The sequence below is a fragment of the Mesorhizobium sp. WSM4989 genome (genome assembly GCF_029625795.1).
Taxonomy (GTDB): Bacteria; Pseudomonadota; Alphaproteobacteria; order Rhizobiales; family Rhizobiaceae; genus Mesorhizobium.
Genome location: NZ_JARTVN010000001.1, coordinates 1,012,100 through 1,067,816 on the forward strand (window position 1 = coordinate 1,012,100; position 55,717 = coordinate 1,067,816).

The 55,717-nt window shown below is 63.9% G+C and carries 52 protein-coding genes, 1 pseudogene and 1 riboswitch (2 of these 54 cut by a window edge); of the genes and pseudogenes, 23 read left to right on the plus strand and 30 right to left on the minus strand.

Annotation, left to right across the window (positions count from 1 at the left end; translation table 11 throughout):
• Positions 1-532 carry the 5' portion of a cytochrome c oxidase subunit II gene (gene coxB / locus P9217_RS05065; RefSeq protein ID WP_245299655.1) on the minus strand. Its footprint begins 341 nt before the window's first position, so only the first 532 of its 873 coding nucleotides appear in the window; its start codon is at positions 530-532; its stop codon lies beyond the left edge, outside the window.
• Between the two features lie 339 nt (positions 533-871).
• Here coxB and P9217_RS05070 point away from each other — a divergent pair, with 339 nt between their 5' ends.
• The 4 genes and pseudogenes from P9217_RS05070 to P9217_RS05085 all read left to right on the plus strand — a co-directional run bounded on the left by P9217_RS05070 (position 872) and on the right by P9217_RS05085 (position 4,153).
• Positions 872-1,405: an invasion associated locus B family protein gene (locus P9217_RS05070; RefSeq protein ID WP_127241501.1), complete on the plus strand. Its 534-nt coding sequence runs from the start codon at positions 872-874 to the stop codon at positions 1,403-1,405.
• Positions 1,406-1,536: 131 nt separating this feature from the next.
• On the plus strand, positions 1,537-2,949 hold the full coding sequence (gene tldD / locus P9217_RS05075; RefSeq protein ID WP_067327853.1) for a metalloprotease TldD: 1,413 nt from the start codon (positions 1,537-1,539) through the stop codon (positions 2,947-2,949).
• Between the two features lie 79 nt (positions 2,950-3,028).
• Positions 3,029-3,303, plus strand: a pseudogene (locus P9217_RS05080) (AbrB family transcriptional regulator).
• Between the two features lie 247 nt (positions 3,304-3,550).
• Entirely contained in the window at positions 3,551-4,153 is a 603-nt protein-coding gene (locus P9217_RS05085) for a transglutaminase-like cysteine peptidase (RefSeq protein WP_278086493.1), read from the plus strand.
• 155 nt (positions 4,154-4,308) lie between these two features.
• Here P9217_RS05085 and P9217_RS05090 read toward each other — a convergent pair whose 3' ends face one another.
• From P9217_RS05090 to P9217_RS05100, 3 genes are all read right to left on the minus strand, one after another.
• Complete coding sequence (locus tag P9217_RS05090) at positions 4,309-7,014, minus strand: caspase domain-containing protein (RefSeq protein ID WP_278086492.1); 2,706 nt, start codon at positions 7,012-7,014, stop codon at positions 4,309-4,311.
• Between the two features lie 144 nt (positions 7,015-7,158).
• Positions 7,159-8,400: a class I SAM-dependent RNA methyltransferase gene (locus tag P9217_RS05095; protein WP_278086491.1), complete on the minus strand. Its 1,242-nt coding sequence runs from the start codon at positions 8,398-8,400 to the stop codon at positions 7,159-7,161.
• Positions 8,397-9,170, minus strand: coding sequence for a TlyA family RNA methyltransferase (locus tag P9217_RS05100; protein ID WP_278086490.1), 774 nt, complete (start codon positions 9,168-9,170; stop codon positions 8,397-8,399). Before P9217_RS05100 ends, P9217_RS05095 begins: the two co-directional genes overlap by 4 nt.
• 114 nt (positions 9,171-9,284) lie before the next feature.
• On the opposite strand from P9217_RS05100, the gene P9217_RS05105 reads away from it, so the two are divergent.
• Positions 9,285-9,686: a GFA family protein gene (locus P9217_RS05105; protein ID WP_095823806.1), complete on the plus strand. Its 402-nt coding sequence runs from the start codon at positions 9,285-9,287 to the stop codon at positions 9,684-9,686.
• Here P9217_RS05105 and P9217_RS05110 read toward each other — a convergent pair.
• From P9217_RS05110 to P9217_RS05135, 6 genes are all read right to left on the minus strand, one after another.
• The gene (locus P9217_RS05110; RefSeq protein WP_278086489.1) at positions 9,683-9,850 is read right to left on the minus strand and encodes a hypothetical protein; all 168 of its coding nucleotides are present in this window, start codon (positions 9,848-9,850) and stop codon (positions 9,683-9,685) included. The two genes, P9217_RS05105 and P9217_RS05110, sit on opposite strands and share 4 nt — an antisense overlap.
• Positions 9,851-10,116: 266 nt before the next feature.
• Positions 10,117-12,030: a 1-deoxy-D-xylulose-5-phosphate synthase gene (dxs, locus tag P9217_RS05115; RefSeq protein ID WP_127323898.1), complete on the minus strand. Its 1,914-nt coding sequence runs from the start codon at positions 12,028-12,030 to the stop codon at positions 10,117-10,119.
• Between the two features lie 132 nt (positions 12,031-12,162).
• A complete protein-coding gene (locus tag P9217_RS05120; protein WP_278057132.1) occupies positions 12,163-13,083 on the minus strand; it encodes a pirin family protein in 921 nt (306 codons plus the stop codon).
• Positions 13,084-13,091: 8 nt separating this feature from the next.
• Positions 13,092-13,358, minus strand: a complete 267-nt coding sequence (locus tag P9217_RS05125; protein ID WP_066998050.1) for a DUF2277 domain-containing protein — start codon at positions 13,356-13,358, stop codon at positions 13,092-13,094.
• Positions 13,359-13,549: 191 nt separating this feature from the next.
• The gene (locus tag P9217_RS05130) at positions 13,550-13,801 is read right to left on the minus strand and encodes an exodeoxyribonuclease VII small subunit (protein WP_095778033.1); all 252 of its coding nucleotides are present in this window, start codon (positions 13,799-13,801) and stop codon (positions 13,550-13,552) included.
• A gap of 3 nt (positions 13,802-13,804) precedes the next feature.
• Complete coding sequence (locus P9217_RS05135; protein ID WP_278086488.1) at positions 13,805-14,731, minus strand: histone deacetylase family protein; 927 nt, start codon at positions 14,729-14,731, stop codon at positions 13,805-13,807.
• A 114-nt stretch (positions 14,732-14,845) separates the two neighbouring features.
• A riboswitch (cobalamin riboswitch) is annotated at positions 14,846-15,024 on the plus strand.
• 42 nt (positions 15,025-15,066) lie between these two features.
• Here P9217_RS05135 and bluB point away from each other — a divergent pair.
• From bluB to P9217_RS05150, 3 genes are all read left to right on the plus strand, one after another.
• Positions 15,067-15,798 carry a 5,6-dimethylbenzimidazole synthase gene (gene bluB / locus P9217_RS05140; RefSeq protein WP_278086487.1) on the plus strand — a complete coding sequence of 244 codons (732 nt, stop codon included), beginning with the start codon at positions 15,067-15,069 and terminating at the stop codon, positions 15,796-15,798.
• Between the two features lie 348 nt (positions 15,799-16,146).
• Entirely contained in the window at positions 16,147-17,280 is a 1,134-nt protein-coding gene (locus P9217_RS05145) for an aminotransferase class V-fold PLP-dependent enzyme (RefSeq protein ID WP_245460589.1), read from the plus strand.
• Between the two features lie 239 nt (positions 17,281-17,519).
• The gene (locus tag P9217_RS05150) at positions 17,520-18,374 is read left to right on the plus strand and encodes a D-amino-acid transaminase (protein WP_127241297.1); all 855 of its coding nucleotides are present in this window, start codon (positions 17,520-17,522) and stop codon (positions 18,372-18,374) included.
• A gap of 241 nt (positions 18,375-18,615) precedes the next feature.
• Here the strand turns inward: P9217_RS05150 and P9217_RS05155 are convergent, their stop codons facing one another.
• On the minus strand, positions 18,616-19,596 hold the full coding sequence (locus tag P9217_RS05155) for a hypothetical protein (RefSeq protein WP_127241296.1): 981 nt from the start codon (positions 19,594-19,596) through the stop codon (positions 18,616-18,618).
• 144 nt (positions 19,597-19,740) lie between these two features.
• Positions 19,741-20,331, minus strand: coding sequence for a TetR/AcrR family transcriptional regulator (locus P9217_RS05160; protein WP_066998060.1), 591 nt, complete (start codon positions 20,329-20,331; stop codon positions 19,741-19,743).
• A gap of 121 nt (positions 20,332-20,452) precedes the next feature.
• Between P9217_RS05160 and P9217_RS05165 the strand changes: the two genes are divergently transcribed.
• Positions 20,453-21,676, plus strand: a complete 1,224-nt coding sequence (locus P9217_RS05165; protein WP_278086486.1) for an MFS transporter — start codon at positions 20,453-20,455, stop codon at positions 21,674-21,676.
• 25 nt (positions 21,677-21,701) lie between these two features.
• On the opposite strand, the gene P9217_RS05170 is transcribed toward P9217_RS05165, so the two are convergent.
• The 3 genes from P9217_RS05170 to aroC form a co-directional block, all read right to left on the minus strand.
• Positions 21,702-22,238, minus strand: coding sequence for a GNAT family N-acetyltransferase (locus P9217_RS05170; RefSeq protein WP_127241117.1), 537 nt, complete (start codon positions 22,236-22,238; stop codon positions 21,702-21,704).
• A gap of 32 nt (positions 22,239-22,270) precedes the next feature.
• Positions 22,271-23,371: a 3,4-dihydroxy-2-butanone-4-phosphate synthase gene (gene ribB / locus P9217_RS05175; RefSeq protein WP_278086485.1), complete on the minus strand. Its 1,101-nt coding sequence runs from the start codon at positions 23,369-23,371 to the stop codon at positions 22,271-22,273.
• A gap of 101 nt (positions 23,372-23,472) precedes the next feature.
• The gene (gene aroC / locus P9217_RS05180; protein WP_127241116.1) at positions 23,473-24,582 is read right to left on the minus strand and encodes a chorismate synthase; all 1,110 of its coding nucleotides are present in this window, start codon (positions 24,580-24,582) and stop codon (positions 23,473-23,475) included.
• Positions 24,583-24,793: 211 nt separating this feature from the next.
• On the opposite strand from aroC, the gene P9217_RS05185 reads away from it, so the two are divergent.
• On the plus strand, positions 24,794-25,051 hold the full coding sequence (locus tag P9217_RS05185) for a DUF1344 domain-containing protein (RefSeq protein WP_095813682.1): 258 nt from the start codon (positions 24,794-24,796) through the stop codon (positions 25,049-25,051).
• Positions 25,052-25,243: 192 nt separating this feature from the next.
• On the opposite strand, the gene P9217_RS05190 is transcribed toward P9217_RS05185, so the two are convergent.
• The 4 genes from P9217_RS05190 to P9217_RS05205 form a co-directional block, all read right to left on the minus strand.
• Positions 25,244-25,831: a histidine phosphatase family protein gene (locus P9217_RS05190; RefSeq protein WP_278086484.1), complete on the minus strand. Its 588-nt coding sequence runs from the start codon at positions 25,829-25,831 to the stop codon at positions 25,244-25,246.
• A gap of 52 nt (positions 25,832-25,883) precedes the next feature.
• On the minus strand, positions 25,884-26,702 hold the full coding sequence (fabI, locus tag P9217_RS05195; protein ID WP_067327837.1) for an enoyl-ACP reductase FabI: 819 nt from the start codon (positions 26,700-26,702) through the stop codon (positions 25,884-25,886).
• Positions 26,703-26,809: 107 nt separating this feature from the next.
• Complete coding sequence (locus P9217_RS05200; RefSeq protein ID WP_066998086.1) at positions 26,810-27,736, minus strand: DnaJ C-terminal domain-containing protein; 927 nt, start codon at positions 27,734-27,736, stop codon at positions 26,810-26,812.
• Between the two features lie 99 nt (positions 27,737-27,835).
• Positions 27,836-28,300, minus strand: a complete 465-nt coding sequence (locus P9217_RS05205) for an RT0821/Lpp0805 family surface protein (RefSeq protein ID WP_067327836.1) — start codon at positions 28,298-28,300, stop codon at positions 27,836-27,838.
• A 40-nt stretch (positions 28,301-28,340) separates the two neighbouring features.
• Here P9217_RS05205 and pdxH point away from each other — a divergent pair, with 40 nt between their 5' ends.
• Entirely contained in the window at positions 28,341-28,958 is a 618-nt protein-coding gene (gene pdxH / locus P9217_RS05210; RefSeq protein ID WP_067327835.1) for a pyridoxamine 5'-phosphate oxidase, read from the plus strand.
• 20 nt (positions 28,959-28,978) lie between these two features.
• Here pdxH and P9217_RS05215 read toward each other — a convergent pair whose 3' ends face one another.
• Together P9217_RS05215 and P9217_RS05220 are read right to left on the minus strand one after the other, a co-directional pair.
• On the minus strand, positions 28,979-29,731 hold the full coding sequence (locus P9217_RS05215; protein WP_127241113.1) for a crotonase/enoyl-CoA hydratase family protein: 753 nt from the start codon (positions 29,729-29,731) through the stop codon (positions 28,979-28,981).
• A 27-nt stretch (positions 29,732-29,758) separates the two neighbouring features.
• Positions 29,759-31,525 carry an acyl-CoA dehydrogenase gene (locus P9217_RS05220; RefSeq protein WP_278086483.1) on the minus strand — a complete coding sequence of 589 codons (1,767 nt, stop codon included), beginning with the start codon at positions 31,523-31,525 and terminating at the stop codon, positions 29,759-29,761.
• Between the two features lie 251 nt (positions 31,526-31,776).
• On the opposite strand from P9217_RS05220, the gene P9217_RS05225 reads away from it, so the two are divergent.
• A complete protein-coding gene (locus tag P9217_RS05225) occupies positions 31,777-32,937 on the plus strand; it encodes a glycoside hydrolase family 25 protein (protein ID WP_067327832.1) in 1,161 nt (386 codons plus the stop codon).
• 12 nt (positions 32,938-32,949) lie between these two features.
• On the opposite strand, the gene P9217_RS05230 is transcribed toward P9217_RS05225, so the two are convergent.
• Positions 32,950-33,792, minus strand: coding sequence for an AraC family transcriptional regulator (locus P9217_RS05230; RefSeq protein WP_278086952.1), 843 nt, complete (start codon positions 33,790-33,792; stop codon positions 32,950-32,952).
• A gap of 251 nt (positions 33,793-34,043) precedes the next feature.
• Between P9217_RS05230 and P9217_RS05235 the strand changes: the two genes are divergently transcribed.
• The 6 genes from P9217_RS05235 (at position 34,044) to P9217_RS05260 (ending at position 43,025) form a co-directional block, all read left to right on the plus strand.
• Positions 34,044-35,510 (plus strand): alpha-glucosidase/alpha-galactosidase, encoded by a 1,467-nt coding sequence (locus P9217_RS05235; protein ID WP_095800900.1) that lies wholly within the window; start codon positions 34,044-34,046, stop codon positions 35,508-35,510.
• Between the two features lie 108 nt (positions 35,511-35,618).
• A complete protein-coding gene (locus tag P9217_RS05240) occupies positions 35,619-37,703 on the plus strand; it encodes an ABC transporter substrate-binding protein (protein ID WP_278086482.1) in 2,085 nt (694 codons plus the stop codon).
• Positions 37,704-37,814: 111 nt separating this feature from the next.
• Positions 37,815-38,822 (plus strand): ABC transporter permease, encoded by a 1,008-nt coding sequence (locus P9217_RS05245; RefSeq protein ID WP_067327828.1) that lies wholly within the window; start codon positions 37,815-37,817, stop codon positions 38,820-38,822.
• Positions 38,823-39,956 (plus strand): ABC transporter permease, encoded by a 1,134-nt coding sequence (locus P9217_RS05250; RefSeq protein WP_278086481.1) that lies wholly within the window; start codon positions 38,823-38,825, stop codon positions 39,954-39,956. It abuts the gene before it with no gap.
• 10 nt (positions 39,957-39,966) lie between these two features.
• Positions 39,967-41,637 carry an ABC transporter ATP-binding protein gene (locus P9217_RS05255; protein ID WP_067327826.1) on the plus strand — a complete coding sequence of 557 codons (1,671 nt, stop codon included), beginning with the start codon at positions 39,967-39,969 and terminating at the stop codon, positions 41,635-41,637.
• A gap of 20 nt (positions 41,638-41,657) precedes the next feature.
• Positions 41,658-43,025 (plus strand): alpha-glucosidase/alpha-galactosidase, encoded by a 1,368-nt coding sequence (locus P9217_RS05260; RefSeq protein ID WP_278086480.1) that lies wholly within the window; start codon positions 41,658-41,660, stop codon positions 43,023-43,025.
• A 102-nt stretch (positions 43,026-43,127) separates the two neighbouring features.
• Here P9217_RS05260 and purD read toward each other — a convergent pair whose 3' ends face one another.
• A complete protein-coding gene (gene purD / locus P9217_RS05265) occupies positions 43,128-44,408 on the minus strand; it encodes a phosphoribosylamine--glycine ligase (RefSeq protein WP_067327824.1) in 1,281 nt (426 codons plus the stop codon).
• A gap of 134 nt (positions 44,409-44,542) precedes the next feature.
• Between purD and P9217_RS05270 the strand changes: the two genes are divergently transcribed.
• Both P9217_RS05270 and ubiA read left to right on the plus strand, forming a co-directional pair.
• Positions 44,543-44,761: a hypothetical protein gene (locus P9217_RS05270; protein WP_067327823.1), complete on the plus strand. Its 219-nt coding sequence runs from the start codon at positions 44,543-44,545 to the stop codon at positions 44,759-44,761.
• 51 nt (positions 44,762-44,812) lie between these two features.
• The gene (ubiA, locus tag P9217_RS05275) at positions 44,813-45,796 is read left to right on the plus strand and encodes a 4-hydroxybenzoate octaprenyltransferase (protein ID WP_067327822.1); all 984 of its coding nucleotides are present in this window, start codon (positions 44,813-44,815) and stop codon (positions 45,794-45,796) included.
• Positions 45,797-45,960: 164 nt separating this feature from the next.
• On the opposite strand, the gene P9217_RS05280 is transcribed toward ubiA, so the two are convergent.
• From P9217_RS05280 to P9217_RS05290, 3 genes are all read right to left on the minus strand, one after another.
• Positions 45,961-46,527 carry a DUF6101 family protein gene (locus P9217_RS05280; RefSeq protein WP_067327821.1) on the minus strand — a complete coding sequence of 189 codons (567 nt, stop codon included), beginning with the start codon at positions 46,525-46,527 and terminating at the stop codon, positions 45,961-45,963.
• 185 nt (positions 46,528-46,712) lie between these two features.
• Positions 46,713-48,143 (minus strand): FAD-binding oxidoreductase, encoded by a 1,431-nt coding sequence (locus P9217_RS05285; protein ID WP_278086479.1) that lies wholly within the window; start codon positions 48,141-48,143, stop codon positions 46,713-46,715.
• Between the two features lie 79 nt (positions 48,144-48,222).
• Positions 48,223-49,185, minus strand: a complete 963-nt coding sequence (locus P9217_RS05290; protein ID WP_278086478.1) for an L-threonylcarbamoyladenylate synthase — start codon at positions 49,183-49,185, stop codon at positions 48,223-48,225.
• Positions 49,186-49,461: 276 nt separating this feature from the next.
• Between P9217_RS05290 and P9217_RS05295 the strand changes: the two genes are divergently transcribed.
• On the plus strand, positions 49,462-49,944 hold the full coding sequence (locus tag P9217_RS05295; protein WP_127246434.1) for a hypothetical protein: 483 nt from the start codon (positions 49,462-49,464) through the stop codon (positions 49,942-49,944).
• A 57-nt stretch (positions 49,945-50,001) separates the two neighbouring features.
• Here P9217_RS05295 and glyS read toward each other — a convergent pair whose 3' ends face one another.
• The gene (gene glyS, locus P9217_RS05300) at positions 50,002-52,434 is read right to left on the minus strand and encodes a glycine--tRNA ligase subunit beta (protein ID WP_278086477.1); all 2,433 of its coding nucleotides are present in this window, start codon (positions 52,432-52,434) and stop codon (positions 50,002-50,004) included.
• A gap of 69 nt (positions 52,435-52,503) precedes the next feature.
• On the minus strand, positions 52,504-52,905 hold the full coding sequence (locus P9217_RS05305; protein ID WP_127246436.1) for a DUF559 domain-containing protein: 402 nt from the start codon (positions 52,903-52,905) through the stop codon (positions 52,504-52,506).
• A 253-nt stretch (positions 52,906-53,158) separates the two neighbouring features.
• Here P9217_RS05305 and P9217_RS05310 point away from each other — a divergent pair, with 253 nt between their 5' ends.
• Positions 53,159-53,341, plus strand: coding sequence for a hypothetical protein (locus P9217_RS05310; protein WP_067327818.1), 183 nt, complete (start codon positions 53,159-53,161; stop codon positions 53,339-53,341).
• Here P9217_RS05310 and P9217_RS05315 read toward each other — a convergent pair.
• Entirely contained in the window at positions 53,338-54,282 is a 945-nt protein-coding gene (locus tag P9217_RS05315; RefSeq protein ID WP_082954005.1) for a glycine--tRNA ligase subunit alpha, read from the minus strand. The genes P9217_RS05310 and P9217_RS05315 overlap by 4 nt on opposite strands.
• A gap of 171 nt (positions 54,283-54,453) precedes the next feature.
• Here P9217_RS05315 and P9217_RS05320 point away from each other — a divergent pair, with 171 nt between their 5' ends.
• A complete protein-coding gene (locus tag P9217_RS05320; RefSeq protein ID WP_095823827.1) occupies positions 54,454-54,915 on the plus strand; it encodes a GNAT family N-acetyltransferase in 462 nt (153 codons plus the stop codon).
• 50 nt (positions 54,916-54,965) lie between these two features.
• On the opposite strand, the gene P9217_RS05325 is transcribed toward P9217_RS05320, so the two are convergent.
• Positions 54,966-55,717, minus strand: the 3' portion of a protein-coding gene (locus P9217_RS05325; RefSeq protein ID WP_095823828.1) for a tetratricopeptide repeat protein. Its footprint extends 1,024 nt past the window's final position; only the last 752 of its 1,776 coding nucleotides appear in the window; its start codon lies beyond the right edge, outside the window; it ends in the stop codon at positions 54,966-54,968.

The window sequence follows — 55,717 nt, forward strand, 5'->3', positions numbered from 1 at the left end:
TGTCGACGGCGAGCAGGCGCGGATAGAGATTGCGGTCTTCCTTGCCGGCCTTGGCGCGGTCACCGTCCTGAAGGATCGCCGAGTTGAAGGAGAAGCTCTTGTCGACCTGGTATTCGTAGTCCCAATTCCATTGGTTGCCGGTCGCCTTGACGGTCAGCTTGGCTTCTTCCGGCGGGGTATACTGCGCGGTGAGCAGTTGGAACGAGGGGATGGCGATGAGCAGCAGCACGATGACCGGGCCGACGGTCCAGATCACCTCGATCAGCGTGTTGTGGCTGGTCCTGGAAGGAACCGGGTTGGCGCTCGCGCGGAACCGCAGGATGACATAGGCGAGCAGGACCAGCACCAGCAGGGTGATGACCACGATGAATACGAAGGTGTAGTTTCCGAACCATTCGATCTGCCGCATCATGTCGGTCGCAGGCGCCTGGAAGGCGGTTTCCCATGGCCGCGGCTGATCCGCATAGGCGGATGCGCTGGAGAGGAGCGTGCCCGCGGCCGCAGCACCTGCCAGAAGTCTGGCGCTTGCCATGAATTTTCTCATCGCCCTCTCGTCTCCCACTTCCTGCAATCGGATCGCACCAATAACGAACGACGCCGGGATGGGGAATCCCGGTCTGTCCCTAAGGTGGTTCAAACCATACTCTATTTCCCTCCGCAAGGAAGGAGCGGGCGAAACCGTGCGGCATTTTTGCGCGCAGCCCGAAGGGCATCCCCGACCATCGCCGCCCCCGCGCCGGGCGGTCGCAATTCGGGCGAATTTGCTCTGGAAAAGCGCGTAATTGCCGGTATCTGGGCGGGCTGGCGACGGTCTCGTCCTTTACTTGGCCTTGGCGCAGCTTAAAGTGCCGTGATTCGCAATGGAGCCGTTATGACTTCCTGGCTTTCGACACCCTTGGCGAAGGTTATCTTCCTTGCCGCCTCGCTTAGCGCCAGCGTGGCGAACGCCGCGCCGCCGCAGACCGCGGCGCCGCCCAGCGGCACGGTCAAGTCGACGCATGGCGCGTGGTCGATCATCTGCGACACGCCGGCCGGCGCGACCTCCGAGCAGTGCGTGATGATGCAGAACGTCGTTGCCGAGGATCGTCCGGAGATGGGGCTTTCCGTCGTGGTGCTGCGCACCGCCGACAACAAGGCGGAGATCCTGCGGGTGCTGGCACCGCTCGGCGTGCTCTTGCCCAACGGGCTTGGCCTCAATGTCGACGGCAAGGACATCGGCCGCGCCTATTTCGTGCGCTGTTTCCAGGACGGCTGCTACGCGGAAGTGATCCTCGAGAAGCCGCTGCTCGACACGCTGAAGAACGGCACGTCGGCCACCTTCATCGTCTTCCAGACGCCGGAGGAAGGCATCGGCATTCCCGTCGATCTGAAGGGATTCGCCGAAGGCTTCTCGGCTCTGCCCTAAGTCCAGCGGCGGCAACGTGGCCGCCAGTCGGCGCGCGGCGATGACGATCGCGTGTGAAGGCCGGCGATTGTCTTGACCTCACTTCGCCCCTACATCGGGGGAATGCGAAACCGCCAGCGGACAGCCCTGCCATGAACAGCCTGATCGGCCAATTCGACATTTCCGACGACCGCGTCAAAGAGATCGTCGCCGATACCATCAAGGGCGCCGACGACGGCGAACTGTTCCTCGAATACAGCGAGAACGAAGCGCTGATGTTCGACAACGGCCGGCTGAAGACGGCGAATTTCAACACCGACCAGGGTTTCGGGCTGCGCGCCGTCGCCGGCGAGGCGAGCGGCTATGCCCATTCGAGCGACCTGTCGGAAGCCTCTCTGCTGCGCGCCGCCGATGCCGTCTCCGCGGTCAAGGGCGGCTATTCCGGAACGCTTGCCGCAGCGCCCGCGCGCACCAATCGCCACCTTTACGGCGACGAGAATCCCATCCCCTCGCCCAGTTTCGAGGCCAAGGCGAAGCTGTTGCAGGAGATCGACGCCTGGCTGCGCGCCGCCGATCCGCGCGTGCGCCAGGTGACGGCTTCGCTGGCCGCCTCGTGGCAGCATGTCGAGATCGTGCGCGGCGACGGCCAAGTGGTGCGCGATATCCGCCCGCTGGTCAGGATGAACGTCTCGGTGGTGGTCGGCGATGGCGACCGCCAGGAGAGCGGCTCCTACGGAATGGGCGGCCGCAAGAGCTTTGGCGAGTTCCTCACCGAGGAGAGTTGGAAGCACGCCGCGCGCGAGGCGCTGCGACAGGCGCTGGTCAATCTCGAAGCCGTCCCGGCGCCGGCAGGCACATTCGACATCGTGCTTTCCAGCGGCTGGCCGGGCGTGATGCTGCACGAGGCTGTCGGCCATGGCCTCGAGGGCGACTTCAACCGCAAGAAAACATCCGCCTTCGCCGGCCTGATGGGCAGCCAAGTAGCGGCAAAGGGCGTCACCGTCGTCGACGACGGCACGATCGCCGAGCGGCGCGGCTCGCTTACCGTGGACGACGAAGGCACGCCTTCGGCGCGCAATGTGCTGATCGAGGACGGCAAGCTGGTCGGCTACATGCAGGACCGCCAGAATGCGCGGCTGATGGGCATGAAGGCGACCGGCAACGGCCGGCGCGAAGGCTATGCCCACCAGCCGATGCCGCGCATGACCAACACCTACATGACCTCGGGCGATACCGCGCCGGAAGAGATCATCGCCTCGGTCAAGAACGGCATCTATGCCGTCTCCTTCGGCGGCGGCCAGGTCGACATCACCTCAGGCAAGTTCGTGTTTGGCTGCACCGAGGCCTACATGATCGAGGACGGCAAGGTGACGCAGCCGATCAAGGGCGCAATGCTGATCGGCAACGGGCCCGACGCCATGCACCGCGTCACCATGGTCGGCAACGACATGAAACTCGACAACGGCATCGGCATGTGCGGCAAGGCCGGACAGGGCGTGCCGGTCGGGGTCGGCCAGCCGCATCTGAGGATGAACCAGATGACGGTGGGCGGCACTAGGGTTTGAGCGCGCTCAATCCGGCAGATTTGAATAGCACTCCGCCGCTTGAGTATCTTACCTGTGTCTTACATGGGGTAAGCTTGCGATAGCTGGTGCCGAAAGACTCATAACCACCGTCTCGACCAAGGGACAAATGATCCTCCCCAGCGCCATCGGAAAACGGAGAGACTGGGTGCCGGCACGCGTCTGCAGGTCGAAGAACACACCAGGCGGTGTTCTTCTGAAGCCAGCGCCGGCCTTCACCCCGACGCGACCGGAAGGCGTGTTTGGCCTGCTGCCGCACCGCGGCAGCCGAAGACGCTTGAAGAGATGAACGCGAGTGTCCTTGCCGAAGCGCGGCGGCGCCATGCTCGCAATTGATACCAACCTTGTCGTCAGACACCTGACGAACGACCATCCTGAACGCTCACTTCGATCCGGCCGGAAAGCTCACACCTAGCTACCTGCCGGAGCGCGAACACAATCGTGTTAGCAGATTATTAATTGTTCAATTGCTTTGGCCGACGCTTCCGACTTAACTATCAGCAGTCTTCTCGTTGCGGTGGTGTTGGCAGTGCTGCGTTCCCCTGGCGTCCTGACCTCTTCATTCCTCCTTGGCCTTTGCTCAGTGATCGGTGTGACGTCGCTTTGCGTCGACACGGCGGCGGCGCAGTCGACATTGTTCAAACGGCCATCGAGTCCGGTCGACCTGCGCTCCGCCACAGTGGGAGGACGTACCAGCGTCCCTTATGGCTGGATCGATTTCTGCCACCGCCGGCCGAAAGAGTGCAAAGTGCCTGCCCTGCAGCCGGCGAACGTCAAGCTGACCGCGCAGAACATGCGAACCGTCAAGCGCATAAACCAGAAAGCGAACCGCGCCATCAAGCCCGTCAGCAACTATGATCACTGGGGCACGATGATGGACCACTGGGACTATCCGGTGGACGGCAAGGGCGACTGCAAGATCTACGCGCTCTACAAGCGCAAGCTTCTCATGGAAGCGGGATTTCCCCGCCAGGCGCTGCTGATGACGGTGGTGCGCGACCTGAACAACGAAGGCCACACCATCCTGACCGTGAAGACCGACAAGGGCGATCTCGTGCTCGACAATCTGGTCGACGAAGTCCGGCCCTGGAACGCGACCGGCTATTATTTCCTGAAGCGCCAGTCGCAGCAAAACCCGAATATTTGGGTATCGATCAATCAGCGCGGCGGCACGCCGAAAACCTGACGGATGCCGCCAGGCTCGCAGACCGGACGGCCTGGACAGCCGAGGCATCCCGCTTTGACGGTTGATACGCCCTACAGACCGGCGCCCCCTGCCTTGCACGTTCATGGCCGAAAAATCGGCTCGCAAAGGTAAGGCGCAGGCTCGACCGCGCCAACCTATTGGTTGCAGGCCGGCTCGCCCTGCTGTCCGCAAGAGAGCTTCTTCTTGGGCTGCGGCTTCTCCCGGGGGACACTCCGCTCTTGCATCTGCGGCCTCGGCTGCGAACGGAATTCCGGGCGAGGCTCCGATCTCTGCCGCCGCAGCACCTGCTCGTTAGGCCTTTCCTGCCTGAACTGGCGCTGCGCATTGTCGTTCGGCCTGTTGACTTTGAAGTTGCGCTGGACGGTGACATCCCGGCCGGCGGAACCTTCTTCGTTCTGCAGCCGGCGCAACGTCCTGCGCCTGTCGTTCCCGCTGGCCGAGCCCTGATTCTCGTCGGAGAACAGGGTCGGACTGTTCCTCCTGAGCCGCTTCTGCACGGCCGGTCCATTGTCGGTTGGCCCACCACTAACGCTCGGCAGTCTGCGGAACTTCTTGCTCTTGGCCGAGCCCTGGTTGTCATCGGAGAACATTTCGGGGGTGTTCTTTCTGAGCCGCTCGCGCACGCTCGGCCGGTTCTCGGCCGGCATCCGGTTGACGGTAGGCAGCTTGCGGACCTTCCTGCCCTTGTCGCTCGCGGCGGCCGAACCTTGTTCGTTCGGTTCGACCACGGACTGGCCTGCGGACAAATCCTTGCGCGTCAGCTTCCTCGGCTTGCCACCGCTCCGTTCGGATAAAGCCTTGGGATTGTTCTGCCTGAACTTCTCCCGCGCGCTCTGCCCGTTGTCGGCCGGCGTGCCGTTGACGGCGGGCAGGTTGCGGAGCTTTTTGCCCCTGTTCCGATCCGTGTCCTGCTTCCCGGTCCGGTCAGGACCGGCATTTCCGATCGCCTCTTGGTTGCCGCCCGAGACGCCTTGCCTGCCGGGTTGCCTCTTCAACTTGTTGCCGGGCAAGTTCTGGCCGTCGGGCGCCGGCTTGCCGTTGACCAGCGGCAGCCTCTTGCCATCGGCTCCAGGCAAAGCGTGATCGGTTGAGAGCTTGCCGGTTCTGGACGAGGTCTCCGGCGAGGTGTCAGGCTGCTGGCGCTGGATAACACGCTGACCAGGCTTCGGCGGCAGGGCGCCCTGTTGCTGCTGATTGGATGTGGCCTGACGGAACTTGGCCGCCCTCTTCTGCAGAAGCGGCGGCAGGGGAACCTTGGCCGCCAGCGCATCGGCGCGGCCACCAACGGCGCCTTCCATCGTTTTCCGGGCTGTACGGCGGTCAAGCTGAACACCGGCGCTCGGTTGCGCGGCCCGATCGATGGTCTCGTTTTTGATCGTCGTGTTGATGGTGTTGATGACCGTCGTGTTGTGGATGTTGTTGAAGATGATGGCGTTCGGCGGCGGCACGACGTGGCGCGGCGGGTTGATGAATACGGGGATCGGCACGAATACCGGCGTCGGCAGGATGAAGACGTCGACCGGCGGCGGAGGTGGCGGAAGCACGATGAAATCCGGCGGCGGCGGCGGCAGGAAGATCACCGTGATCGGCGGCGGCGGTTCGAAGTCGAAATCGGGATCGTCGAAATAGAGCACCGGACGGTCGATATAGATGATTTCCTCCTCCGGCGGCGGCGGCAAATCATACTCATAGACGGTGAACTCCTCCGGCGGCTCCAGGACAGCGTCGAAATGTTCGAGCCGCCGTCGTGCGTCCCAGGCATGCGGACCACGCGGATAGCGCCGCAGATAAGACCAGTAGGCTTCCGGCGTGTCCTCGAGCCAGGTCTCGCGCCAGGTGATCGCCTCGCGCCGCGCAGCGACAATGGCGCGCACGCGCTTAGCCATCGGATCGTGTGGATAGGCGACGAGGAAATCCTCGTAGCCGCGCATCGTGTCGCGGTCGAGAGCCGCGATATAAGCGTCTCGAGCGTCGAAATCCTGGATCGCCCTGGTCCGATTGGAGCGGGATTCGGCCTCCGAAACCTTGGGCGCGGGCGCGTCCGCGGCACGGTCGAAGAAGACGAAAGGCGCGGTGATCTTCGAGGCATGCCACGGAACTTCCGCGCCTTGCGTCATCTCGTTGACGCGCAGCCGCGTGCGGTCGAACACCTCGTCAAGCGACAACCCGCCCTCGCGTATCATTTCGGCGAGCGCCTGAGCATAGGCGCCGTAAGGGCCCTTGCCTTCCGGCGCGACCGTTCCCGGAGCCGCGTTGAACGCAATCAGCATGTTCGGGTCGGGATCGACAAGCGCGAGACCACCGGCCAGGGGCTGGCTCATCTTGGGCAAGGCATCAGGCCGGGCCGCGTCGAGCACGACGATGTTTACCTTCGTCGGCAATCCGGCCAACGACCGGGTGACATCGGAGAGCCGCATTGCCAGAAGCGGCACGTCGGCTGGACTGGCGATCTGGGCATCGACCGGAAGAAAGTAGTTCTCCCCCTCGAACTGCACGCCGTGGCCGGCAAGATAGACGAAGACGACCGCGTCGGGACCGGCGGCGGAAACCTTGCCGAGGAAATCGCGCAGCGCGCCGCGCAGCGAGTCCTGATCGACATCGCGCGCGCCGACGACGTCGAACCCTGCCGCCTGCAGGGTCTGCGCGATCAGGCCGGCGTCATTGGCGGCAGTCGCGAGCTCGCCGGACTGATAGGCGCCGTTGCCGATGACGAAGGCGAGACGTTTTTGCTCTTGCGCGAGCGCACCGGTCGCGGACGCGGCGCCAAAAGCGATGAGAACGATGAGGCTGAGGAATTTTAGAAGCGTCTGCATGGCAATGCGCTGTCCGTTATCCGCCATCCGCCATCCGCTTATTTCAGTAACGCCGAAAGAGCAGGAATGTTTCCCTAACAGCGCAAAACTAAGACCTGCAAGAAGGCGGCTTTAGGGCGCAAATTTCGGAAAAGAGAGGCTTCAAGTTTCTTGAGAACCGGCTCTCGCGGACTACCGGCGCCGCTTCGGCTTCTCCAGCAGCGCGACGGCCTCGACATGCGGCGACCACAGGAACTGGTCGATCGGCGTCACGCTCTTCAGTTGATAGCCGCCGTCGATGAGGATGCGCAGATCCCGCGCCAGCGTCGTCGGATTGCAGGAGACGGCCGCGACCAGCGGCACGTCTGAGCGGGCGATCTGCTTGGACTGATCCTCCGCGCCCGAGCGCGGTGGATCGAAGACCAGGCCGTCGAAGCCGTTCAACTCCTTGAAGGTCAGCGGCCTGCGGAAGAGGTCCCGACGCTCGCTGGTCACCCGCTTCAAGCCGCTGGCGAAGCGGAAGGCACGGTCGAGCGCGGCCAGCGCCGGCGCGTCTCCCTCCACGGCAAGCGCTTCCGACTTCGCCGCCAGCCTGAGCGCGAAGCTGCCGCAGCCGGCGAACAGGTCGGCGACCTTCTTGGCACGCGACAGGTGCTGGCAGACGAGACCGGCCATCGTCTGCTCGGCGGCCTCCGTCGCCTGCAAGAAGGCGCCGGGCGGCAGGACGACGGCGACCGAGCCGAACTGCACCACCGGCTTCTTCGGCTCGACGATCACCTCGCCGTCGATCGAAAGCCTCGCCAAGCCCGCGGCCATCACGAAATTGGAAGCGATGCGGCGCTGGTTTTCGCCGAGCTTGCCCGCGTCATGGACGGCGACATCGAGGCCGGACGCCGTGGCGGTGACGGTCATGTGGAAGGCTTTCGGCGTCGCGCAGACCAGTCCTGCCAGCCTTCGCAAAGGATCGAGCGCATCAACGATTGCCGGCAACGAGATCGGGCATTCCTCGATAGGGATGATCTCGGAGGAGAGCGCGCGCACGAAACCGAGCAGCATGCCGGCCTCGGTGCGCCGAGCGCTGAAAACGACGCGGCGGCGCGTGTGCGGCGCGCAAGGCACCAGCGCGTCGATCTGACCAGCGATGCCCTTGATCTTGAGCGCCTGCACCACCCGTTCGCGTTTCCACTGCCGGTAGCCGTCGGCCTCGAAATGCTGCAACGCGCAGCCGCCGCATTCGGTGAAGTGTCGGCAGGGCGGATCAACCCGGAGCGGTGAAGTCTCAACAACCGACATCAGCGTCGCGCGGTCCTTCTGGCGCGCGGCGGTGACCGTCTCGCCAGGCAGCGTGAACGGGATGAAGACCTCACCGCCATCGGCACCGGCGATGCCGTCGCCCTGCGAACCGAGCCTTGTGATGGTGAAGCGCGCGCTCATGGCGATGCCGCGTCCTTGATCGCGGCGAGAAGGAACTCGCGGTTGCCGTCGCCGCCCTCGATCGGCGATGGGTGCAGCCCAAGCACGCGCCAGCCCGGCATGCCGGCAAGCCAGTCGCGCAAACCGGCGGCGATGCGCTCGGCCTCGCTCGGGTCCTTGAGCAGTCCGCCCTTGCCGATCGCCTCGCGACCCGCCTCGAATTGCGGCTTGACGAGAAGCAGCGCCCTGGCGCCCTCGCCCGCCAAGGCCACCGCCGGTGGCAGCGCCAGCTTCAGCGAGATGAAGCTGACATCACAGACCAGGAAATCCGGAACGCGGTCGCCAAGATCGGCGGCGGTCAGGTCCCGCGCATTCAGCCCTTCAATGACCGTGACCCGCCGATCGGCGGCAATTTCCGGGTTCATCTGGCCGTGACCGACATCGATCGCCGTGACATGGGTAGCGCCACGCTCGAGCAGCACCTGGGTGAAGCCGCCGGTCGAGGCGCCGATATCGAGCGCCTCATGCCCAGAGGGATCGAGGCCGAAATGGTCGAGGCCGGCAATCAGCTTCAGCGCCGCGCGCGACACATAGGCCTGCGCCGGATCGTCGACAGCAACGACACAGTGTGGCGCGACGGGCTGGCCCGGCTTGCGGGCGACTGCGCCGTCGACAGTGACGGTGCCGCGTTCGATCGCGTCGCGGGCGCGGGAACGGCTGGCGAACAGGCCACGTGCGACGAGCAGTTCGTCGAGACGCGGACGCGCGCTGGCGGGCAAAGAGGAACTCATCGGCCTTCATTGGCGAAAGCCGGCGGCGAAGGCAATGGCAGCCCTGTTGAATATGGCGCGGGGCACGGCAGAATGCCGGTGCCTATAGTCCGCTCACCCGGGCGAGGAAGAGCCATGCTGAAGGGAACCTGCCATTGCGGCGCCGCGCACTGGACGCTGGAAGGCGATCCGGGATCGATCACCGCCTGCAACTGCACCCTTTGCCGCCGCTACGGCACGCTCTGGGCCTATGACTATGTCGACGAGCGCATCCGCATCGCAGGTCCGACGAGCTCCTACAGGAGGGTCGAGGTGGCCGAGCCCGCGCTGGAAATCCTGTTCTGTCCGAAATGCGCCTGTGTGCTCGCCTGGCGCGGGTTGCTTCCCGGCTCGAGCGGCCGCACTCGCATCGCCGTCAATGTCAGGCTGGCCCCGCCGGAGGCGGTCGCCGACCTGCCGATCGAGCATTTCGACGGCCTCGAAACGTTCGACGACCTGCCGCGCGACGGCCGCTGCGTGCGCGATATGTGGTTTTAGAAAATAGTCCGCGAGACCGGGCGCTCGACCGCCGGCATCAGGCCGTCATTGTGGGAGGCCTGCTCGCGCGGCTCAGCAGGAGCCGGCGCCGTCGGCGCGACTTCCTGCGGCACCACCAGTTGGGGAGTCTGCTTGTAGGAGAAGCCGCCGCGGATGTTGCCCATCTTCCGGCAACGATGTCCATCACCGCCTTTTCGAGGTTGCGGTCGTAACGCGTTTCGGCTGCCACCGGCGCGGCCATGGCACTCAGCAGGGCCATGCCGCAAAGGAACGATTTCATTGTTCTTATCCCCTGCCTAGGACCAGGGTTTTAGCAGGGCGCCCGTTGAAAATCGGCCAAAAGACAAGGTAACCGAACGGCCAAATGAAAACCTAAACAAACAGTTGCAGCCGCAGCCGGCAAACTCAATCGGAGAGCTGAGTTTTCGATTCAGGCGCGCTGCGCCTGCATTCCATGGCCGAGTGCGGCGAAGACCGTCTGCACGATGCCGGTCGTGTCGAGGCCCGCGTCGGCATACATCTTCTCAGGCTTGGCGTGATCGGTGAACTCGTCCGGCAAGACCAGCGGGCGCACCTTGAGACCGTTTTCCAACAGGCCTTCATGGGCAAGGAAATGCAGCACCTGGCTGGCGAAGCCGCCGACCGCGCCCTCCTCGACCGTCACGAGAACCTCATGCGAGCGCGCCAGGCGGCGGATGAGATCCTCGTCCAGCGGCTTGGCGAAGCGAGCGTCGGCAACGGTGGTCGAAAGGCCCGCGGCGCCGAGCTCCTCGGCGGCCAGCAGGCAATCCTGCAGCCGCGTGCCGAACGAGAGCAGCGCCACCTTGGTGCCTTCCTTGAGAATGCGGCCTTTGCCGATCTCGAGCACTGAGCCGCGCTCCGGCATGTCGACGCCGACGCCGTTGCCGCGCGGATAGCGGAAGGCGATCGGGCCGCCGTCGTAGTCGGCTGCCGTGCGCACCATATGGCGAAGCTCCGCCTCATCGGCGGCGGCCATGACGACGAAGCCAGGCAGCGAGGCGAGGAAGGTCGTGTCGAAGGCGCCGCAGTGCGTGGCGCCGTCGGCGCCGACGAAGCCGGCGCGGTCGATCGGGAAGCGCACCGGCAGTTTCTGGATTGCCACGTCGTGCACCACCTGATCGTAGGCGCGCTGCAGGAAGGTCGAATAGATGGCGGCGAAGGGCTTGTAGCCTTCGGTGGCGAGGCCGGCGGCGAAGGTCACCGCGTGCTGCTCGGCAATGCCGACATCGAAGGTTCGGGCCGGGAACACCTCGCCGAAGAGGTCGAGGCCGGTGCCACTCGGCATCGCGGCGGTGATCGCCACGATTCGTTCGTCCTCGCGCGCCTCCTGGATCAGGCTCTCGGCGAAGACCTTGGTGTAGCTCGGCGCGTTGGCCGGCGCTTTCGCTTGCGCGCCGGTGATGACGTCGAACTTGTTGACGCCGTGATACTTGTCGGCGGCGGCCTCCGCCGGCGCGTAGCCCTTGCCCTTCTGGGTGACGACATGGATCAGAATGGGACCGTCGCCATTATCGCGGACGTTCTTCAGCACCGGGATCAGGTGCTCCAAATTGTGTCCATCGATCGGGCCGATGTGGAAGAATCCCATCTCCTCGAACAGCGTGCCGCCGGTGACGTAACCGCGCGCATGCTCGACCGCGCGGGTGATGGCGCTGTCGGCGCGCTTGCCGAGATAGGAGGTCAGCTTCTTGCCGAAATCGCGCAGGCCGAGATAGGTCTTGCCGGAGGCAAGCCTCGCCAGATAGGCGCTCATCGCGCCGGTCGGCGGGGCGATCGACATGTCATTGTCGTTGAGGATGACGATCAGGCGGGCATTGAGCGCGCCGGCGTTGTTCATCGCCTCGTAGGCCATCCCGGCGGACATGGCGCCGTCGCCGATGACGGCGATGACATTGTTGCGGCCGCCCGCAAGGTCGCGGCCCATCGCCATGCCGAGGCCGGCCGAAATCGAAGTCGAGGAATGCGCTGCGCCGAAGGGGTCGTATTCGCTCTCTGCGCGCCGGGTGAAGCCGGAGAGACCGCCTTCCTGGCGAAGCGTGCGGATGCGGTCGCGGCGGCCGGTCAGAATCTTGTGCGGGTAGGCCTGGTGGCCAACGTCCCAGATCAGCCGGTCTTCCGGCGTGTTGAAGACATAGTGCAGCGCAACCGTAAGCTCGACGACGCCGAGACCGGCGCCAAGATGGCCGCCGGTGTGCGACACCGCATCGATCAGCTCCGCGCGCAGTTCGGTCGCCAGCTGCGGCAGCTCGCTTTCATCAAGCGTCCGCAAATCCGCGGGGATGCGGACTTTGTCGAGGAGCGGCGTGTCAGGCTTCGGGTTCACTCTGGGACGGCCTGTCAACTTAACCTTGGGTTAACCTTCAAATATGCGCTTTGCTATGCGCGAGATAGGCTGACGGCGCGCCAATGTAAATGCGTGTCAGTGACGCGCCTGGCGCAGAATGTCCATCCTGCGCTAACCTTCCGGCAGCGGAATGAATTCTTCCTCATCGCCAGGAACGATATCGAAGCGGCCCGTCTTCCATTCTTCCTTGGCCTGCTCGATGCGTTCTTTCGAGGACGAAACGAAATTCCACCAGATATAGCGCTTGGAGCCCAGCGACGCTCCGCCGAACAGCATGAAATGCGCGCCGCGCTCGGACGACACGACGATTTCCTCGCCCGGTTTGAACACCAAAAGCCGCTCGGCCGGGAAACGGTCGCCGGCAATCGAAACCTCGCCCTCCAGCGTGTAGATGGCGCGTTCCTCGGCGTCGCCGGGGATTTTGACGCTGGCGCCCGCCGCCAGCCGCAGATCGGCATAGAGCGTTTCCGAGGCGGTCGCGACGGGCGAGCGCAGCCCGGAAAATTCGCCGATGACGACGCGGCCGCTAACGCCCTCGGCATCGATTTCGGGCAGTTGGACGACCGACGTGTTCGCGAACACCGGGGCGATTTCTTCCTTGCTGTCCGGCAGCGCCAGCCAGGTTTGCAGGCCGGAAATCGACATCGGCGCGCGGCGCAATTCCTCGGGCGTGCGCTCGGAATGAACGATGCCGCGGCCGGCGGTCATCAAATTCACGTCGCCCGGCGCGATCACCATTTCGGTGCCGAGCGAGTCGCGATGCCTGATCTTGCCGTCGAACAGATAAGTGACGGTGGAAAGCCCGATATGCGGATGCGGGCGCACGTCGATCGCATGGCCGGCGCGCAGGATGGCCGGACCCATGCGGTCGAAGAAGATGAACGGACCGACCAGCCTGCGCTTCGCCGTCGGCAAGGCGCGGCGAACCTCGAAGCCGCCAATGTCCTTGGCGTTCGGAATGACCATCAACTCGATCTGGTCGCAGGCGAAGTCGTCGCCGGCCTCAGGATCGTTGCCCGGAAAGAAGCTCATGACCGGCGTCAGGCGAAGCGGAGCGCGGATCGGGCCTTCGCCTTGGCGGCCTCTTCCTCGCGGTTGCGCGGATGCTGGGTGGTTTCGAGGCTGTCAAGCAGCTCGCGCGCGGCGGCGGCGATCGCCTCGACGGCGTGGTTGAAGGCATGCTCGTTGCGCTTGGACGGCTTGGTCGCGCCGCTCAGCTTGCGAACGAACTGCAGCGCCGCGTCATGGACCTCGTCGTCGGTCGCCGGCGGATCGAAGTTGAACAGGGTCTTGATGTTTCGGCACATGCTTTAACTCCTTACCTGCTTTCTGCCCGAACCGGTCTGACATTGTGCACCGAGGTGTGTTGAGATTCAGGTCAGACCGAGCCGAAAATGGCGGGTTCCGAGAACCGGACCGGAGCGTACTTGAAGGACGTGAGCACCGGAACCGCAGAAAGCCGCGTTTGCAGGCGGCCTCACCTGAATATCAATACACCTCACTCGGCGTCGAGCGGCTCCGTTCCAACCGGCTTGCCGTCGCGCGAGAGCCTGATCTTCTCGACCTTGTCCTCGGCGGCCTTGAGCAAGCGGTCGCAATGAGCCTTCAGCGCCTCGCCGCGCTCGTAGATCTTGATCGACTGGTCGAGCGGAACGTCGCCGCGCTCCAGATCATCGACGATCTTCTCCAGCGCGTCGAGCGCCTGTTCGAAGCTCATCGCCTTGACGTCTTGGTTAGCTTCATCAGCCATCATTCATCCCTTCATCAGCCGCCCGACATGGGCGGCGACCGAAAATGCCAATCCTTGCAGATCGTAACCGCCCTCCAGCAGGCTGACGAGCCGGTTGCCGCTGTGGCGCCCGGCGCGCTCCATCAGCTGGCCGGTCGCCCAGTCGAAATCATCCTCGGTCAGGTTGATCGCGGCCAGCGGATCGCGATGGTGCGCATCGAAACCGGCGGAAATGATGATCAGATCCGGCTGGAAGGCGTCGATCGACGGCAGCACGCGCGACAGGAAGGCGTCGCGGAACGTGTCGCTGCCGGTGCTCGGCGCAAGCGGCGCGTTGACGATGTTGCCGGCGCCGGTCTCGCTCTTGGCACCGGTGCCCGGATAGAGCGGCATCTGGTGGGTCGAGCAATAGAGCACCGACGGATCGTCCCAGAAAATGTCCTGCGTGCCGTTGCCGTGATGCACATCCCAATCGACGATGGCGACGCGCTCGGCCTGGTGCTTCTCCTGCGCATAACGGGCGGCGATCGCCGCGGTGTTGAACAGGCAAAAGCCCATCGCGGTCGCTTTTTCGGCGTGATGGCCGGGCGGACGCGCGGCAACGAAGACATTGGCGGCGCGGCCCTCGAACACATCGTCGACTGCGGCGTTGGCCGCGCCGATCGCCGTCACCGCCGCCTGCCAGCTTTTCGGGCTGGCGCTGGTGTCGGCATCGATCGAGACGATTCCCGACTCGGGAATCGCAGCGCGGACACGGCCGACGAAATCCTCCGGATGCGCGTAAAGGATCGTCGCCTGGTCGCCTTCCGGCGCCTCGACGCGGTCGAGGGCCGAAAAAGCCTCATCGTCGAGCACGCGCTCGATGGCGCGCAAACGGTCGGGCCGCTCGGGGTGGCCGGGCGGCGTGAGGTGTTCCAGGAATACCGGATGAGTGTAGAGACGAGTGGTCATGGCGCCTAATCTAGGCACCTGTCGCACGGATAGCCATGTTTCAGCGCCGAATGATTGGGGAAATCGCGCCCAATCGTGTCGCTGGCGGCATTGGCCCGGCTTCGGCTTCGCGATAAGGTCGCGTCGCTGCCTGGTGCCCGCAACGCGGGAGAATCGGGAACACGGTTGAAATCCGTGGCGTGCCCAACGCTGTGAGGGGGACCGCGCCGGCAAACGCCACTGTCCCAGACGGGAAGGCGCCGGATGCGGGTCGATCCCGAGCCAGAAGACCGGCCCGGCAGACATGGTCATCCGCATGGTCAGGCGGAGGACTGCTTATCGCAAGGGGACAAGCGATGCAGGCACGAACAGCCGCCGCCGGCGGCGATGACTTTGACCAATTGGCGCGCGACGCTGTCTACCGGGCCATGTTCACCCGGCGCGACGTGCGCAGCCATTTCCTTGCCGACGATCTCGACGACAGCGTTTTGGCGCGGCTGCTCACCGCGGCACACCACGCGCCGTCGGTCGGCTACATGCAGCCCTGGAACTTCATCATCATCCGGGACGCCACAAGGCGGCGGCAGGTGCGCGACCTTTTCCTCGCCGCGCGCGAACAGGAACTGCCGGCGATCGAGGTGGAGCGGCGGGCGCTCTACCGCAAGCTGAAGCTCGAGGGCATCTGCGAAAGCGCGCTCAACCTGTGCATCACCTGCGACCGCCAGCGCTCGAATAACTCGCCGCTCGGGCGCTGGCACAATCCGGAGATGGACCTCTACAGCACCGTCTGCGCGGTGCAGAATTTCTGGCTCGCGGCGCGGGCGGAAGGCGTCGGGGTCGGCTGGGTGAGCATCATCGAGCCCGAAGCGCTGAAGCGACTGCTGTCGATCCCCGAGCACGTCACGCCGATCGCCTATCTCTGCGTCGGCCGTGTCTCGGAATTCGCGCCAAGGCCCGACCTCGAAGCGCATGGCTGGGGCAAGCGCCTGCCGCTGCCCGAGCTGGTGATGAGCGAGACCTTTTGCGGCGCCGGCGAGGCGCCGCTCAAATCGGCGATCGCTCGTCTCGGAGAACGATTGAAGCCTTAGAACCGCTCGGCGTTCCATAGACCCGCACCAACCGCAACGCGCCATCGCGCTTCGCGTTTGCGCAATGGCGCATTGGCAGGCCTGACCGTCGTTGCCCGCTCTCAGAAAACCGGGGATTGTTCGCGCATCGCTTGACAACGTGACGGTTCTTCTTGGCGTGGTTGGGCCGGATCTCCGCACTCGCTTCCTCACTGCTAACCCTGTGCCAAGCGATGTCGTTCTCGGGCTTCAACGTCTGGTGAATTCACCGGCGTTCGGAATTAAATTCTGTCTTCTCATGTGAATAGGCAGATTGAGCTGGGCTTCGGCGCTTATTGTCGGGCGATAGATGAGACCCGGCGCGTTCCCATGAACTTTTTTGCAATAGATCGGTCCGCCGAACATGAGGGCGAAGCGGAATGGGAGCGCATCCGCGCAAAATACCCGCCGCAAGAACCATTCCTCAACTTGAACAACGCCGCGGTCAGTCCCCCACCGACTGTTGTCGAGGAAGCGACGGTTGACGCCTACCGCTTCATCAGTCGCAATCCCGACTACAATATGTGGAGCAAGCTCGACACAGCACTTCCTCATATCAAACGCGAGCTGGCGGAACTGATCGATTGCAGCCCCGGAGAGATCGCGCTGAACCGGAATTCGTCGGAGGGTCTTTCGACAGCGATCTTCGGAATACCGCTAACTAAGGGCGATCAAGTGCTGATCTCGCCTTGGGACTACCCCAGCGTTCGTGCGGGCTGGCTGCAGCGGCAACAGCGCGAGGGCATCGAGGTTGTAAACTGCACCTTCGACCTCATGGACAGCGACGACGACATCATCGAATCCTATGTTCAGGCGATGACCCCGCGTACCCGCGTCCTGCAGCTGACTCACATGTACCACTGGAACGGGCGTGTCCTGCCGGTGAACCGGCTCTGCGAGATCGCGCGGGAGCGCGACATCATGACTGTCGTCGACGGTGCCCAGACTTTTGCTCAGATGCCGGTCAGCTTCCGCGAACTCGATTGCGATTTTTTTGTCACCAGCCTGCACAAGTGGCTCGGTGCTCCTATCGGCAACGGGATGCTGGTCGTCAGCGAACGCCGGATCGATACCACCTGGCCATTGCTTGCACCTTTCGACCAGCCCGCGGTGCACATAGACAGATTCGACCATTGGAATCTCGGCACCTACAATTCCGCTGTCCAGGCAGGAATCGCGCCCGCAATTCAATTCCACAAGGCGATCGGCGCGGAACGGATGCATGCGCGACTGCGCGAACTCACCCGATATTGGGTAGGTCTCGTCCAGGACATTCCCGGTTTCAGGCTCCATACGCCGACCGACACGGGACAGCCTCGCTGCGATAAGTCTGTTTTCGATCGACAGCATCGACATGCAGCAACTCGAGCGCGACCTTCGCGAGAAACACCAGGTCCACGTGAAATACCGCAAGGTCGAGCACGTCGAGGGTTTGCGGGTTTCGCCACACATTTACATGCTTAAGCGCGATCTTGATGCCTTTGTCGCCGCGCTGCGAAGCGCTGTGGAGTGAACCGACGAATTTCTCGGGGCTGTGCCTGACCTTAGCCGCCTGCTGTCTGGCGAATAGCGTTTTCGCAGTCGAGGGGTGCAGGATGGCAGCGCCGCTATTGCGCTTGAAGCTGCCTAGGCCTGCACCCTGACAAGAGTTCAATAGTTTCGCTCAAGGCCGTGAGCGTGGTCTGCATTTTTGAGGTCTATCAATGCGCCAAGTCTATGTGAGTGGATCCTATCTACCGGAAAGCGAGGCCCGTATCTCGGTCTTCGATCGGGGCTTCCTGTTCGCCGACGGAGTCTATGAGGTCACGCTCGTTCTTGATGGCAAGCTCGTCGATTTTGCCAGTCACATGGCGCGCCTGCGGCGATCGCTCCGTGAGCTCGATATGCCGTTCTCCCTGACCGAAGCAGATCTTTTGAAGATCCACAGGGAGCTCATTGGACGGAACAATGTATCCGAGGGACTTGTCTATTTGCAGATCACCCGGGGCGCGGCCGACCGCGATTTCATATTTCCTACTCGGGATACGCCGAACACCGTGGTGCTCTTCACACAAGAGAAGGCACTTGTCGAAAATCCGGTCGCCATGCGCGGCCAGCACGTCATAACCGTGGAAGATCTCCGGTGGCGGCGCTGCGACATCAAAACGGTGCAACTCCTGTATCCCTCCATGGCCAAAATGCAGGCGAAATCACGCGGCGCCGATGACGCATGGCTAGTGAGGGATGGTTACGTCACGGAAGGCTCTTCCAACAACGCTCATATCGTGACTTCGGATGGGACGATCGTCACGCGGGATCTCTCGAGCGATATCCTGCACGGGATTACCCGGGCAGTCGTTCTGCAGTGCGCAAGTGAACTTCATCTGCGGGTGGAGGAGCGCCCATTCACGGTAGTAGAGGCCAGACTTGCGACGGAGGCGTTTTCAACGTCATCATCCGGGCTGGTGAACCCGGTGGTCAGGATGGATGGTGCGCCGATCGGCAACGGGCTGCCGGGCGTAGTCACCCGGCGGTTGCGACAAATTTATCTCGATAGAAGCCGAGCATCGGCGATCTAGCGTTGATCGTCGACGGTGTTCTCTGCGGCGTCAAACATCGATACGATACCTGCCGGTGGCGTTACTGGGGCGCATATGGACCGCGCTAACTCAAGCACTCCTGACGCCAGCCCTGCACGTGAATAGCTCGCCCGAGCACTCGCGGCGCCCAAGTAGCTTGACAAGGCCGCTGCTAGGCTGGCGTTCGCGCCAGATGCTGGCGGCGATCCTTCCATTGGCGGGGCATCTCCTCTGACTCTAGTCAAGCGGTCCTTGGCGAATCCCAGCGCGAGCCGCCGAAGGGGCTGAGCGCCTTGTCGCGCAATTCCCTGAACTTGGACGAGGCTTCGGCCAGGCGCCGGTCCCATTCCGGATTGGGGACCTGGCCCTCGATGGTGGCGAAGTAGACCTGCATCAGCGAAGCGATGGCGAAGGGCTCGATGAAAGCCGCCTTGAAGGCCCAGGCGAAGACGATGGCCAACACGAAGGCCCAGCCGGCAAGCTGGCCCGGCATGGCCCAGAGGATCGCGGCGGCGGGCGCCAGCATCAAAAGGAAGATGACGAAGGAAACACCCCACATGATCACCGCCAGCCAGACGGCGTTCTTGACCATCAACTTGCCGTTCTGCGCATAGAGCACGACGCCTTGCCTGGCGGTCTCGAAAGGCGAGTTGGAATTGGTGCGGATGTTGTAGCCGAGGATGATCTCGTCGACATAGGTCAGCGACAGGCGGATCACGGTGTTGATGAAGCTCACCAGACCGCTCAAGCCTGGAATGGGTAGGAATGCAGCAATGCCGCCGATCAGCCCGGTGATGGCGCGGATGGCGCCTTTCACCAGCTGGTCGACGACGAAAAGGATTTTGGCCTCGGCGAAGCGCTTCGTCACCACTTCGCGCGCATAGGCGATCTGGCCCTGGCCGTCGGGAACGTCCTGCCCGTCGATCAGATGGACCATGACGGCGATATGGCCGGCCTTGAGCACATAGAGAATGTATTCGCGGATCCAGTAGACGGCGATCGAGACCACGCCGAAGCCGACGATCCCACCCCACAAGGCAAAGGACATCGGCCCGTCCGGATCGGTCGAGATGTGGCCGACGCCGTAACCGACGCTGGCGCCGGTACCGGTCGCTGTTATGTAGGCCACCGTGATGCCGAAATAGACGATGATGCGAAAGACGATGAACGGCCACGTCCGCATCATGATGGACACCGACCGGCCGATGCTGAAGTCCCACATGGCCCCGACCCTCCGCCTCAGAGAATTGGCGGGAGAGGATGCGCTCGCTCCTGCCAAAGTCAATGTCGGAGGGATTTTGAGCGGGGGACAATTGTCTGAGGCAGCGCGGACCCGAGTGATTGCCCGGAACGCCGCGACCGGATGCTATTTGGTTTTCAGGCCTTCCAGCAGCTGCTTGAACGCCGCCACAACCTTCTTCGACGTCGCTTCCGGATCCTTGGCATTGGCGATGCGCTGCGAGGCCTGGCTACTGGCGCCGTTGATGAGCCGCGCTGCGGTCTCGGGGTCGAGATCGGGAACGACGACGCCCTCCTCCTGCAGCTTTGACAGGTGATCGGTCATTGAAGCCGTGCAGGCGCTGGCGTTGGGCCACTGAGCCGGATCGCCGAGCACGGCCGGGCCGTCCCTGAACATGATGCGCTGGATTTCCGGCTCAAGCGCCATCTCGATATAGGTGGTGCATTCGTCGACGAAATGCTGCCAGCGAGTAGGCGCCCGCGAGGCCACCTCGTTCACCCGCGCCGCCATCTCGGCGTCGATCTCGGCGATCACCGCCTGCAGCAGCCCCTTCTTGTCGCCGAAATGATGATAGAGCGCGCCGCGCGTCAGACCCGCCGAAGCGGTGAAATCGTCCATCGAGGCCTCGGCATAGCCGATCGTGCCGAAGGCATGGCGCGCGGCCGCGATCAGCTTGGCGCGCGTCTCGGCGATCATCTCCTTGCGGGGTTTGTGCATGGCTCCTGGTCTTATTCACATACGCGTCGTATGCTAATTGACATACGCGACGTATGAACTATCTGACATTCATACGCTGCGTATGTAATTGCGGCGCCTTCCCTTGTCGAGGAACGGGACCATGCGAAACCCATATTCGGAAATCTTTCGGGCTCCTGGCACGAAGAGCTTCGCCGCGGCAGCCTTCATCGCCCGGCTGCCGATCGCCATGGCGCCGATCGGCATTGTGGCGATGCTGTCACAAACGCATGGCGAGTACTGGCTGGCCGGCGCCGTCTCGGCCACATACGCTTTGGTCAACGCCTTCCTGTCGCCGCAGGTCTCGCGGCTGGTCGACCGCCTCGGCCAGAGCCGGATTGCCGTGCCGACGACACTTGTCTCGGCGCTTGCCTTCGCGACCTTGATCGTCGCGGCCAACCAGCACTGGCCGGTGTGGACCTTGTTCCTATCGTCGCTGCTTGCCGCCTTAATGCCCAGCATCCCGGCGCTGGTCAGGGCGCGCTGGACCGAGATTTTTCGCAACCGCCCCGAGCTCAATACGGCCTTCGCCTTCGAATCGGCCGCGGACGATCTGGTCTATGTCGCTGGGGCATCGCTGTCGGTGGGCTTGAGCGCCGCGCTGTTCCCGGAAGCCGGGATGGTGGTGAGCACCCTGCTGCTCGCCTTCGGCTCGGCGGCATTCCTGCTGCAGCGTTCGACGGAACCGCCCATTCGCCCGGCCGAGGATGGCGCGGCCGGTTCGGCGATCCGCCTGCGGCCGGTGCAGATCATCACCTTCGCGCTGATCTTTGTCGGCGCGACCTTCGCAACCACGGAAGTCACCACCGTTGCCATTACTGAAGAGCTGGGCCAGCCCGAAGCAGCCAGCCTCGTCATCGGCGTCTATGCACTGGGATCCTTCGTGCTCGGCATCATCGTCGGCGCGCTCAGTTTGCGCACGCCGCTGCAACGGCAACTCGCGATAGCTGTCGCCGTCATCGCGCTCACCACGCTGCCGCTGCTTTTTGCCGACACGGTGCCGACCCTGGCGCTAGCCGTCTTCGTCAGCGGCGTTGCCATCTCGCCGACCTTCATCACCGCCTTTGGCCTGATCGAACGCCACGTGCCGCCGGCAATGCTCACGGAAGGCGTGACCTGGGTGACCACCGGGATCGGTATCGGCATAGCGCTGGGCTCCTTCGCCGCCGGCTGGATGGTCGACACTTTTGGACCGCAGAACGGGTTCTGGGTGTCGGTGGCGGCAGGCTCAGTCGCCTTGGTCACCGTGCTCGCCGGCCAGTGTCGGCTGGCGACGCCGGACTGCGACCCGAATGAATGCGAAGCGGCGATTGTTCCGGCTGGATGATACCGATGCATCCGGCTCTGGCTGGCTATACGTCCTGCTGTCGAACGAACTTCGCCGACGGGAATGCGTAAAGCCCCGTCGGCGCGCCATGGAGCATGATCTCCCGCTCGAAGACGAAGCCGCATTTCTCCAGCACGCGCCGCGATGCCGGATTGGCGGGACGCGCCAGTGCGATCACCCGACCGGCGCGCAAGGGGCCGAAAGCCGCGTGCAAGCTCCCCCGGACCAGTTCCGTCGCGTAGCCATGCCCCCAGGTCTCGGGGTGAAGATGATAGGACAGGTTCAGCCCATCGAAATCGCTCGATAAGGTGACGCCGCCGAAGCCGATCAGTTTCTCATTGGCTTCGACCGCCCAGCGACCAAATCCGCGCCTGTCCCAATGATCGATGTCGCGAGCGAGCCTCGCGGCACTCTGCTGCGGCGTGTCCGGCGTCGGGTCGGGGCGATGCGCCACCAGTTCGGGGCGCGAGAAAAGATCGGCCAGAAACTCCAGATCCGCCTGTTTGGGCCGGCGCAGCAGCAGTCGTTCGGTCCGCTGGCTGACAGGCAATGGCGCGGCCATCGTTTTTCTCCGTCGCCCTGTCGGCCGAAACGTCAGAGAATTTCCGTCTTGGCGATGTGAATGCCGAATCCTTCGAGCCCGACATAGTGGCGCTCGCGCGAGGCGATCAGGTTGATCGAGGAGATGCCGAGATCCTTGAGGATCTGCGCTCCGAGCCCTATCTCGCGCCACTCGTTCTCGCGCCGGCGCGCCTCTTCGTGATCCTCGCGGTCGCCGCTTTGTGGCCGCTTGCGCTCCTGATGGGCGACGCCGACCGAGCCTTCGCGCAGGTAGACGATGACGCCACGCTTGCGCTCGCCCATCGCCTTCATGATGTGGTCCAAGCGGTGGCTGGTGCCGAAGACGTCGGTGACGACGTCTTCCGAATGCAGCCGCACCGGCACCTCCTCGCCGTCGCGGATGTCGCCGAAGACGACCGCGACATGGTGCATGGAATCCCAGGGCAGCGTGTAGGTGAAGACCTGCGCCTTGCCGCCGGGCGTCTCGATGTCGGAGCAGGCGACGCGCTCGACCAGCGTTTCCTTGCGCTGGCGATAGGCGATGAGATCGGCGACCGAAACCTGCTTCAGCCCGTGCTGCGCGGCGAAAGCCTGCACCTCAGGTCCACGCTTGACGGAGCCGTCGTCGTTGACCAGTTCGGAGATGACGCCGATCGGCGGCAGCCCGGCGAGTTTGCACAGGTCGACCGCGGCTTCCGTATGGCCCGAGCGCATCAAGACACCGCCTTCGCGCGCGATCAGCGGGAAGATGTGGCCGGGCCGCACGAAGTCGGAGGCACCAACATTGCCATTGGCGAGGTTACGCACGGTGAGCGTGCGGTCGTCCGCCGAAATACCCGTCGTGGTGCCGTGCTTGAAGTCGACGCTGACGGTGAAAGCCGTGGTGTGGGCGGAATCATTGTCGGCCACCATGGGCGCAAGGTTTAGCCTCCTTGCGTCCTCGCGCAGCATCGGCGTGCAGACGATGCCGGAGGTGTTGCGGACGATGAAGGCCATCTTTTCCGGCGTGCAGTGGACGGCGGCAACGATCAGGTCGCCCTCGTTCTCGCGCCCATCATCGTCCATGACGACGACGATCTCGCCGCGCTCGAAAGCGCGGATCGCTTCGACGATCTTCTTCTGGTCGTATGGCATGGACGCTCGCTAGCTCCATTGGGGAATAGGGCGGTAAGGGAGTAGGGGAACGGAAAAAGTTTGGCGTCGCCGAATGCGACGTAACATACTCTCCTGCTGCCTTACTGCCCTCCTCCCCTTCCCGTCTGTCCTCTATGGCGCAGATAATGATCCGCAATCGCGCAGGCAACCATGGCCTCGCCGATCGGCACGGCGCGGATGCCGACGCAGGGATCGTGGCGGCCCTTGGTCATGACCTCGACGTCCTTGCCGTCCTTGTCGATCGATTTCCGAGGCGTCAGGATCGAGGAGGTCGGCTTGACGGCGAAGCGTGCGACGATCGCCTGGCCGGTCGAGATGCCGCCGAGGATGCCGCCGGCATTGTTGGACAAAAACACCGGCTTGCCGTCATTGCCGATCCGCATCTCGTCGGCATTCTGTTCGCCGGTGATGCGGGCGGCTTCGAAGCCGTTGCCGATCTCGACGCCCTTGACGGCGTTGATCGACATCAGGCCGGAGGCGATGTCCTGGTCGAGCTTGGCATAGATCGGCGCGCCGAGGCCCGCCGGCACACCTTCGGCGACGATCTCGATCACCGCGCCGACCGACGAGCCGGCCTTGCGAATGCCGTCGAGATAGGCGGCAAAGACCGGAACCGAAGCCGGGTCGGGGGTGAAAAACGGGTTTTCCGCATCGCCGATGAAATTCCAGTTCCAATTGGCGCGATCGATCGACTTTTCACCCATCGAGACCAGGGCGCCGCGCACCACCATGCCCGGCACCACCTTGCGTGCCAGCGCGCCGGCCGCCACTCTGGCTGCCGTCTCGCGCGCCGAGGAGCGGCCGCCGCCGCGATGGTCGCGCAACCCGTATTTGACCTCATAGGTGTAATCGGCATGGCCCGGCCGGTACTGGCGGGCGATCTCGCCGTAATCCTTGGAGCGCTGATCCACATTCTCGATCAGCATCGAGATCGGCGTGCCGGTGGTGATCATCGTCTCGCCGTCCTCGTCGAGGATGAAGCCGGAGAGGATCTTGACCTCGTCCGGCTCGCGGCGCTGGGTGACGAAGCGCGACTGGCCCGGGCGGCGCCGGTCGAGCTCGGCCTGGATGTCCTCGCGCTTGAAGCGGATCCCGGGCGGGCAGCCGTCGACAACGCAGCCAAGCGCGGCGCCATGGCTTTCACCCCAGGTGGTGACGCGGAAAAGATGGCCGAAGGTGTTGTGAGACATGGAAAAACGCCCTGCCCGGCGCGGACCCGGTTCGCCGGTTCAAGCATGCCTTCTATTGGCGTTTTCCACAGCGGTCAAACGGTGATCGGATGCATCAATCTGTGATCTGGAGGATTTAGTTTTGACACATTCGGTTGGTTTCTGCTCTCTTCCATCCGCCGTTGAGGATCCGCCGTTGCTCATGCCGGCGCAATGACCAAAGAGGACGACGATGCGTACCCTGATTGGCGCCGCCTGCGCCATGTTGCTCATTTCCACCGCCGCCGCGTTCGCCGGCCAGACCGAAGGCTTGATCAAGAAGGTCGACAAGGACACGCTGACGCTGACGCTGGACGACGGAAAGTCCTACAAGCTCAACGCCGAAACCGATCTCGACGCGCTGAAGCCCGGCATGGATATCGTCATCGCCTACGACGTGACCAATGGCGAGAATGTCGTGACCGATATGCAGCTGCCGGACAGCGACTAGAATCATCTGCGCTGCGAGGTCTTGGCGGACGGCGCAGTGCGTTGGTAGAGGACACCTTGGCAATTGTCCGGAGCGCCGAACGCTTCGTCATCCTGGAGCGAAGCAAGGGGCGCAGCGACGCAACGCAGATTCCAGGACGGCGACGTTCGAGGCCTTCGGCCGACCTCCAACACACGGCCTAAAATGCAGGCCCTACAGCCACTCCAGGCTGCGCCCCTCGAGCCGTAGCAGGCGGTCCTGCGGCATGTCGAGGCTGGCGGCTTCCTGCTTGGAAATGCCGGTGACGAAGCGGAAGAAGCAGCGCATGACCCCGCCATGGGTGACGCAGACGGTCGGCTGGCGAAGCGCGTCGAACCAGGGTTTTATCCGCTCGAGCAGCATCTCGTAGCTTTCGGCGCCCTCGCCGGGCGGCTGGAAATCCCACTTCGCGGCGCGGCGGCTTTTGGTCGAACCCGGGACACGCCTTTCGAGTTCGGCAAAGGTGAAACCCTGCCAGTCGCCGAAGCTTAGCTCCACCAAGCGCGGATCGGTGCGATAGGCGAGCGGGTCGAGACCCATCGCCGCGCGCATCAGTTCCATCGTCTCACGCGTGCGGCGCATCGGGCTGGCGACAAAATCGAAATCCGCGGCGTTTCCGATAAGGTCCACCAACCGTCGGCCGTTTTGCGTCGCCTGCTCGCGGCCAAGTTCGTTGATATCGGTGTCTGCCTGCCCCTGCAGCCGACCCTCGGCGTTCCACTGCGTCTGGCCGTGGCGGGCGATGTAGACGAGCGGGTACATCAGGTCTCCGGAGGTCGGGCCAGGGCCTGGACGAATAGACAGGCGGAGAGAACTAGTCCTTGACGGTCGAGATGTCGGGCGCGTCGACCGCCTTCATGCCGACCACATGGTAGCCGGAATCGACGTGATGGACCTCGCCGGTCACGCCGCGCGACAGGTCCGACAGGAAGTAGACGCCGGAATCGCCGACTTCTTCCTGCGTCACCGTCTGCTTAAGCGGCGCGTTGTACTCGTTCCATTTGAGGATGTAGCGGAAGTCGCCGATGCCGGAGGCGGCAAGGGTCTTGATCGGGCCGGCCGAGATGGCGTTGACGCGGATCTTCTTGGAGCCGAGGTCGACGGCCAGATAGCGCACGCTGGCCTCGAGCGCCGCCTTGGCGACGCCCATGACGTTGTAGTGAGGCATAACCTTCTCGGCGCCGTAATAGGTCAGCGTCAGCAGCGAGCCGCCTTCGCTCATCAGCGGCTCGGCGCGCTTGGCGATGGTGGTGAAGGAAAACACCGAAATATCCATGGTGCGCAGGAAATTATCGCGCGTCGTCTCGACATAACGGCCGGTCAGCTCGTCCTTGTCCGAGAAGGCGATGGCATGGACGAGGAAGTCGAGCTTGCCCCAGTGCTTGGCGATGTCGGCAAAGACTGCGTCCAGGCTTTCCGGATCGGTCACGTCGCAATGGCCGGCGACATGCGCGTTGAGTTCCGCCGCCAGCGGCTCGACGCGCTTCTTGAACGCCTCGCCCTGATAGGTCAGCGCGATTTCGGCGCCGTGATCGACGCAAGCCTTGGCGATGCCGAAAGCGATCGACCGATTGTTTGCGACGCCAAGGATGAGGCCTCGCTTACCGGCCATCAGGCCCTGTCCACCCGCCATGTGCGCAATTCTCCGCAAGAATGTCTGCTTTGTGGAGCCCTATCGCACAGGCACAGGGCCCCTTCAAGCGTCGAAAACAGACTGGCTTGAGGAGAAAACCGCTTCGATCAGCCTTTCCGCTTGCGCATCAGGGCTTCGAGATCGGCGTCTCCACCCTCCGGCAGCATCAGCCGCACATGGGCGTAGAGATCGCCATGGCCACCTACTTTTTCCGGCAGGCCCCTGCCCTTCAGGCGCAACACCTTGTCCGAGCTCGACCATGCGGGAACGTTGACCGCGAGCTTGCCGGTCGGCGTCTCGACGGCCACCTTGGCGCCGAGCACCGCGTCGGCGAGTTCGATAGGCAGGTCGACATGCAGGTCGCGGCCCTCGATGCGATAGCGCGGATGGCGGCGAATGTGGATCTTGACCAGCGCGTCGCCCGGCTGGCCGGGCCCCTGCTCGCCCTGACCCTTCAGGCGGATGGTCTGGCCCTCCTCGACATAGGTGGGAAGCTTGACCGCCATCTTGCGGCCGTCAGGGAACATCGCCGTCACCTTCTCCGCGGTGGCGGCCTCTTCGACGGTGATGTCCAGCGTGACATTGAGGTCAGGCGCCTGGACCGGCTGGCGACGGTCGCCACGGCCTGGACCGCGCCCACCCGAAAAGGCCTCGCCGAAGATCTGGCTGAAGATGTCGCTGTTGCCGTCGAAAGGATCGCCGCCCGGACGACCGGTGCGGAATTCGAAATGCGCCCCGCCGGGGCCCTGCTGACGGCGGAATCCGGCAAACGGATCGCCACCGGCCGCGCCCTCGAAGCCCTGGAATCTCGGCTTGCCGTCGGCGTCGATCTCGCCGCGATCGTAAGCTGCGCGGCGCTTCTCGTCGCCGACGATCTCATAGGCCTGGTTGGCGGCCGCAAAACGCTCTTTCGCCTTCGGATCATTCGGATTCTGGTCCGGATGATGCTGCTTGGCGAGCTTGCGGTACGCCGATTTTATTTCCTTGGCCGAGGCGTTCTTGGCAACGCCCAGCACCTCATAGGGGTCGCGCATGCTTCCTGCCTGAAAGAGAGATTGGGTCCACAGTTGCCTTCTATATGCGCTCGCATAGGAAGAAATTCCAGTGGTGCAAGATGCCGATGGCGATTGAAATTAGAGCGCCTTGAACTCCTGCATGCGCCAGCCTCCGGCGTCGGCAATGCACAGCTCGCCCTGATACATGGCGACGCCGTCGAAACTTTCCCGCGTCGCGTTGAAGCGGCGGCAGGTCAAGCCGCCATCCTTGAGTTCCACCAGCTCGGTGATCGAGCCGCGGGAGCCGGTGCCGGCATTGGCCCATGGCACCGCCTGGCCGCCGAGCTCCTGGATGTCGGCGGAAGACACCGCATTGCCGATCGTGGTCTGGTCCGAGTCGTTGTCGCTGCTTGCCGGCACGGCGGGCGCGGACGGCGCGCTGGAGGTGATGATCGAGCGGTCAACCTCCGCCTTCTCGAGGCTGAAGCCGCCGGCGCCACAGGCCGCGAGCGGAAGCGCCAATGTCAGCAACGCAGCCTTGGCGCTGGCCGAAGCAATAACGCTCCATTGCCCGCTGTCAAAAGCTTGCGCGATACGCGACAATCGGCGAACTCCTCCCGCAACGTTAAAAATTTGGAAAACTATGAACGAAAGCGAGTTAACAAGCGGTGACTTCGCCGAGGCTTTGGAGCCGTTCCGGCTGTTTGCCGAGTGGCTGGACGACGCCGTCAAGAGCGAGATCAACGACCCCAACGGCGTTGCGTTGGCAACCGTCGACGCCGACGGCATGCCGGATGTGCGGATGGTGCTGCTCAAGGGGTTCGACGAAAGGGGATTTGTCTTCTACACGAATTTCGAGAGCGCCAAGGGCCGCGAGATTCTTGGCAGCATGAAGGCGGCGATGTGCTTCCACTGGAAATCGCTGCGCCGCCAGGTGCGCGTGCGCGGGCCGGTGGAGATCGTCAGCGACGCCGAGGCTGACGCCTATTATGCGACGCGGCCGCGCGGCAGCCGCATCGGCGCCTGGGCCTCCAAACAGTCGCGGCCGCTGGAAAGCCGTTTCGCGCTGGAGAAGGCGGTGGCCGAATACACGGCGCGCTATGCGATCGGCGAAATCCCCCGGCCGAAACACTGGTCGGGCTTCCGCATCCTGCCGCAGACGATCGAGTTCTGGCACGACCGCCCGTTCCGGCTGCATGACCGCATCGTGTTCTCGAGAAACGACGCCGGCGGCTGGGACAAGACGCGGCTCTACCCCTGAGATCGCCGAGAGCGAAGAGTTCAGCCTTTCTTGCGGGTCATGAAGGCGGTCAACGCCGCGCGCGCCTCGTCGGACTTCAGCCGCTCGCGGAAATGCTCGCTCTCGACCTTGATGCGGGCGACGATTTCCTTGCGCGGCTCACGCATCAGATCGCGGGCAATCTTAAGCGCCTGCGGCGGCTTGGCGGCGATCTCGGCCGCCGCAGCCAGCACCGCGCCTTCCAGCTCGTCTTCCGCGACCACATCGTAGATCAGGCCGGCGGCCTTGGCGCGCTCAGCCGAAAAACCTTCGCCGAGACCGAGCAGCGCGAAGGCGCCCTGGCGGCCGAGGACCTGCGGCGCGAGCAGGCTCGAGCCGGCCTCCGGCACGAGGCCGAGGTCGACGAAGGGCGTGCGGAAGAGCGTTCGCGGCGTGGCGAAGGTCAGGTCGCAATGCAGATTGAGCGTGGTGCCGATGCCCACCGCTATGCCATCGACACCCGAGACCATCGGCTTCTCCGCCTTGGCCAGCGCCATCAGGAAATCCCACACCTCATTCCCCCCCTCGCCGCCGGTGGCGATCACCAGGAAGTCCGCAAGGTCGTTGCCGGAAGAAAAGGCACCGGGCACCCCGAGAAAGACATGGACGCGAACGGTCGGGTCGGCATCCCCTTCAGAAAGGGCGGCCGACATTTTCGCATACATGGCACGCGTCAGCGCGTTCTTCTTGTCCGGCCGATTCATACGGATGATCTGCACGGCGCCCCAGCGCTCGATGAGGATATGGTCGGTCACGGTCGGTTCCTTCGGCTGACTGACTGTTCAGGCGATCAGCGCCTTGCCGGCGGCGGCGAGGCTTTCGGCGCCGTCGATGACGCGCTCCTTGAGCGCGCGCGTCTCGCCTAGGAGGTTCTCGGCAAAGAAGCGGCAAAGCGCGACGCGGCCGCGGTCGGCTAGGCCGCCTTGCGCCAAATAAGCGCCGCCGGCGGCGAGCGAGATTAGGCGCAGATAGGGCGTGGCGCCGGCCATCGCGGCATCGGCCTTGCCGTCGGCCAACAGCCTTTGCAAGAAGCGCGTTGCCTCGTCGAGATCGGCAAGCGCGCGATCGAGATTGTCGGCGGTGCGGCCAAAACCTTCGATGTTGGAGGTGCGCACCGCATCGGCCATCGCTTTCAATTCGCCGATATAGCGATGCACGTGCGCGCCGCCGCCGAGCGGCAGTTTTCGCGAGACGAGGTCGATCGCCTGGATGCCGTTGGTGCCTTCATAGATCGGCGCGATGCGGGCGTCGCGATAGAGCGGCGCCGCGCCCGTCTCCTCGATGAAGCCCATGCCGCCATGCACCTGGATCCCCAGCGAAGCGACCTCGACGCCGACATCGGTCGAAAAGGCTTTTGCCAGCGGCGTCAAGAGATTGGCGCGGTCGCGCCAGTTAGCGGCGGCCTCGCCCTCGGCGACACGGGCACGGTCGATGGCGTGCGCGCAGGAATAGGCGATAGCACGCGCGATCTGCGTCAGCGCCTGCATTGTGAGAAGATTGCGCTGCACGTCCGGGTGACGGACGATCGGCGCCATGCCGGACCCTGAATAATCAGATGCCTTGCCCTGCCGGCGCTCATTGGCATAGGCGATCGCCTTCTGCGTGGCGGTTTCGGCCACCGCAACGCCCTGCATGCCCACCGCGAGACGAGCGTTGTTCATCATCGTGAACATGCAGGCCAACCCTTTGTTCTCCTCGCCGACCAGCCAGCCGATGGCGCCGGGCCTCATGCCCTCAAAACCGTCGCCATAGATCATGGTGCAGGTCGGCGATGCATGGATGCCGAGCTTGTGCTCGAGGCCGGAACAGAAGACGTCGTTGCGGGCGCCGAGCGAGCCATCGTCATCGACCAGGAACTTCGGCACCAGGAAGAGCGAGATGCCGCGCGTGCCGGCGGGCGCGTCGGGCAGCCTCGCCAGCACCAGATGCACGATGTTGTCGGTGAAATCGTGCTCGCCATAGGTGATGAACATCTTCTGGCCGAAGATGCGGTAGGTTCCGTCGGCGGCAGGCTCGGCACGCGTGCGCAAAGCGGCGAGGTCCGAGCCCGCCTGCGACTCGGTCAGGTTCATCGTGCCCATCCACTCGCCCGAGACGAGCTTCGCCAGGTATTTGGCCTTGAGCGCCTCGGAGGCGTGCTTGTCGAGCGCCTCGACCGCGCCCATGGTGAGCGTCGGGCCGATGCCGAAGGCCATCGCGGCGGAGTTCCACATCTCGAGCGCGGCGACGGCTAGCATGGTCGGCAAGCCCTGGCCGCCATATTCGGCCGGCCCGGACAGCGCGTTCCAGCCGCCTTCGATCCAGCGCCGGTAAAGCTCCTTCCAGCCGGGCGGTGTGGTGACAGAAGCGCCCTTCAACACCGCGCCATGCTCGTCGCCGATCTTGTAGAGCGGCGCAACCTCCTCGCTGGCGAAGCGCCCGGCCTCGGCCAGGATCGCGTCGACCAGGTCCTCGCCGAGGTCGCCGAAGGTGCCGTCGTCCAGCGCCGGCTTCAGGCCGGCTACCTGCTTCAGCGTGAAGGCGATGTCCTCGACCGGTGCGCGATACATGTTTGCTGCTTCTCCTCCAGTGCGGCCAACCGTAGTCGCGTAGCCGAAGCGAGGCCATTCATTCTTGGGGTTGGCCTGCGTCCTTCTTTTTACGTAAACGTCAAACACGCGGATTTTGCAAGCGTTGACTCCGTCATCCACGGCCGGAGAGGTTCAGTCGCTGTTCCGGCGCTGAACACCTCGCGGTTTGACAGCACTTCCTTAACCATAGCGGTTCAGGATCGTCGTCTGGTCAGTGGGGACACCCTGATTTGAAAAAGCCGGCGCGCCCTCTTCGCCGCCTGGCGCTTCTCGCGGCTGCGGTTGCGCTGGGCACGGCGGCAAAGGCCTCGGATTTCTCCGAGCCGTGGAAGAATGCCGACCGCGCGCTGGTGATCGACGCCTACGAATATAACTCCATCGATTGGGCTGAGCTTGCCACCGACAAGCGCATTGTCGGCTTCATCAACAAGGCGTCCGACGGGCTGCCGCCGCCCTATTTCTGCTTCGGCGACGAGACAGAGGTGAAGCTCTGCAAGGCGCTGTGGAAGCGCCATGCGGTGACGCGCGAGCTTTTCCAGACACGCAAGGTGGTGGCGAAGGCGCTCGGCCTGAAGTGGGGCGCCTATCACCTCGCCCGCCCCGGCAATCCGGTCGAGCAAGCCAACAATTTCATCGATTTCGCCGAGCCGGCGCCGGACGATCTCATTGCCCTCGACATCGAGGGCATCGACCCCACGCAATGGATGTCGCTCGAGGATGCGGAAGAATTCGTGCGCCAGGTGCATCGCCGCCTCGGCCGCTTCCCGGTGCTCTACTCGAACGGCAAGACCGCCCAGTACATCGCCGACAACCGTTACACCTACCGGCTGTTGTCGCGGTTGCCGCTCTGGTATGCGCGCTACAAGCCGGACATCGACGTGCATTTCCCGATGGGCAACTGGCAGGGTTACGCGCTCTGGCAGTTCGCGGCAAAGGCGAATTGCGGCCGCTTCAGCTGCCCCTATCGCGTGCCGGGCACGCCCAACGACATCGACGTCAGCGTCGCGCCGATGAAAGCCGATGCGTTGCGCCAGCAATGGGCCTTTGGCGGCCTGATCGACGTGCCGGCGGATTACCTCGCCTCGATCCCGGTGCCGATCCCGCGCGAAGCGGGCCTCGCCGGCAAGGTCACCATCACCTATGCCGATGTGGCGACGCCGCCGACCATCGAGGAAATGGTCGCGGTGCTCGGCGCGCGCTGGGAGAAATTCCGCGACGGATTCCGCATGCCGGTGGTCAAGACCGTGCCGCAGCGCCCGAGCTTCGGCATCGTGCAATATGTCGCCTGGAAACGGGCCGGACAGCGCACGCCCGAACAGCTCGACGCCGCCTTCGCGGCCGCCGATCCGGTCAGCACTGCATCGACGACGCTCGACCACCGCAGGCAGTAGTCAACGGCAGCGTCAACGATGATTGCCCAGGCTGGCATACATGCCGGTGGTGCGGAACTGTGTGGGCGTGATGCCGTAGCAGCGGCGAAACACCTTGGAAAAGTAGTTCGGGTCGTCGAAACCGCACAGAACAGCGACTTCCTTTACCTGCAGGAAATCGGCCTTGGTCAGCAACTTGGCGGCGCGCTGCAGCCGCTGCTGCAGGACGAATTCGGCCGGCGGCAATCCTTCGCTCTCGGCGAAGCAGCGCGAGAAATGGGCGCGGCTGAGGCCGCTGATTTCGACCAGCTCCGCCACCGGCAGCGGCTTGTCGAGATTGGCGTTGATGTGATCGATGACCGGCTGCATGGCGCTCTGCTTCTCGGCGAAGGCGTGCGAGCCGAAGACATCGTCGTAAAGCGCCATCGCCGCCTCATAGGCGATCGCCGAGGCCGCGCCCGGCGAGGCGGCGCCCTTGATCAGGCGCAGGCTGCAATCGGCAAGGTGATCGATGGTCGCCGGCTGCAGCCGGAACACGGGACCTGAGACGCTGAGGATCGACTTGTGGACGCGGAGCGCCTCCTCGCCGTTCATCGATATCCAGAAATATTCCCAGCGGTCGCCCTTGGCCAGCCAGTAGCGATGGTTGTGCGGCACCAGCACCAACAGCGTATCGTTCGCCTGCAGGCGGTAATTGCGGCTTTCATAGCGCAATTGTCCGGTGCCGCTGATCGTATGCTGGAGCACGGTAAACGGGATCTGGCCGCGCTTTCGCCCGTCCCAGTCGTAAGTCTCGTCCTCGCGCACCTCGTAGCCGGTGCTGGTCGGCATGGCGTGCAGGCGCTGGCGCCCGCGCGGCAGCGAGATCGTGCGCATTAGCTTTCCATTGGCGATCAGATCCTGCAGCACAAAATTACCCTCGAAAGCATAATCCTTCTCTGGCCGCGCCGGCGAATAAGCGCATAATCCGGCTCACTCAAGAACGGGAAAGACCCGCGGTCGAGGAGCGGGCGGGAGGAGAAAGAGCTGGATTTCCGGCTCCACATGGCGAGCGCGCCTGCCGGCGCGCGGCCATATCCTCCCTTGCTGCTCCTTGCCTAACATTCGATTGGATCGAGGTGAAGGTGATGAGCTTCAAAATCGCTATTATTGGCGCCGGCAGCGTCGGCTTCACCAAGAAGCTGTTCACCGACATTCTCTGCGTGCCCGAATTCAAGGACATCGAATTCGCGCTGACCGACATCAGCGAGCACAATCTCGGGATGATCCAGGCGATCCTCGATCGGATCGTGGAAGCAAACGGGCTGCCGACCAAAGTGACGGCGACGACCGACCGCCGCAAGGCGCTGGAAGGCGCGCGCTACATCATCAGCTGCGTGCGCGTCGGCGGTCTCGAAGCCTATGCCGACGACATCCGCATCCCGCTGAAATACGGCATCGACCAATGCGTCGGCGACACGATCTGCGCCGGCGGCATCCTCTACGGCCAGCGCAACATCCCGGTGATCCTCGACTTCTGCAAGGACATCCGCGAGGTCGCCGAGACCGACGCCAAGTTCCTGAACTACGCCAACCCGATGGCGATGAACACCTGGGCCGCGATCGAATACGGCAAGATCGACACGGTCGGGCTCTGCCACGGCGTGCAGCACGGCGCCGAACAGATCGCCGAGGTGCTCGGCGCGAAGTCGCCCAGGGAGCTCGACTATGTCTGCTCCGGCATCAACCACCAGACCTGGTTCATCGAGCTCAGGCTGAACGGCCGCGCGATCGGCAAGGACGAGCTGGTCGCCGCCTTCGAAGCGCATCCGGTCTATTCGAAGCAGGAGAAGCTGCGCATCGACGTGCTGAAGCGCTTCGGCGTGTATTCGACCGAAAGCAACGGGCATCTGTCCGAATACCTGCCCTGGTACCGCAAGCGCCCCGACGAGATCACACGCTGGATCGACATGTCGGACTGGATCCATGGCGAGACCGGCGGCTATCTGCGCTACTCGACCGAGACCCGCAAATGGTTCGAAACCGAGTATCCGCAGTTCCTCGAAGCGGCGTCGAAGCCGATCGACCCGGCGAGGCGCTCCAACGAGCATGCCAGCCACATTCTCGAGGCGCTGGAAACAAACCGCGTCTACCGTGGCCATTTCAACGTCAAGAACAACGGAGTGATCACCAACCTGCCGCAGGACGCCATCATCGAGTCGCCCGGCTTCGTCGATCGCTTCGGCATCAACATGGCCGCCGGCATCACACTGCCCGAGGCATGCGCCGCCACCTGCATGTCCTCGATCAACGTCCAGCGCATGTCGGTGCATGCCGCGATCGCCGGCGACATCGATCTCTTGAAGCTCGCCATGCTGCACGATCCGCTGGTCGGCGCGGTGTCGACGCCGGAGGAGGTCTGGCAGATGGTGGACGAGATGGTCGTCGCCCAGGCCGCCTGGCTGCCGCAATATGCCGACGCCGTGCCGGCGGCAAAGGAGCGGCTTGCGAAGTCGAAGGTCAAGACCCGCGAATGGGCGGGCGCGGCGCGGCGCAACGTCCGCTCGATCGATGAACTGCGCGCCGAAAAGGCGGCACTGAAACAGGCCGGCTGAGATTTCGGGCAGGCGGACCTGCAGGAGGCAGGTCAGCCGAAACGGTCCCCAAAATAAAGATCAAGCGGCGGGCAAGCAGCAGACGTTCAAAACATTTGGGAGGAGACAATGAGGAACTTACACAGAATTGGCATTGCCGCCGGACTGGCGCTCGGCGTTTCTATTCCGGCGCTCACCGCTTTCGCTTCGGAACCGACGATCCCGCCGGAGCCGGCGACATTCCCGGCCGAGGGCAAGATCCATTATGTGGCGCGCGACTCCATCCTGGAGTTCAAGGCGCTGCCCGATTACCACGAGCCGGACTGGGTGACGCAGAAATACGTCAAGACCGGCAAGCTGCCGCCGCTCAAGGACAGGCTGCCCAAGGAACCGCTGGTCTTCAAGACCGCCAACATGCCGGACGGCATCGGCGTCTATGGTGACACGATGCGCCATGTCATCGGCGGCAGGCCGGAAGGCTGGAACTACGGTGCCGGCCAGACGCAAGGCTGGGGCGGCATCGACATCGCGCTTTCCGAATGCCTGACACGCACCGCGCCGCTGTTCCAGGTCGATGCCAAGGACACCGAGCCGCTGCCGAACCTTGCCAAGAGCTGGGAGTGGTCGAAAGACGGCCACAAGCTCACCATGCATCTCGTCGAAGGCGCCAAATGGTCGGACGGCGTGCCCTTCAACGCCGACGACGTCATGTTCTACTGGGACGACGAGGTCGTCGACCCCAACGTGTCGCCGCTCAACGGGGCGACGCCGGAAACCTTCGGCGTCGGCACGATGCTCAAGAAGATCGACGACTACACCGTCGAATGGACGTTCAAGGAAGCGTTTCCGAGGCAATATCTCTATGCGATGGCCTACGGCACCTTCTGCCCCGGCCCGGCGCACATTTTGAAGCCGCAGCATCCGAAATATTCGAAGAACACCTACGACCAGTTCAAGAACGCCTTCCCGCCGGAATACATGAACATGCCGGTGATGGGCGCCTGGGTGCCGGTCGAATACCGCCCGGACGACATCATCGTCATGCGGCGCAATTCTTACTACTGGAAGGTCGACGAGAAGGGGAACCAACTGCCTTATCTCAACGAGCTGCAATACAAGCTCTCGACCTGGGCAGATCGCGACGTCCAGGCCGTCGCAGGCTCGGGCGACTTCTCCAATCTCGAGCAGCCCGAGAACTTCGTCGCCTCGCTGAAGCGCGCGGCTGACAAGAACGCGCCGGCACGGCTTGCCTTCGGTCCGCGGCTCATCGGCTACAATCTGCGTATGAATTTTTCCGCCAATGGCTGGGGCAACCCGGACGAGCGAGGCCAAGCGATCCGCGAATTGAACCGCAACGAGGATTTCCGCAAGGCCGTGACCATGGCGATCGACCGCAAGGCGCTCGGCGACTCGCTGGTCAAGGGACCGTTCACCGCCATCTATCCCGGCGGCTTCTCCTCCGGCACCAGCTTCTATGACCGCAAGTCGACGGTTTATTACCCGTTCGATCTCCAAGGGGCCAAGGCCGAGCTCGCCAAGGCCGGTCTCAAGGATACCGACGGCGACGGCTTCGTGAACTTCCCGGCGGGCACCGCCGGCGGCAAGAACGTCGAGATCGTGATGCTGGTCAACAATGACTACACCACCGACAAAAGCCTTGCCGAGGGCGTCGTGGCGCAGATGGAGAAGCTTGGGCTGAGGGTCGTGCTCAACGGGGTCAACGGCACGCAGCGCGACGCGATCCAGTATTCCGGCCGCTTCGACTGGCTGATCCGGCGCAATGACCAGGAGCTCACCTCCGTTGTGCAGAACACGGAGCAACTCGCTCCGGTCGGTCCCAAGACTAGTTGGAACCATCGCGCGCCTGAAAGCGGCGAAGTCGATCTGATGCCGTTCGAGAAGGACCTCGTCGACATCGTGAACAAGTTCGTCACGACGCAGGACAACGACCAGCGCGCCGACCTGATGAAGAAGTTCCAAAAGATCTCGACCGAGCACGTCTACAATGTCGGGCTAACCGAATATCCCGGCGCGCTGATCGTCAACAAGCGCTTCTCCAACATCCCGCAGGGAACGCCGATCTTCATGTTCAACTGGGCCGAGGATTCGATCATTCGCGAACGCGTCTTCGTCGCAGCCGACAAACAGGCGAAATATGAGCTCTTCCCCGACGAGCTTCCCGGCAAGCCCGGAGACAAGGGGCCGATGAACTAGTTAACCTCCCTGACGAAGAGAACTCCGGTCGCGCCAGCTGGCGCGGCCGGACAAAGCCAAATCTCCGGTGCGCCCAAGGCGCGACCGGCCAGCAAAGGAAGCCGACCATCCATGTTGCGATTCCTGCTCATGCGCATAGCGTCGGCGCTTCCCGTGCTCGCCATCTTGAGCCTGGTCACCTTCGCCATCATCCAGGCGCCGCCGGGCGACTATGCCGACTACATCAAATCGCAGCTCATCAACCAGGGCGGCGCCTCCTATGCCGAGGCGGATGCACAGGCCCAGGCCTACCGGAAAGAACACGGCCTCGATAAGCCGCTGCCCGTTCAGTATCTCAACTGGATCGGCGGTATCGTCACGCGCGGCGATTTCGGCTACAGCCTCTACTACAACAGGCCGGTGGCGGACGTGGTCGGCGAGCGCCTGCCGCGCACGCTGCTCCTGGCGCTGGTCTGCCACCTGCTCGCCTCGGTGCTGGGCATAAGCTTCGGCATTTGGGCGGCGACCCGCCAGTATTCCTGGATCGACTCGACGCTCTCGGCCATCTCCTTCCTCGGCATGACGGTGCCGCGCTTCCTGATGGCGCTGATCATCGTCTACCTGCTGGTCTTCCAGTTCAACGTGTCGGAGATCGGCAGCTTCTTCTCGCCGCAATATGGCGGCGCGCCATGGTCGTGGGCAAAATTCCTCGACCTGGTCAAGCATGTCTGGCCGGTGGTGGCGATCGCGACCTTCGGCGGGCTCGCCTACAATATGCGCGTCATGCGCGGCAACCTGCTCGACACGCTCAACGCGCAATATGTCGAGACGGCCAAAGCCAAGGGCCTGACTGGCGGCGCCGTGGTGATGCGCCATGCCGTGCCCAATGCGCTGCATCCATTGGTCATGTATCAAGGCGTGGTGCTGCCCTACATGCTGACCGGCGAGATCGAGACGGCGATCATTTTCGCGCTGCCGACCGTCGGGCCGGCGATCGTGGGCTCGATGGCGGTGGGCGATGTCTATGTGACTGCAACCTTCATGATGGTTCTGTCGGCGACGCTGATCGTCGGCAACATCATCGCCGACATGCTGCTGGTCCTGCTCGACCCCCGCGTGCGCCAGTTCGGGGAGCACTAGATGCTGGCCCGCGATCCCTCGCCCCCGCCACCCGCCGAAGGAGCCGCGATTCCGGCCGCGCATGGCAACGAGAGCTACATCGCGCTTGTCTGGCGCCGGCTGAAGCGCTCCTGGACCGGCATGGCCGGGCTATGCCTGGTCGTGCTGCTGCTTCTCATGACCCTGTTCGCGGAATTCCTCGCGCCTCTTGACCCGAAAGCGACCGATATCGCCTTCGCGCCGCCGCAGGTGGCTAGCCTTCACGACAAGGACGGCAACTTCGTCGCGCGGCCAAGGATTTACGCGCTGGCCGAATCGACCGACCTCGACCCGGTGACCTTCCAGCCGATCGTCGGCCCCGATTACGATCATCCACGACTGCTCGGCTTCTTCGTCGAGGGCGCTCCCTACAAACTCTTCGGCCTCATCCCGGCGAACCGGCATTTCTTCGGCTCGATAGACGGCCAGCCGGTGCATTTCCTCGGCACCGACAAGTTCGGCCGCGATGTGCTGTCGCGCGCCATCTACGGCTCGCGCGTCTCGCTGATGATCGCGCTGACGGTGGTCTTCATCATCACGGTGATCGGCACCAGCGTCGGCATGGTGTCCGGCTATTTCGGCGGCCGGTTCGATGTCTGGATGCAGCGCTTCGTCGAACTGGTGCTCGCCTTCCCGCAACTGCCGCTTTACCTGGCGCTGACGACGCTGATCCCGGTCACCGCGCCGACCAATGTCTTTCTCGCCTTCGTCATCATCGTCATGTCGGCGCTTGGCTGGGCGCAGATGTCGCGCGAGGTACGCGGCAAGACGCTGGCGCTGGCGCGCATCGACTATATGCGCGCGGCCATGGCGGTGGGCGCCACCGATCGGCGGATCATCATCCAGCACATCTTTCCCAATGTGATGAGCCATGTGATCGTCGCCGTGACGCTGGCGATCCCAACGGTGGTGCTTCTGGAATCCTTCCTCGGCTTCCTCGGCTTCGCGGTGAAGCCGCCGCTGATCTCGTGGGGCCTGATGCTGCAGGACACCGCGACCTATTCGGTCATCGGCACCTATCCGTGGATTCTGTCGCCGGTCGGCTTCGTGCTGATCACCGTTTTTGCCTTCAACGCGTTGGGCGACGGCCTGCGCGATGCCGTCGATCCCTATTGAGGTGGCAGGAATGACGACGATCGCGCTTGCCGAATCCTTCGCTCCCGCCGTCCGGCTCGACCATGACGGACGCCAGGACCAGCCGGTCATCGACGCCCGCAACATCGAAGTCGCCTTCAAGGTCGAGCACGGCTTCGTCGAGGCGGTGAAGAACGTCTCGTTCCAGCTCTATCGCGGCGAGACGATCGCGATCGTCGGCGAATCCGGATCCGGCAAATCGGTGACGGCGCGCACCGTCATGGGGCTCTTGTCGCGGCGGGCGACGGTATCGCCGAGGTCAAGCGTCGACTATCTCGGGCAAAATATCCTGAAATTCGCCGAGAGCGCCCGGCGCAAGCTGCGCGGCAATCGCATCTCGATGATCTTCCAGGAGCCGATGAGCTCGCTCAACCCGATCTATTCGGTCGGCAGCCAGATCGTCGAAGCGATCAGGGTGCACCGCAAGGTGAGCCGCAAAGAGGCCTGGGCGCGAGCGCTTCAGCTTTTGCGGCATGTCCAGATTCCCGAACCCGAAGCACGCCTCAAGCAGTATCCGCACCAGCTCTCCGGCGGCCAGCGGCAGCGCGTCATGATCGCCATGGCTTTGGCCAACGAGCCCGATGTACTGATCGCCGACGAGCCAACCACCGCGCTCGACGTCACCGTCCAGGCGCAGATCCTCAACCTGATCCGCAATCTGCAGAAAGAAATGCGGATGGCGGTGGTTCTGATCACGCACGATCTCACCGTCGTGCGCAAGTTCTCCGACTATGTCTATGTCATGCAGCATGGCGAGATGCGCGAGCATAACGTCACCGAGCGGCTCTTCGCCGATCCGCAGCATCCCTACACAAAGCGGCTGCTCGCATCCGAACCACACGGCCGGCCGAAGCCGCTGCCCGATAAGTCCAGCACGATCCTCGAGGCGAACGGCGTGCGCGTCTGCTTCACGCTGCGGCACGGCACGTTCCTTAAGCCGGACTGGCGCGAGCTGGTTGCGGTCGACGATCTCGACCTCAAACTTTGCCGTCACGAGACGCTGGGCCTGGTCGGCGAATCCGGTTCCGGCAAGACCACTTTCGGTCAGGCGCTGCTTCGGCTGCTCGACGCGAGGCGCGGCGAGATCCGCTTCGATGGCCAGCCGATCCAGGATCTCACGCGCGCCGAGATGCGGCCGCTGCGCTCGCGCATGCAGATCGTCTTCCAGGATCCGTTCTCCTCGCTCAACCCGCGCATGACGATCGGCCAGATCATCGAGGAAGGCCTGGTCGTGAACAGGATCGGGGCCACACGGCGCGAGCGGATCGAGCGGGTGCGTGAGGCGCTGGTCAGCGCCGGCATGCCCGGCGATATCCTGTCGCGGTTTCCGCACGAATTTTCGGGCGGCCAGCGGCAGCGCATCGCGATCGCGCGGGCCATCGCACTGGAGCCGGAATTCATCCTGCTCGACGAGCCGACATCGGCGCTCGATCTTTCCGTCCAGGCGCAGATCATCGACCTGCTGCGCAAGCTGCAGGACGAGCGCGGCTTGAGCTATCTCTTCATCTCGCACGACCTCAAGGTGGTGCGGGCGCTCTGCCACCGCGTGATCGTCATGCAGCACGGCAAGATCGTCGAACAGGGGCCCGTAGACGAGGTCCTCACCAGTCCCAAGACCGCCTACACCGAACGGCTCGTCCGGGCCGCTTTCGACGTGGCGTGACCATATTCCGGAGGCTCACAGTGGCAAGAAATCCCAGGATCACCTTCATCGGCGCCGGCTCGACGGTGTTCATGAAGAACATTGTCGGCGACGTGCTGCAGCGCCCGGCGCTGTCGGGCGCGACGATCGCTTTGATGGACATCAACCCGCAGCGGCTGGAAGAGAGCGCCATCGTCGTCAACAAGCTGATCGCGACCCTCGGCGTGAAGGCGAAGGCCGAGACCTATTCCGACCAACGCAAGGCGCTGTCCGGTGCCGATTTCGTCGTCGTCGCCTTCCAGATCGGCGGTTACGAGCCCTGCACCGTCACCGACTTCGAGGTGCCCAAGAGATATGGCCTGCGCCAGACGATCGCCGACACGCTGGGCGTCGGCGGCATCATGCGGGGCCTGAGGACGGTGCCGCATCTGTGGAGGATCTGCGAGGACATGCTCGCCGTCTGCCCCGACGCCATCATGCTGCAATACGTCAACCCAATGGCGATCAACACCTGGGCGATCGCCGCGAAATTCCCCCAGATCAAACAGGTTGGGCTCTGCCATTCGGTGCAGGGCACGGCGATGGAGCTGGCGCACGACCTCGACCTTGCCTATGAGGAGATCCGCTACCGCGCAGCTGGCATCAACCACATGGCGTTTTACCTCAAGTTCGAGCATCGCCAGCCGGACGGCTCCTACCGCGACCTCTATCCCGACCTTGTCCGCGCCTATCGCGAAGGCCGCGCGCCGAAGCCCGGCTGGAACCCGCGCTGCCCCAACAAGGTGCGCTACGAGATGCTGACCCGGCTCGGCTATTTCGTCACCGAAAGCTCGGAGCATTTCGCCGAATACACGCCCTATTTCATCAAGGAAGGTCGCCCCGACCTGATCGAGAAATACGGCATCCCGCTTGACGAATATCCGAAGCGGTGCATCGAGCAGATCGAACGCTGGAAGGGTCAGGCGGAGGCCTACCGCTCGGCCGACCGGATCGAGGTCGAGCAGTCAAAGGAATATGCCTCCTCGATCATGAACTCGGTGTGGACCGGCGAGCCGTCGGTCATCTACGGCAATATCCGCAACAATGGCTGCATCACCTCGCTGCCTTTAGACTGCGCGGCGGAAGTGCCGTGCCTGGTCGATGCTTCCGGCATCCAGCCGACCTATATCGGCGAGCTGCCGCCGCAGCTGACGGCGCTGATCCGCACCAACATCAATGTTCAGGAATTGACGGTGCGGGCGCTGATGAGCGAGAGCCGCGAGCACATCTACCACGCGGCGATGATGGACCCGCACACGGCGGCCGAGCTCGATCTCGATCAGATCTGGTCGCTGGTCGACGACCTGCTTGCAGCGCATGGGGACTGGTTGCCGGCCTGGGCGCGACCAGGCAAGAGCAAGGCTGCCTGATTAGAGCAATTTCAGGAAAAGTGAGAAGCGGTTTTCCGTCCGAAATTGCGTCAAAACAAATAGACGGGAGATTTCGCCGTTTCCGTGAAACGGTGAAATGCCCTATTTGCCGGTCTGCTCGCGCTCGACGGCGCGCCAGCCGATGTCGCGGCGGAAGAAACCCTGCGGCCAGTCGATATGATCGGTCGCCCCGTAGGCCTTTTTTTGTGCCTCCCCGACGGTTGCGCCGGTTGCGGTGACGTTGAGCACGCGGCCGCCATTGGCGACGAGCGCGCCGCCATTGATGGCGGTGCCCGCGTGGAAGATTTCGGCGCCGTCGCTGGCGGCCTCGTCGAGACCGCGGATGACCGAGCCCTTTTCCGGCGTGCCGGGATAGCCCCTCGCCGCCATCACCACGGTCAGGGCCGCGTCGTCGCTCCAGCGGACCGACATGTGCGCGAGCTGGCCGTCGACAGCGGCGTTGAGCAGGACGAGCAGGTCGTCCTTCAGCCGCATCATCAGCACCTGGCATTCGGGATCGCCGAAGCGGGTGTTGTACTCGATCAGCTTGGGGCCTTGGTCGGTGATCATCAAACCGGCGAAGAGGATGCCGGCGAAAGGCGCGCCGAGATTGGCCATGCCGCGCATCGTCGGCTCGATGATCTCGCGCATGGTGCGCTCGGTCATCTCGGGCGTCATCACCGGCGCCGGCGAATAGGCGCCCATGCCGCCGGTGTTCGGACCGGTATCGCCGTCGCCGACGCGCTTATGGTCCTGCGCGGTGCCGAAGGGCAGCGCGGTGGCGCCGTCGCAGAGGCAGAAGAAGCTCGCCTCCTCGCCGGTCAGATATTCCTCGACGACGACCTCGGCGCCGGCGGAGCCAAAAGCGCCGTCGAAACAGGCGTCGAGCGCGGCAAGCGCCTCCTCCAGCTTCATGGCGATGGTGACGCCCTTGCCGGCGGCAAGGCCGTCAGCCTTGATGACGATCGGCGCGCCCATCTTTTCGACATAGGCCTTGGCCGCGGCGAGATCGCCGAAGCGGCCATAGGCTGCGGTCGGGATGTTGAACTTGGCGCAAAGATCCTTGGTAAAGCCCTTCGAGCCTTCGAGCCGCGCCGCCGCCTTGGAGGGGCCGAAGACGCGGATGCCCCAGGCGCGCAAATCATCGGCAATGCCAGCCACCAGCGGCCCTTCCGGACCGACCACGACGAGGTCGATCTTCTTCTCCTGGCAGAAGGCGGCCACAGTGGAGTGGTCGGCGATGTCCAGCTTGACCAGTTCGGCGAAACGGCCGATGCCGGGATTGCCGGGCGAAGCATAGAGCTTCGTCAGCAGCGGCGACGCGGCGATCTTCCAGGCAAGCGCATGTTCGCGGCCGCCGGAGCCGAGAAGAAGAACGTTCATGGCCACCTCTTGCTGATCGTCTCCCCGAACCCGCTATTGGTCCAAGGGCGACGGGTCAAGGCATCTTGGCGTTTCGGGGGGCGATTGCACACGGGAAGATTGCCCACATCAAGACGCAATGAGGCAATTTGCCGATGGGAAACCGATCCCGCCCGGCCCAATCCAAAGTCGACTCAGCTCCGGAAAACGACAGGGAACCAGTCCTCGCGCAACTTCTGGCCGGGCTTGATGTGCTTCCCATGCAGCGCATTGTTCTCGCCCGCGACGCGCGCCTGCGCCTATCGAAGGCGGCACTCGCCTTCATCGAGACAGCGAAAGCATGGTTCGCCAGTCACGATGTTTTCACTGCCTGAGCGACAACGCGGCTGCTTGACGGCGCCCATCGCTGCTGCCACTCCAGCACGATGGAAACCATCCAGTCGAAAGCAGCCCAGGGCCGCGTCGCGGACGCGCCGAGCGGCCATTGGGTTTACCGGGTGCTGCCGCGCTGGCTGTGGCCCTATGCGCAGCTTGCGCGCTGGGACCGGCCGATCGGCTGGCAGCTGCTCTTGTGGCCCTGCTGGTGGTCGGCGGCTCTTGCGGCCAGCGCCTATCCGCGGCCGACGGATCCGCTGCTGACGCTGTTGCCCGCGCCCTGGTACCTGTTCCTGTTTTTCATCGGCGCCGTCGCCATGCGTGGCGCCGGCTGCACCTACAACGACATCGTCGACGAAGACATCGACAACCAGGTCGAGCGCACCCGCTCGCGGCCGCTGCCGGCCGGCAAGGTGAAGCGCCGCCAGGCCTGGGCGTTTCTGATCATCCAGGCGCTGGTCGGGCTCGCAGTGCTTTTGCAGTTCAACAGCTTCGCCATTCCGCTCGGCATCGCCTCGCTGGCCATTGTCGCGATCTACCCGTTCATGAAGCGCATCACCAATTGGCCGCAATTCGTGCTCGGGCTCGCCTTCTCCTGGGGCGCGCTGATGGGCTGGGCGGTCGAGTTCGGCGATCTCGATGGCCCCGCCATCATGCTCTATATCGGCTCGATCCTGTGGGTGATCGGCTACGACACGATCTACGCGCATCAGGACAAGGAAGACGACGCCATCGTCGGCGTGCGCTCGACGGCACGCCTGTTCGGCGACAACACGAAGACCTGGCTCACCGGGCTCTATGGCGGCACGCTTGCCTGCTTCGCCATCGCCTTTGCCTCGGCTCAAGTGCCGATGCCGGCGCTGGCCGGGCTGATTGCCGCCGGCGCGCATATGGCGCGCCAGATCATCCGGCTCGACATCAACGATCCCGATCAGTGCCTGAAGCTGTTCAAGTCGAACAACCAGGTCGGCTGGCTGATTTTTCTGGGGCTGATCGGCGGGGCGTTTTGGGTGGTGCTGAAGCCGCTGGTGTAGCGCCTCTCCTTCTCCCCTTGTCGTGGGAGGGTGGATCGGCGCGCAGTGCCGAGACGGTTGAGGGTGTTTCAGCGGAGTGAGAGCTCGGCGTTTCCTGGAGAACCCCTCATCCGTCGCCTTCGGCGACACCTTCTCCCACAGGGGGGAGAAGGGAAGGGTCGCTGCTATTCGCGCGCGATAATCTCCTCACCGCCGACGACGAGACGCAGGCCGAGATTGCCGGTCCTGCGGCGGGCGAGGAAGCGCGGGCGGCGCATGTTGGAGACACGGCCCTGGCGGCGTTCCTGCGGCGGCAGCGCTTTGATTGCGGCGCCCAGCGATTCCTCCAGCGTGCGGGCGACGCCGTCGGCCTCGATCAGAAGCATCGGCAGGCGATAAGCGTCGGCCCAGGCGCGCCAGTCGGCGGCGACGTCGTCGAGATCGTCGGCGACCAAAAGCGGCACCGACAGCATCGGATCATTGTGCAGAAGTTCCAAAGTCACGGTGACATTGCCGTCCGGATCCTCCATGGCGCGGGCGGCGACACCACGGAAGGCATTGGCGGGCAGCGCGATGATCGCCGGCACGCCGCTCATCTCCAGCGTGCGGCGAATGACGGCGCCGCGCGGGTCGATGGTGAAGGTTACATCGCCATAGTCGTCGCGCGTGGCATAGCTTACCATCTGCGGCAGGCGAAACGGGTCGAGACGCATGTTGCGCCCCGCCCAGACTGGCTTCAGTCCAGTGTTCATTCGAATGCCTTCCTGTTTCTCCTGAGGGCCGTTTTCCGGTTCTCTCCGGGCCGGTTTTTCCGGCCTCGTTATGCGGGAAACATTAGCGCTCGCTTCTTACCGCCGCGCTTAAGAAAGTCAGTTAAATTTTGCTGATCGGAGCCGATGGTTATCGGAATGCGACCAGCCACAAGATGTTGGAAGAATTAGATAACCTTACCGAGATTCATGATGCCGGCCGGGTCGAAGGCCGCCTTCACCCGGCGCATCAGATCGATCGCCATTGGCGGGGCCGTGGCGATCAGCTCGTCGCGCTTCAATTGGCCGATGCCGTGCTCGGCCGAGATCGAGCCGTGGAAGGAACGCACGACATCGTGCACGGCCTTGTTCATCGGGTGGTAGAGCTCAAGGAACGGGTCGTCCTGCCAATCCAGCGGGCGAGAGATGTTGTAGTGAAGATTGCCGTCGCCCATGTGGCCGAAGCAGACGACGCGGGCGCCGGGACAGACAGTCTGGACCACGCCTGCCGCCTTTTCGATGAACTCCGGGATCGAGGCGATCGGCACCGAGATGTCGTGCTTGATCGAGGCGCCCTCCGGCTTCTGGCATTCTGGCAGCGTCTCGCGGAAATTCCAGAAGGCGTCGCCCTGGGCAAGACTTGCCGACACCACCGCATCGCCGACGATACCCTGCTCGAGGCCGGCCGAAAGAATCTCCTCGATCAGCGCCTTGCCATCTTCTTCCGAGCGACCTGAAGAGACCTGCATCAGGGCATACCACGGCCAGTCATCCGCCAGCGGTCGGGTGATCCCTTGCCCATGCTTAAGCGTGAAGTCGTAAGGCCGTTTGGCGATCAGCTCGAAAGCCGTGAGCGAAGCACCGGCGCGATCCATCGCCAAGCTGAACAGCGAGAGCGCTGCCTGAGGCGACGACAGGCCGGCGAAGGCAACCTCCCTGCCCTTCGGCTTCGGAAAGAGCTTCAGCACCGCGGCGGTGATGACGCCGAGGGTGCCCTCGGCGCCGACGAAGAGGTTTTTCAGATCGTAGCCGGTGTTGTCCTTCTTCAGCTTGCGCAGATCGTCGAACACTTCGCCGGTCGGCAGCACCACTTCGACGCCGAGGCAAAGCTCGCGCGCATTGCCATAGGCAAGCACGCCGGTGCCCCCGGCATTGGAAGAGAGATTGCCGCCGATCTGGCAGGAGCCTTGGGCCGCAAGCGACAGCGGGAACAGCCGGTCGGCAGCGTCGGCCGCTTCCTGGAGCGTCTGCAGGATGACGCCGGCCTCGGCGGTGATGGTGTTCGACAGGACATCGATTTCGCGGATGCGGTTCAGCCGCGACAGCGAGAGCACGATGTCGCGGCCGGACTTGTCCGGCACTTGGGCGCCGACCAGCCCGGTGTTGCCGCTCTGCGGCACGACCGGCGTGCCGGTCTCGGTCGCGAGCCGCATGATGCGGCTCACTTCCTCGACGCTGCCTGGCCTCAGCACCAGCGGTGTCCGGCCATGCCAGAGGCCGCGCCGTTCGGTGATGTATGGCGCGATGTCAGCCTGATCGCGCAGCGCGTATCTGTCGCCGACGATGGCAGCGAAGCGGTCGATGAGGGCAGGATCGAGGTCGAAGGGCTGGTCGTTCATGCGCCCAAACCTAGAGCAATTCCAGGAAAAGTGTGAAGCGGTTTTCCGTCCGGAATTGCGTCAAAACAAAGAGATAGGCTCAGTCGATCTTGTCACGCGGGGCGGCGGCGCGCGCGAGCCGGTCGTTGATCGCCTCGCCCAAGCCGTCGGCCGGGATCGGCTCGACGGCGATAGTGGGCGCGCCGCTGCGGTCGAGCGCCTGCATATAGGCGAACAGATTGGCGGCGGCCTCCCGCAGATCCCCCGCCTCGGAAAGATTGCGCAGCGCCACGGCATCCTGCCAGCCTTCAGCGCGAGCGCGGCCGAAGGCGAGCAGCGCCTCGCCGCTCGTGAGCTTGCCGACGTTGAGCCGCATCGATGCGCGCGGCGCGTAATGCGAGGCGAGCATGCCGGGCGCCTGGATTCCGGTAGCGCCGCGGATCACCTCAATTCCGGCGACCGCTTCAATGTCCCGGGCAGCGATGCCGCCGGGTCGTAGCAGACGCAGCTTGCCGTCCTCGATCTTGACGATCGTCGATTCCAGGCCGACGGGCGTCGCGCCGCCGTCGACCACCAGCTTGATCTTCCCGCCGAGATCGGCCGACACGGCCTCGGCCGTCGTGGCGCTGATCCTGCCGGAGGAATTGGCGCTGGGCGCCGCGAGCGGCCGGCCTAATCTCGCGATCAGCTCGCCGCCGAAGCCTCTCGGCATGCGCAGCGCGATCGTGTCAAGCCCGGCTGTGACGAGCGGATGGATGCCGTTTTCCGCGCGCTGCGGCAACACCAGCGTCAGCGGACCGGGCCAGAAAGCTTCCGCCAGCTTTGTTGACAATGGATCGAACGCAGCAATGCGGGTCGCCATGGCGAGGTCGGCGACGTGGGCGATCAGCGGGTTGAAGCGCGGGCGCCCCTTGGCCTCGAAGATACGCGCCACGGCAGCCCCATTGGTGGCGTCACCTGCCAGTCCGTAAACGGTCTCGGTCGGGATGGCGACAACATCGCCGCCTTCGAGCAGCGCCAGCGCCCTTTCCATCGCCTCGCCGACGCCAAGTATCTCAGCCAAATTCACCACCGATCCTGAACATGCCGGTCCCGTAATACGGCTTGGAAGCAGGGGCAAGGGCGGGCATTGGCGATTTATCAATCCCTAAAATGTTAGGTTTCCGCGCAAGCCGGCATCAATTCGCCGACGCTAGGGTGTGGATTTCCGGTTGGTGGGCGGAGAGTTGTCGTGATGCGTATGTCTTGCTTCGATGCAATTGCGAACGGAAAGCTGTTACGTCCCTTTCCTGGAATTGCTCTAGGAGCGGTCGTTATCGGTCTTCTGGCGACGAGCGGCTTGGCACAGGCTTCGTCCATCGTCGTGCTCGGCGCGGCGACCTCGACGCCATCCATTGTCAGGCTGGCCGCGATCGAGCCCGGCAAGGCTACACCGTCAGTTGTGGCGCTCGGCGAGCCGGTGCCAGCCGTCACCGATGAGAAAGTGGCCGCGATCCCGGAGAAATCCGGACAGAGGCACGCGCAGGCGCCGACGATCATTCGCGGCGGCATCGTCGGCGGCGCTTCGGCGACGCCTGCGGCGACTGCCCCGGCCAAAGAGGCCGCGACACCGGCAAACGGCACCGCGCCCGCCGCCACGCCTCCCAACGGTACGGCTGCGGCCACGCCCCCCAACGGCACGGCTCAGGCTGCCACCAACGGCGATACCAAGGCTTCCGAGAACAACCCCGCCACGACGGCAACCGCGTCTGGCGGCGAGACGCAACCGGAAGCCCAACCGGAAGCTGCCCCGACGCCGCCGCGGTTCAGCAAGGCGATGTAGGCGCGACGGCCTCCCGCGCCTTACGGAGCATGCAGCTTCCGACCGGCATTCTGGTTGTCAGCCGACGATTTTTGAAAAATCGGCGACCTGGTCGGTGGCGGCGCGGATGCGAGCAAGCAGGGCCAGGCGGTTGGCGCGCACGGCCTGGTCCTCATGATTCACGAGAACCCCTTCAAAGAATGAATCAACTGGTTCACGCAAGACGCTAAGCGTCAGCATGGCGGCGGAAAAATCTTCGTTTTGAATCGCTTGGCCGGCTTCCTTCTCGGCCTGATTCACCGCGGCCGACAGCTTCTTTTCCGCATCCTCGCGGAACAGCGCCGGCTCAACAATCTCGGCGACCCGTGTTTTCTTCTTCTCCTCGGCAGCCAGGATGTTGGCGGCGCGCTTGGTACCGGCAAGCAGGTTCTTGCCATCCTCCGTGTCGAGGAACTTGCCCAGCGCCTCGACGCGGCGAACGATCTGCAGAAGGTCGTCGGACTGCGGCGTGATGACGGCGTCGATAAGATCGTATCGTGCACCGCTTTCGCGGAGATATACTTTGAGGCGGTCATGGAAGAAGCCGAGGAGATCCGAAATTTGTGCGGCATCGCTGGCGAAGCTCGCAAAGGCGTTGGCGAAGACCGATGTCAGTCCGAGGCGAATGCGGTTCTCGATCAGGATCCGGACCACGCCGAGTGCAGCTCTTCTGAGCGCGAACGGATCCTTGCTGCCTGTCGGCTTTTCATCGATCGCCCAGAAGCCTGTCAGCGTGTCGAGCTTGTCGGCCAGCGCGACAGCAACCGACACCGGGTCGGTCGGCACCCGGTCGGACGGGCCTTGCGGCTTGTAGTGCTCCTCGGCGGCCGCGGCCACCGACGGATGCTCGCCCTGGAGCAGCGCATATTTGCAGCCCATGGCGCCCTGCAATTCCGGGAACTCGCCTACCACCTCGGTCTGCAGGTCGGCCTTGGCGAGCACCGCGGCGCGGGCGACGAGCGCGGTAATCTCCCCCCTCGAGGGGGAGATGTCGCCAGAGGCGACAGAGGGAGTCGTCTCGCGTGGAGTGCCAACCTCTTCCCTCTTCGAAATGCCAGAATGCGTCGCACCAGCCGAAGCAACCCCCTCTGGCCTGCCGGCCATCTCCCCCTCAAGGGGGGAGATCGACTTCGCCACCGTCGGCGCCAATTCCTCGGCCAAGCGCTTGATGCGCGCCACGCGCTGCCCTTGTGTGCCAAGCTTGGCATGGAAGGTCACATTGAGATGGTCAAGGCGCGCCATGCGCTGGTCGAGCGGCTTCTTTAGATCCAGCTCGAACTTCGCCGCCGACTCTTGCAGCGTGCCGAGGTCGGGCAGATCGCCCTGGTCGGTCTTCCAGAAATAGAGGGCGTCTGAGAGACGCGCCCGCACCACCTTGCCATTGCCGTAGGCGATCTCTTTGCCGCCGTCCTTCGCTTCGATATTGGCAACCAGGATGAAGCGATCGGAGAGTGGCGATTGGCCAATCTCCCCCCTTGAGGGGGAGATGCCCGGCAGGGCAGAGGGGAGTGCCTCGCGCTGAGAGAACGGCGGGACGGCACCCCCCTCTGTCGGCTTCGCCGACATCTCCCCCTCTAGCGGGGAGGTTGGGCGCGACGTCACGAAGCATTTCTGATTGGCGCGAATGGTTAGGCGAATGACCTCGGCCGGGATGGTGAGAAAATCCTGCTCGAACTCGCCCATCAGCACGACCGGCCACTCGACCAGGCCGGAGACCTCTTCCAGCAGGCCCTCGTCCTCGACGAGATCGAGGCCGTTGGCGAAGGCGACATTGCGGGCATCGGCCAGGATGATCTCCTTGCGCCGGTCGGCATCAAGCACGACCTTGGCCGCTTCGAGCTTCGCCACATAGTCGTCGAAGCGGCGCACGGTGATCGTGCCCGGTGCATGGAAGCGGTGGCCGTAGGTGACGTTGCCGGAGCGGATGCCGTCGATCTCGAAATCGACCACCACCGGCTCCTCGGTCTCCGGGCCGAAGGTGCAGACGATCGATTGCAGCGGCCGCACCCAGCGCAGCGAGCCGGGCTTGGCCGAGGCCGCGCCCCAACGCATCGATTTCGGCCAGGGAAAGTTCTTGATGATGCCCGGCACCAGCTCGGCGATGATCTCTTCCGCCGCCCTGCCCGGCTTCGAGATGTGGGCGACGTAGAAGTCGCCCTTCTTGGGATCGGAATGGACATGCGCCTCGGCGATCGACGAAAGGCCGGCCTTGCGCAGAAAACCCTGCACCGCCTGGTCGGGCGCGGTGGTCGAGGGGCCCTTGATCTCCTCGCGAATGTCCTTCGAGCGCGCCGTCAGCCCGCGCACGTCCAGCGCCAGGCGTCGCGGCGTCCAGTATTCGCGCGCCGCCTCATAGGTCAGACCCGCCTCGATCAAGCCGTCGGTCAGCATCTTGCGAAGATCGCCGGCCGCCTTGCGCTGCATGCGCGCGGGGATTTCTTCCGAGCGGAGTTCTAGGAGGAGGTCAGGCATCAGTTAGCTCCTTACCCTCCCCTTGATGGGGAGGGTCGGCGCGCAGCGCCGGGGTGGGGTGGCGGCGTTTCAGCCGCCAGCACCTTCGGCACCATCGCGCAGACCAAGGTGTGATTTTCGTTCTTCCACAGCCGCATAGATTGTATCGAGAGCGGAATCCAGTTCGTTTTTTATCTCGTGGTTCCAGAAGCGGACGACGCGATAGCCCTGGCTCTCAAACCATCTCGTTCGGACTGCATCATGGCACTGCTGGCCATCAAAGCCATGTTGGAAGCCATCCACCTCGATGATCAGCTTCAGCCGATGGGAGATAAAGTCAGGATAGTAACCGCCAACCGACGCTTGTCGACGAAAGTGCGTTCCTTCGACCGGAATACGCCAGAGGTGCCGCCACAGCCTGCGTTCCTCCTCGGTCATTGCCGCGCGCAGCCTTCGTGCGGACTGCAGCTTGAACCGATCAAGTTTTGGCATAGGGAAGCGCCCGTCACCCCCACCCGCCGCTTCGCGGCGACCTCCCCCATCAAGGGGGAGGTAGAGGGCGCATAGCAACTCGGCTCGCGCCTGTCACCCTGCCTGCCGGTTGGCAGTTCGAGCTATTTCAGGAAATTTTCAGTTCTTTGTCGGGACGACGCGAGCCCACCCGTCATAAGAACAGACACCCCATGAACCAAACGCAGTGCTGAAGCGACCAACGCTCAGACGGAGAACTATTGGCTGAACGACCATGAAGACGGCATCGAGAATCCTGCAGATCCTGGCACTGAGCGCCTGCTTCGCCGCCCAGATGCATGGCACATTCTCGATGCCGGGCGTGCGACAGGCACTGCGGACGATTGATGCCGCGACAGTCCAGATCACGTTGCCGATTGCAGCCGCCGCCGAGATCGCCAGCGTGACTTTGGGCTAAGTCGCCAAGCCGCCCGCCCGCGTTTGCAGGAACGCCTCTCCGCAAGCCTTGGCAAGGTTGCGCACGCGCAGAATGTAGCTCTGGCGCTCGGTCACGGAAATCACGCCGCGGGCGTCAAGCAGATTGAAGACGTGGCTTGCCTTGATGCACTGGTCATAGGCGGGGAAAACCAGACGGTGCATCGACGAATTGTCGTTCGACGCCGGCGCGCCGGCGGCAAGCAGCGCCTTGCACTCGGCTTCGGCGTCCTCGAAATGCCGAAGCAGCATCGCCGTGTTGGCAAATTCGAAATTGTGGCGCGAATATTCCTGCTCGGCCTGCAGGAACACGTCGCCATAGGTCACCTTCTCCGGCCCTTCGCGGCCGTTGAAGTTCAAGTCGTAGACATTATCGACGCCCTGCACATACATGGCGAGACGCTCGAGCCCATAGGTGAGCTCGCCCGCCACCGGCGCGCATTCGATGCCGCAGACTTGCTGGAAATAGGTGAACTGCGACACTTCCATGCCGTCGCACCAGCACTCCCAGCCGAGGCCCCAGGCGCCCAGCGTCGGGCTCTCCCAATCGTCCTCGACGAAGCGGATGTCATGCAGCAGCGGATCGACGCCGATGGCTTCCAGCGAGCCGAGATAGAGTTCCTGCAGGTTCGGCGGGTTCGGCTTCAGGATCACCTGATATTGATAGTAATGCTGCAGCCGGTTGGGGTTCTCGCCGTAGCGGCCGTCCTTCGGCCGACGCGACGGCTGCACGTAAGCCGCGTTCCAGCGCAACGGGCCGAGCGCGCGCAAGGTGGTGGCGGGGTGGAAGGTGCCGGCGCCGACTTCCATGTCGTAGGGCTGCAGGATGACGCAGCCGTAAGCTGCCCAGTAGTTGTGCAAGGTCAGGATCAGCCCCTGGAAGGAGCGGCTGGGATGCATGTGGGCAGGGATCTCGACGGTCACGGCGGCCTCGGAATGCGCTGGGAGTGGGCTTTCCCTAGTTGCCGGGCCGGCAAGCGTCAAGGCAGGGCGCCGCATCGAGGAGAGGTTGAAGCTTTGCCGGCGGGTGGCCCATTGCCGGCCGCTCACGCGGGCCGTTTGCTTCGGCGAGCCGCAACGACAAAGGTTCCCGCCATGCTCGGTCAACTCACCGTCCGCCCCGTCACCCAGCAGGATTACGAGCAGTGGCTGCCGCTCTGGGACGGCTACAACGAATTCTACGGCCGCTCGGGCGAGACCGCGCTTGCCGGCGAGATCACCCAGATGACCTGGTCGCGCTTTTTCGACGCTTACGAGCCGGTGCATGCTCTGGTGGCCGAGCGCGACGGCAAGCTTCTCGGCCTCGTCCATTATCTCTACCACCGCTCGACCACGGCGATCGCCCCGAACTGCTATCTGCAGGATCTCTTCACCTCACAAGCCGCGCGCGGCCACGGCGTCGGCCGGGCGCTGATCGAAGGCGTTTACGAGCGCGCCAAAGCCGCGGGCTCGGGTCGCGTCTACTGGCTGACGCATGAGACCAACCACACCGCCATGCAGCTCTATGACAGGATCGGCGAGCGCTCGGGGTTCGTCGTCTACCGCAAGATGTTTTGAAAACGTTGCGGGGCTCCCAAGGGCCCCGCCAAACTGCAGAAATGTGCGCCTCAGCCCTTCGGCGCCGCGGGCGGGACCGGTTTCACCTTCGGCGTTTCCTGCGCCGTGTTGGACTCGATCGGCGGCAGGCCCTTCAGCAGCTTCTGCTGCAAGGTGGCGAGCACATCCGGGTCCGGCTTCAGGTCGCGTGCCTGGGTCCACTGGAAGGTCGCTTCCAGCTTGCGGCCGACGCGCCAATAGGCGTCGCCCAGATGGTCGTTGAGAACCGGATCCTCGGGCTTCAGCGACACGGCGCGTTCCATTTCGCGCACGGCGTCGTCGAAGCGGCCGAGGCGGTAATAGGCCCAGCCAAGCGAGTCGACGATGTAGCCGTCGCTTGGCCTGAGATCCACGGCCTTCTGGATCATCGCCAGGCCTTCCTTGAGGTTCGTGTTCATGTCGACCCAGGAATAGCCGAGATAGTTCAGAACCTGCGGCTGGTCGGGCTGCAGCTCCAGCGCCTTGCGGAAATTGGGCTCGGCCTTCGGCCATTCCTTCAACCGCTCATAGGCGATGCCGCGCTGGTAGAAGATGTTCCAGTTGGCGGCAGTCGGCGTCTTCAGCTGTTCGACCGCCTTGTCGTAGAGATTGGCAGCCGAACGGTAGTCCTCCTTGGAGGAGTAGACGCCGCCAAGCGCCAGGTAGCCGCGCATGTCGGTCGGGTGCGCATCGACATAGCCCTTGAGATGCGCGATGGCTTCGTCGTGACGGTCGATATCGGCAAGGTTCAGGCCAAGCTGCAGCTCAGAAAGCTCCTTCAATG

Excerpts from the sequence above, each read along its gene's own strand:
- P9217_RS05070 (WP_127241501.1), top strand. The coding sequence starts at position 872 with ATGACTTCCTGGCTTTCGACACCCTTGGCGAAGGTTATCTTCCTTGCC.
- tldD (WP_067327853.1), top strand. The coding sequence starts at position 1,537 with ATGAACAGCCTGATCGGCCAATTCGACATTTCCGACGACCGCGTCAAA.
- P9217_RS05090 (WP_278086492.1), bottom strand. The coding sequence starts at position 7,014 with ATGGCGGATAACGGACAGCGCATTGCCATGCAGACGCTTCTAAAATTC.
- P9217_RS05095 (WP_278086491.1), bottom strand. The coding sequence starts at position 8,400 with ATGAGCGCGCGCTTCACCATCACAAGGCTCGGTTCGCAGGGCGACGGC.
- P9217_RS05100 (WP_278086490.1), bottom strand. The coding sequence starts at position 9,170 with ATGAGTTCCTCTTTGCCCGCCAGCGCGCGTCCGCGTCTCGACGAACTG.
- P9217_RS05105 (WP_095823806.1), top strand. The coding sequence starts at position 9,285 with ATGCTGAAGGGAACCTGCCATTGCGGCGCCGCGCACTGGACGCTGGAA.
- P9217_RS05110 (WP_278086489.1), bottom strand. The coding sequence starts at position 9,850 with ATGGGCAACATCCGCGGCGGCTTCTCCTACAAGCAGACTCCCCAACTG.
- P9217_RS05120 (WP_278057132.1), bottom strand. The coding sequence starts at position 13,083 with ATGAGCTTCTTTCCGGGCAACGATCCTGAGGCCGGCGACGACTTCGCC.
- P9217_RS05125 (WP_066998050.1), bottom strand. The coding sequence starts at position 13,358 with ATGTGCCGAAACATCAAGACCCTGTTCAACTTCGATCCGCCGGCGACC.
- P9217_RS05130 (WP_095778033.1), bottom strand. The coding sequence starts at position 13,801 with ATGGCTGATGAAGCTAACCAAGACGTCAAGGCGATGAGCTTCGAACAG.
- P9217_RS05135 (WP_278086488.1), bottom strand. The coding sequence starts at position 14,731 with ATGACCACTCGTCTCTACACTCATCCGGTATTCCTGGAACACCTCACG.
- bluB (WP_278086487.1), top strand. The coding sequence starts at position 15,067 with ATGCAGGCACGAACAGCCGCCGCCGGCGGCGATGACTTTGACCAATTG.
- P9217_RS05145 (WP_245460589.1), top strand. The coding sequence starts at position 16,147 with ATGAACTTTTTTGCAATAGATCGGTCCGCCGAACATGAGGGCGAAGCG.
- P9217_RS05150 (WP_127241297.1), top strand. The coding sequence starts at position 17,520 with ATGCGCCAAGTCTATGTGAGTGGATCCTATCTACCGGAAAGCGAGGCC.
- P9217_RS05155 (WP_127241296.1), bottom strand. The coding sequence starts at position 19,596 with ATGTGGGACTTCAGCATCGGCCGGTCGGTGTCCATCATGATGCGGACG.
- P9217_RS05160 (WP_066998060.1), bottom strand. The coding sequence starts at position 20,331 with ATGCACAAACCCCGCAAGGAGATGATCGCCGAGACGCGCGCCAAGCTG.
- P9217_RS05165 (WP_278086486.1), top strand. The coding sequence starts at position 20,453 with ATGCGAAACCCATATTCGGAAATCTTTCGGGCTCCTGGCACGAAGAGC.
- P9217_RS05170 (WP_127241117.1), bottom strand. The coding sequence starts at position 22,238 with ATGGCCGCGCCATTGCCTGTCAGCCAGCGGACCGAACGACTGCTGCTG.
- ribB (WP_278086485.1), bottom strand. The coding sequence starts at position 23,371 with ATGCCATACGACCAGAAGAAGATCGTCGAAGCGATCCGCGCTTTCGAG.
- aroC (WP_127241116.1), bottom strand. The coding sequence starts at position 24,582 with ATGTCTCACAACACCTTCGGCCATCTTTTCCGCGTCACCACCTGGGGT.
- P9217_RS05185 (WP_095813682.1), top strand. The coding sequence starts at position 24,794 with ATGCGTACCCTGATTGGCGCCGCCTGCGCCATGTTGCTCATTTCCACC.
- P9217_RS05190 (WP_278086484.1), bottom strand. The coding sequence starts at position 25,831 with ATGTACCCGCTCGTCTACATCGCCCGCCACGGCCAGACGCAGTGGAAC.
- fabI (WP_067327837.1), bottom strand. The coding sequence starts at position 26,702 with ATGGCGGGTGGACAGGGCCTGATGGCCGGTAAGCGAGGCCTCATCCTT.
- P9217_RS05200 (WP_066998086.1), bottom strand. The coding sequence starts at position 27,736 with ATGCGCGACCCCTATGAGGTGCTGGGCGTTGCCAAGAACGCCTCGGCC.
- pdxH (WP_067327835.1), top strand. The coding sequence starts at position 28,341 with ATGAACGAAAGCGAGTTAACAAGCGGTGACTTCGCCGAGGCTTTGGAG.
- P9217_RS05220 (WP_278086483.1), bottom strand. The coding sequence starts at position 31,525 with ATGTATCGCGCACCGGTCGAGGACATCGCCTTCACGCTGAAGCAGGTA.
- P9217_RS05230 (WP_278086952.1), bottom strand. The coding sequence starts at position 33,792 with ATGCGCACGATCTCGCTGCCGCGCGGGCGCCAGCGCCTGCACGCCATG.
- P9217_RS05235 (WP_095800900.1), top strand. The coding sequence starts at position 34,044 with ATGAGCTTCAAAATCGCTATTATTGGCGCCGGCAGCGTCGGCTTCACC.
- P9217_RS05240 (WP_278086482.1), top strand. The coding sequence starts at position 35,619 with ATGAGGAACTTACACAGAATTGGCATTGCCGCCGGACTGGCGCTCGGC.
- P9217_RS05245 (WP_067327828.1), top strand. The coding sequence starts at position 37,815 with ATGTTGCGATTCCTGCTCATGCGCATAGCGTCGGCGCTTCCCGTGCTC.
- P9217_RS05250 (WP_278086481.1), top strand. The coding sequence starts at position 38,823 with ATGCTGGCCCGCGATCCCTCGCCCCCGCCACCCGCCGAAGGAGCCGCG.
- P9217_RS05255 (WP_067327826.1), top strand. The coding sequence starts at position 39,967 with ATGACGACGATCGCGCTTGCCGAATCCTTCGCTCCCGCCGTCCGGCTC.
- purD (WP_067327824.1), bottom strand. The coding sequence starts at position 44,408 with ATGAACGTTCTTCTTCTCGGCTCCGGCGGCCGCGAACATGCGCTTGCC.
- P9217_RS05270 (WP_067327823.1), top strand. The coding sequence starts at position 44,543 with ATGGGAAACCGATCCCGCCCGGCCCAATCCAAAGTCGACTCAGCTCCG.
- ubiA (WP_067327822.1), top strand. The coding sequence starts at position 44,813 with ATGGAAACCATCCAGTCGAAAGCAGCCCAGGGCCGCGTCGCGGACGCG.
- P9217_RS05280 (WP_067327821.1), bottom strand. The coding sequence starts at position 46,527 with ATGAACACTGGACTGAAGCCAGTCTGGGCGGGGCGCAACATGCGTCTC.
- P9217_RS05285 (WP_278086479.1), bottom strand. The coding sequence starts at position 48,143 with ATGAACGACCAGCCCTTCGACCTCGATCCTGCCCTCATCGACCGCTTC.
- glyS (WP_278086477.1), bottom strand. The coding sequence starts at position 52,434 with ATGCCTGACCTCCTCCTAGAACTCCGCTCGGAAGAAATCCCCGCGCGC.
- P9217_RS05305 (WP_127246436.1), bottom strand. The coding sequence starts at position 52,905 with ATGCCAAAACTTGATCGGTTCAAGCTGCAGTCCGCACGAAGGCTGCGC.
- P9217_RS05310 (WP_067327818.1), top strand. The coding sequence starts at position 53,159 with ATGAAGACGGCATCGAGAATCCTGCAGATCCTGGCACTGAGCGCCTGC.
- P9217_RS05320 (WP_095823827.1), top strand. The coding sequence starts at position 54,454 with ATGCTCGGTCAACTCACCGTCCGCCCCGTCACCCAGCAGGATTACGAG.